The sequence below is a fragment of the Flavobacterium xizangense genome (genome assembly GCF_054075145.1).
In genome coordinates, this window is the sequence record NZ_JBSIPG010000010.1 from 1 (window position 1) to 57,671 (window position 57,671).

Annotated in this window: 52 protein-coding genes and 1 tRNA gene (1 of these 53 running past the window's edge); 30 read left to right on the forward strand and 23 right to left on the reverse strand. The window is 33.7% G+C overall.

The features are described 5' to 3' along the window. Together ACWA1B_RS17915 and ACWA1B_RS17920 are read right to left on the reverse strand one after the other, a co-directional pair. The coding region (locus tag ACWA1B_RS17915) for a hypothetical protein (RefSeq protein WP_456909266.1) at positions 1-3,752 on the reverse strand (3,752 nt) is incomplete at its 3' end. A 523-nt stretch (positions 3,753-4,275) separates the two neighbouring features. Then, a complete protein-coding gene (locus ACWA1B_RS17920) occupies positions 4,276-4,728 on the reverse strand; it encodes a DUF4442 domain-containing protein (RefSeq protein WP_456909268.1) in 453 nt (150 codons plus the stop codon). A gap of 229 nt (positions 4,729-4,957) precedes the next feature. Between ACWA1B_RS17920 and ACWA1B_RS17925 the strand changes: the two genes are divergently transcribed. From ACWA1B_RS17925 to ACWA1B_RS17945, 5 genes are all read left to right on the forward strand, one after another. Continuing rightward, positions 4,958-5,437 (forward strand): DUF4870 domain-containing protein, encoded by a 480-nt coding sequence (locus ACWA1B_RS17925; protein WP_081909359.1) that lies wholly within the window; start codon positions 4,958-4,960, stop codon positions 5,435-5,437. Positions 5,438-5,559: 122 nt separating this feature from the next. Next, complete coding sequence (locus ACWA1B_RS17930; protein WP_017498072.1) at positions 5,560-5,892, forward strand: PadR family transcriptional regulator; 333 nt, start codon at positions 5,560-5,562, stop codon at positions 5,890-5,892. A 3-nt stretch (positions 5,893-5,895) separates the two neighbouring features. After that, on the forward strand, positions 5,896-7,626 hold the full coding sequence (locus ACWA1B_RS17935) for a PspC domain-containing protein (protein ID WP_456909271.1): 1,731 nt from the start codon (positions 5,896-5,898) through the stop codon (positions 7,624-7,626). 11 nt (positions 7,627-7,637) lie between these two features. Further along, positions 7,638-8,372 (forward strand): head GIN domain-containing protein, encoded by a 735-nt coding sequence (locus ACWA1B_RS17940; RefSeq protein WP_456909273.1) that lies wholly within the window; start codon positions 7,638-7,640, stop codon positions 8,370-8,372. A gap of 86 nt (positions 8,373-8,458) precedes the next feature. Then, positions 8,459-9,292 carry a GIN domain-containing protein gene (locus ACWA1B_RS17945; protein WP_456909275.1) on the forward strand — a complete coding sequence of 278 codons (834 nt, stop codon included), beginning with the start codon at positions 8,459-8,461 and terminating at the stop codon, positions 9,290-9,292. A 161-nt stretch (positions 9,293-9,453) separates the two neighbouring features. Here ACWA1B_RS17945 and trxB read toward each other — a convergent pair whose 3' ends face one another. After that, positions 9,454-10,401 carry a thioredoxin-disulfide reductase gene (gene trxB / locus ACWA1B_RS17950; RefSeq protein ID WP_456909277.1) on the reverse strand — a complete coding sequence of 316 codons (948 nt, stop codon included), beginning with the start codon at positions 10,399-10,401 and terminating at the stop codon, positions 9,454-9,456. A 176-nt stretch (positions 10,402-10,577) separates the two neighbouring features. On the opposite strand from trxB, the gene ACWA1B_RS17955 reads away from it, so the two are divergent. After that, positions 10,578-10,652: transfer RNA gene (locus ACWA1B_RS17955), tRNA-Pro, on the forward strand. Positions 10,653-11,087: 435 nt separating this feature from the next. Here the strand turns inward: ACWA1B_RS17955 and ACWA1B_RS17960 are convergent. Beyond that, positions 11,088-13,253: a hypothetical protein gene (locus ACWA1B_RS17960; protein ID WP_456909279.1), complete on the reverse strand. Its 2,166-nt coding sequence runs from the start codon at positions 13,251-13,253 to the stop codon at positions 11,088-11,090. Positions 13,254-13,708: 455 nt separating this feature from the next. Between ACWA1B_RS17960 and ACWA1B_RS17965 the strand changes: the two genes are divergently transcribed. From ACWA1B_RS17965 to ACWA1B_RS17990, 6 genes are all read left to right on the forward strand, one after another. After that, on the forward strand, positions 13,709-14,476 hold the full coding sequence (locus ACWA1B_RS17965) for a ParA family protein (RefSeq protein WP_456909281.1): 768 nt from the start codon (positions 13,709-13,711) through the stop codon (positions 14,474-14,476). 5 nt (positions 14,477-14,481) lie between these two features. Continuing rightward, positions 14,482-15,384 carry a ParB/RepB/Spo0J family partition protein gene (locus ACWA1B_RS17970; protein ID WP_035650087.1) on the forward strand — a complete coding sequence of 301 codons (903 nt, stop codon included), beginning with the start codon at positions 14,482-14,484 and terminating at the stop codon, positions 15,382-15,384. Next, positions 15,384-15,947 carry a DUF5683 domain-containing protein gene (locus ACWA1B_RS17975; RefSeq protein WP_142451863.1) on the forward strand — a complete coding sequence of 188 codons (564 nt, stop codon included), beginning with the start codon at positions 15,384-15,386 and terminating at the stop codon, positions 15,945-15,947. Before ACWA1B_RS17970 ends, ACWA1B_RS17975 begins: the two co-directional genes overlap by 1 nt. A 38-nt stretch (positions 15,948-15,985) precedes the next feature. Then, positions 15,986-16,687: a 4-hydroxy-tetrahydrodipicolinate reductase gene (gene dapB / locus ACWA1B_RS17980; protein WP_456909284.1), complete on the forward strand. Its 702-nt coding sequence runs from the start codon at positions 15,986-15,988 to the stop codon at positions 16,685-16,687. Between the two features lie 66 nt (positions 16,688-16,753). Continuing rightward, entirely contained in the window at positions 16,754-18,310 is a 1,557-nt protein-coding gene (gene lepB / locus ACWA1B_RS17985; protein ID WP_456909286.1) for a signal peptidase I, read from the forward strand. A gap of 88 nt (positions 18,311-18,398) precedes the next feature. Further along, positions 18,399-19,013 (forward strand): WbqC family protein, encoded by a 615-nt coding sequence (locus tag ACWA1B_RS17990; RefSeq protein WP_456909288.1) that lies wholly within the window; start codon positions 18,399-18,401, stop codon positions 19,011-19,013. Here ACWA1B_RS17990 and ACWA1B_RS17995 read toward each other — a convergent pair. From ACWA1B_RS17995 to ACWA1B_RS18020, 6 genes are all read right to left on the reverse strand, one after another. Beyond that, a complete protein-coding gene (locus tag ACWA1B_RS17995; protein ID WP_035650103.1) occupies positions 19,010-20,062 on the reverse strand; it encodes an endonuclease/exonuclease/phosphatase family protein in 1,053 nt (350 codons plus the stop codon). The genes ACWA1B_RS17990 and ACWA1B_RS17995 overlap by 4 nt on opposite strands. 17 nt (positions 20,063-20,079) lie before the next feature. After that, the gene (locus ACWA1B_RS18000; protein WP_456909290.1) at positions 20,080-20,943 is read right to left on the reverse strand and encodes a rhomboid family intramembrane serine protease; all 864 of its coding nucleotides are present in this window, start codon (positions 20,941-20,943) and stop codon (positions 20,080-20,082) included. A 46-nt stretch (positions 20,944-20,989) separates the two neighbouring features. After that, positions 20,990-21,739: a rhomboid family intramembrane serine protease gene (locus ACWA1B_RS18005; protein WP_456909292.1), complete on the reverse strand. Its 750-nt coding sequence runs from the start codon at positions 21,737-21,739 to the stop codon at positions 20,990-20,992. Then, positions 21,736-23,667, reverse strand: coding sequence for a DNA mismatch repair endonuclease MutL (gene mutL / locus ACWA1B_RS18010; protein ID WP_456909294.1), 1,932 nt, complete (start codon positions 23,665-23,667; stop codon positions 21,736-21,738). Before mutL ends, ACWA1B_RS18005 begins: the two co-directional genes overlap by 4 nt. 207 nt (positions 23,668-23,874) lie before the next feature. Next, the gene (gene ribH / locus ACWA1B_RS18015) at positions 23,875-24,447 is read right to left on the reverse strand and encodes a 6,7-dimethyl-8-ribityllumazine synthase (protein WP_456909296.1); all 573 of its coding nucleotides are present in this window, start codon (positions 24,445-24,447) and stop codon (positions 23,875-23,877) included. Between the two features lie 93 nt (positions 24,448-24,540). Then, a complete protein-coding gene (locus ACWA1B_RS18020; protein ID WP_456909298.1) occupies positions 24,541-25,320 on the reverse strand; it encodes a tetratricopeptide repeat protein in 780 nt (259 codons plus the stop codon). Positions 25,321-25,562: 242 nt separating this feature from the next. On the opposite strand from ACWA1B_RS18020, the gene recF reads away from it, so the two are divergent. The 9 genes from recF to ACWA1B_RS18065 all read left to right on the forward strand — a co-directional run bounded on the left by recF (position 25,563) and on the right by ACWA1B_RS18065 (position 33,674). Beyond that, a complete protein-coding gene (gene recF, locus ACWA1B_RS18025; RefSeq protein WP_456909300.1) occupies positions 25,563-26,642 on the forward strand; it encodes a DNA replication/repair protein RecF in 1,080 nt (359 codons plus the stop codon). Between the two features lie 120 nt (positions 26,643-26,762). Continuing rightward, positions 26,763-27,440 (forward strand): DUF2461 domain-containing protein, encoded by a 678-nt coding sequence (locus ACWA1B_RS18030; protein ID WP_456909302.1) that lies wholly within the window; start codon positions 26,763-26,765, stop codon positions 27,438-27,440. A gap of 103 nt (positions 27,441-27,543) precedes the next feature. Beyond that, positions 27,544-28,590, forward strand: coding sequence for a glycosyltransferase (locus tag ACWA1B_RS18035; protein WP_456909304.1), 1,047 nt, complete (start codon positions 27,544-27,546; stop codon positions 28,588-28,590). Positions 28,591-28,724: 134 nt separating this feature from the next. Continuing rightward, positions 28,725-29,738, forward strand: coding sequence for a UDP-N-acetylmuramate dehydrogenase (murB, locus tag ACWA1B_RS18040; protein ID WP_456909306.1), 1,014 nt, complete (start codon positions 28,725-28,727; stop codon positions 29,736-29,738). A 62-nt stretch (positions 29,739-29,800) separates the two neighbouring features. After that, a complete protein-coding gene (locus ACWA1B_RS18045; RefSeq protein ID WP_456909308.1) occupies positions 29,801-30,415 on the forward strand; it encodes an FMN-binding negative transcriptional regulator in 615 nt (204 codons plus the stop codon). An 83-nt stretch (positions 30,416-30,498) separates the two neighbouring features. Continuing rightward, positions 30,499-31,605 (forward strand): glycosyltransferase, encoded by a 1,107-nt coding sequence (locus ACWA1B_RS18050; protein WP_456909310.1) that lies wholly within the window; start codon positions 30,499-30,501, stop codon positions 31,603-31,605. Continuing rightward, complete coding sequence (locus ACWA1B_RS18055; RefSeq protein WP_035650130.1) at positions 31,596-32,147, forward strand: RNA polymerase sigma factor; 552 nt, start codon at positions 31,596-31,598, stop codon at positions 32,145-32,147. Before ACWA1B_RS18050 ends, ACWA1B_RS18055 begins: the two co-directional genes overlap by 10 nt. 156 nt (positions 32,148-32,303) lie before the next feature. Beyond that, on the forward strand, positions 32,304-33,128 hold the full coding sequence (locus ACWA1B_RS18060; RefSeq protein ID WP_456909312.1) for an energy transducer TonB: 825 nt from the start codon (positions 32,304-32,306) through the stop codon (positions 33,126-33,128). Between the two features lie 165 nt (positions 33,129-33,293). Further along, positions 33,294-33,674: a PH domain-containing protein gene (locus ACWA1B_RS18065; RefSeq protein WP_035650134.1), complete on the forward strand. Its 381-nt coding sequence runs from the start codon at positions 33,294-33,296 to the stop codon at positions 33,672-33,674. A gap of 67 nt (positions 33,675-33,741) precedes the next feature. On the opposite strand, the gene ACWA1B_RS18070 is transcribed toward ACWA1B_RS18065, so the two are convergent. After that, complete coding sequence (locus ACWA1B_RS18070; RefSeq protein ID WP_456909314.1) at positions 33,742-34,623, reverse strand: M48 family metalloprotease; 882 nt, start codon at positions 34,621-34,623, stop codon at positions 33,742-33,744. 203 nt (positions 34,624-34,826) lie between these two features. Next, entirely contained in the window at positions 34,827-35,693 is an 867-nt protein-coding gene (locus ACWA1B_RS18075; RefSeq protein WP_456909316.1) for a M48 family metalloprotease, read from the reverse strand. A 297-nt stretch (positions 35,694-35,990) separates the two neighbouring features. Here ACWA1B_RS18075 and lipA point away from each other — a divergent pair, with 297 nt between their 5' ends. The 3 genes from lipA (at position 35,991) to ACWA1B_RS18090 (ending at position 40,129) form a co-directional block, all read left to right on the forward strand. After that, on the forward strand, positions 35,991-36,857 hold the full coding sequence (gene lipA, locus ACWA1B_RS18080) for a lipoyl synthase (RefSeq protein WP_456909318.1): 867 nt from the start codon (positions 35,991-35,993) through the stop codon (positions 36,855-36,857). Positions 36,858-36,930: 73 nt separating this feature from the next. Further along, complete coding sequence (gap, locus tag ACWA1B_RS18085; protein WP_456909320.1) at positions 36,931-37,929, forward strand: type I glyceraldehyde-3-phosphate dehydrogenase; 999 nt, start codon at positions 36,931-36,933, stop codon at positions 37,927-37,929. Positions 37,930-37,954: 25 nt separating this feature from the next. Continuing rightward, positions 37,955-40,129 (forward strand): tetratricopeptide repeat-containing hybrid sensor histidine kinase/response regulator, encoded by a 2,175-nt coding sequence (locus ACWA1B_RS18090; protein WP_456909322.1) that lies wholly within the window; start codon positions 37,955-37,957, stop codon positions 40,127-40,129. Positions 40,130-40,153: 24 nt separating this feature from the next. Here ACWA1B_RS18090 and lpxK read toward each other — a convergent pair whose 3' ends face one another. Continuing rightward, the gene (gene lpxK, locus ACWA1B_RS18095) at positions 40,154-41,176 is read right to left on the reverse strand and encodes a tetraacyldisaccharide 4'-kinase (RefSeq protein ID WP_456909324.1); all 1,023 of its coding nucleotides are present in this window, start codon (positions 41,174-41,176) and stop codon (positions 40,154-40,156) included. 148 nt (positions 41,177-41,324) lie between these two features. Between lpxK and ACWA1B_RS18100 the strand changes: the two genes are divergently transcribed. The 3 genes from ACWA1B_RS18100 (at position 41,325) to ACWA1B_RS18110 (ending at position 44,152) form a co-directional block, all read left to right on the forward strand. Further along, positions 41,325-42,419 (forward strand): Nif3-like dinuclear metal center hexameric protein, encoded by a 1,095-nt coding sequence (locus tag ACWA1B_RS18100; protein ID WP_456909326.1) that lies wholly within the window; start codon positions 41,325-41,327, stop codon positions 42,417-42,419. 13 nt (positions 42,420-42,432) lie between these two features. Beyond that, the gene (locus tag ACWA1B_RS18105; RefSeq protein WP_035650170.1) at positions 42,433-43,212 is read left to right on the forward strand and encodes a zinc ribbon domain-containing protein; all 780 of its coding nucleotides are present in this window, start codon (positions 42,433-42,435) and stop codon (positions 43,210-43,212) included. 82 nt (positions 43,213-43,294) lie between these two features. Continuing rightward, positions 43,295-44,152 (forward strand): alpha/beta fold hydrolase, encoded by an 858-nt coding sequence (locus ACWA1B_RS18110; RefSeq protein ID WP_035650171.1) that lies wholly within the window; start codon positions 43,295-43,297, stop codon positions 44,150-44,152. A gap of 199 nt (positions 44,153-44,351) precedes the next feature. Here ACWA1B_RS18110 and ACWA1B_RS18115 read toward each other — a convergent pair whose 3' ends face one another. Further along, positions 44,352-45,032, reverse strand: a complete 681-nt coding sequence (locus tag ACWA1B_RS18115; protein WP_456909329.1) for an ArsR/SmtB family transcription factor — start codon at positions 45,030-45,032, stop codon at positions 44,352-44,354. Between the two features lie 74 nt (positions 45,033-45,106). On the opposite strand from ACWA1B_RS18115, the gene ACWA1B_RS18120 reads away from it, so the two are divergent. The 3 genes from ACWA1B_RS18120 to rluF all read left to right on the forward strand — a co-directional run bounded on the left by ACWA1B_RS18120 (position 45,107) and on the right by rluF (position 47,590). Then, on the forward strand, positions 45,107-46,258 hold the full coding sequence (locus tag ACWA1B_RS18120; protein ID WP_456909331.1) for a cytochrome P450: 1,152 nt from the start codon (positions 45,107-45,109) through the stop codon (positions 46,256-46,258). 10 nt (positions 46,259-46,268) lie between these two features. Continuing rightward, positions 46,269-46,613: an antibiotic biosynthesis monooxygenase family protein gene (locus tag ACWA1B_RS18125; protein WP_456909333.1), complete on the forward strand. Its 345-nt coding sequence runs from the start codon at positions 46,269-46,271 to the stop codon at positions 46,611-46,613. Positions 46,614-46,765: 152 nt separating this feature from the next. Beyond that, positions 46,766-47,590 (forward strand): 23S rRNA pseudouridine(2604) synthase RluF, encoded by an 825-nt coding sequence (gene rluF, locus ACWA1B_RS18130; RefSeq protein ID WP_456909335.1) that lies wholly within the window; start codon positions 46,766-46,768, stop codon positions 47,588-47,590. A gap of 52 nt (positions 47,591-47,642) precedes the next feature. Here rluF and ACWA1B_RS18135 read toward each other — a convergent pair whose 3' ends face one another. The 9 genes from ACWA1B_RS18135 to ACWA1B_RS18175 form a co-directional block, all read right to left on the reverse strand. Next, positions 47,643-49,037 (reverse strand): DUF4153 domain-containing protein, encoded by a 1,395-nt coding sequence (locus tag ACWA1B_RS18135; protein ID WP_456909337.1) that lies wholly within the window; start codon positions 49,035-49,037, stop codon positions 47,643-47,645. Positions 49,038-49,095: 58 nt separating this feature from the next. Continuing rightward, positions 49,096-49,386: a winged helix-turn-helix domain-containing protein gene (locus tag ACWA1B_RS18140; RefSeq protein WP_456909339.1), complete on the reverse strand. Its 291-nt coding sequence runs from the start codon at positions 49,384-49,386 to the stop codon at positions 49,096-49,098. Between the two features lie 4 nt (positions 49,387-49,390). Then, positions 49,391-50,005: a hypothetical protein gene (locus ACWA1B_RS18145; protein WP_456909341.1), complete on the reverse strand. Its 615-nt coding sequence runs from the start codon at positions 50,003-50,005 to the stop codon at positions 49,391-49,393. Between the two features lie 327 nt (positions 50,006-50,332). Next, entirely contained in the window at positions 50,333-51,259 is a 927-nt protein-coding gene (locus ACWA1B_RS18150) for a magnesium transporter CorA family protein (protein ID WP_456909343.1), read from the reverse strand. A gap of 408 nt (positions 51,260-51,667) precedes the next feature. After that, positions 51,668-52,555, reverse strand: a complete 888-nt coding sequence (locus tag ACWA1B_RS18155) for a bifunctional 5,10-methylenetetrahydrofolate dehydrogenase/5,10-methenyltetrahydrofolate cyclohydrolase (RefSeq protein ID WP_456909345.1) — start codon at positions 52,553-52,555, stop codon at positions 51,668-51,670. A 140-nt stretch (positions 52,556-52,695) separates the two neighbouring features. Further along, positions 52,696-54,048 carry a signal recognition particle protein gene (gene ffh, locus ACWA1B_RS18160; protein WP_035650191.1) on the reverse strand — a complete coding sequence of 451 codons (1,353 nt, stop codon included), beginning with the start codon at positions 54,046-54,048 and terminating at the stop codon, positions 52,696-52,698. Positions 54,049-54,329: 281 nt separating this feature from the next. After that, positions 54,330-56,012 (reverse strand): MBOAT family O-acyltransferase, encoded by a 1,683-nt coding sequence (locus ACWA1B_RS18165; protein WP_456909347.1) that lies wholly within the window; start codon positions 56,010-56,012, stop codon positions 54,330-54,332. A 1-nt stretch (position 56,013) separates the two neighbouring features. After that, positions 56,014-57,342, reverse strand: a complete 1,329-nt coding sequence (locus tag ACWA1B_RS18170; protein WP_456909349.1) for a GDSL-type esterase/lipase family protein — start codon at positions 57,340-57,342, stop codon at positions 56,014-56,016. Between the two features lie 82 nt (positions 57,343-57,424). After that, a protein-coding gene (locus ACWA1B_RS18175) for an SGNH/GDSL hydrolase family protein (RefSeq protein WP_456909350.1) crosses the window boundary here: on the reverse strand, positions 57,425-57,671 show its 3' end. The gene runs 1,235 nt beyond the window's last position; only the last 247 of its 1,482 coding nucleotides appear in the window; its start codon lies off the right edge, out of view — the gene reads right to left on this strand; it ends in the stop codon at positions 57,425-57,427.

Consider the following 57,671-nt stretch of genomic DNA (forward strand, 5'->3'; position numbering starts at 1 on the left):
TCCGCCAGTATTGGCACTATTGGAGCGGTAACATCATCCAAAATCACATTCTGATTTGCGGTTGATGTATTTCCGTTTCCGTCATCAAAAGTCCATGTTACCACCGTCGTCCCCTGCGCAGTGATTGGGAATACTGTCGTCGTGGTTCCGGTAATGGTTCCTGCACAATTATCGGTTGTGGTCGGTGCCGTCGGAGTTACTGAACATTCGCCAGTAACATCAGCCAGTATTGGCACTATTGGAGCGGTAACATCATCCAAAATCACATTCTGATTTGCGGTTGACGTATTTCCGTTTCCGTCATCAAAAGTCCATGTTACCACCGTCGTCCCCTGCGCTGTGATTGGGAATATTGTCGTCGTGGTTCCGGTAATGGTTCCTGAGCAGGCATCTGTTGTGGTCGGTGCCGTCGGAGTTACTGAACATTCGCCAGTAGCATCAGCCAAAGTTGGAATGAGCGGAGCAGTTGCATCATCAATAATTACATTCTGATTGACAGTCTGCGTATAGCCGTTTCCGTAATCAAAGGTCCAGCTGACCACAGTAATGCCCTGAGTGGCTATCGGGAACGTTGTCGCTGTAGTCCCAGTGATAGTCCCTGCGCACGAATCTGTAAGAGTGGGTGCCGTTGGCGTTACCGAGCATTCTGCGGTTACATCTACCAAAGGCGATGGAAGCACGGTAGGATTTATAGTAATATCAGTTGTGACAGCATTAGAACAGGTGCCGTTACTGAATTCATAAGTAACAGTGTAGGTGCCCGGTGCAGATAAAGCTAAGTCTATTTCGCCCGTTGCACCATCAATACTCAAACCTGCATCAGCGCTATATTGACCATTTGTAACACCTGTTTCTACAGAAGAAACCGTTCCTCTGTTACAGAAAGGTCCTGCCGGATAACTTATGGAAGCCGTAGGAAGTGCATTTATGGTGATATCTGTTGTTGCAGTATTCGAACAGCTTCCATCATTGAAAGTATACGTAATAGTATGAACTCCTAACGTTGAAGCTGCCAGATTAATTTCTCCTGTATCGGCATCGATAATTAAACCTGCATCTGAAGTGTAAGTACCGCCTGCCGTGCCCAGTTCTTCGGGAACCGCAGTTCCAGTTTGGCAGTAAGGCGCGCTTAAATAAGCAATCGAAGCTTGAGGAAGCGCATTCACAATGGCTTCAACCGGTGCTATGCTGAAACAGCCGCTGGCATCGGTTCCTTTTATATAGTAGGTATCCTGAACTGCAACTGCCGTTGGATCCGTAACGGGAATAGTGGCCTGTTCGTCTGAAAAATAAGTGTAAGTCAGACCTGCAGCACTGCCTGCAGTGACGGCCGGCGCCGTAAGATCGATTGTGTTTGGGAAGCAAACCGCAGCCGGAGCTGCAGTAACTACCACTGGTCGCGGATTGACATTGATTGTTAAATTGGAAACCGTACTACTGCTGCAGGGCGCTCCCAATGCAACCGTGCAGGTATAATTGTTAGCTCCGACAGTCAGATCTGAATAATTAACCAGAGGATCTTTCTGGTTTTGATTGGAAGCATTAATTCCCGGTCCTGTCCATAGATAGGAAAGTGCACCGAAAATATCCACATCTAATTGCACCGTACCTGAAGTCATATCGCAGATTACAGCAGGAGTATTCAGTCCATTGGCTGTGGCCTCTGGGGCTGCTGCAACACCAATCTGAACCGATTGGGTAATTACGTTGCCACAGCCGTCTTTTATTCTGAAAAAATAAGTGTTGTCGGTAAGGCCGGTGAAGGTATTCCCGCTTTGATAAGGTCCGAAAGTCACACCTCCGTCTGTGCTCAGCGCATATTCAAGCACATTTCCTGGTGCTGGCGAATTGGATGTAGCCGTTATGGTTAAAACCCCGTTTGTTGCGCCTGTCGCACAGACATAACCTCCTGTATTGGTTTTATCTACTATAATGGCATTATTGGCATCATAAGTAATGGTTTGTGTAAGAACATCTTGAGTTCCTCCTTTGATACGCAATCCAAAAGTATAAGTTCCATAGCCTAAACCATTAAAAGGAAGCGAAGAAGTAGCATTTGCCATATCCCTAACCTGTCCGACACTTGATGGACCGGAAACAACAATAACCTGATAAGCTGTCGGATCATCAAATGTTCCATTCATTACATAATTGAATCCTCCGCAGACCGGTGTTGTGGTATTACCTGAAAGACTGGCTAGATAACCTTTTACTGTAACATTTAATGTTCTGGTTCCACAAGAAGTGGTTATATCTAAAGTATAATTACCTTTGGGCCAGTAACCATTTGGATCGGTTGCGTTTACTTTTGGTAAATATGCATTTCCACTATTATCCAAAATGTAACTAGAGCTATATCCGACAGGAACCAAAGGATTATTAGATGCAGTAACTGTATAATTAATAAAGTTATTTGCTGTTTGAACTGGTGTAACTCCAATAAGTAGTCTTCCATATCCTAATGCATTAAGATTTTGCTGTACCCCAAAATTACTTTGTGCAATAGTCAATGTGGTTGCAGAAGGTATAGTAATATTTTGAGAGACGGGAAGATTTAGGTTACCTGTAGTAACCCCTGCCGCGTCAACGTAAGTAACGTGATAAGTGGCTCCAGCTGTAAGGCCTTCGACGTTATCTACAGGAAGTGTTGCAGTTTTTGTAATTACATCCGAAGAATTATTAATGTTTGTAAATGTAATATTCATGGGGTAACAAGCTAATCTGTTAGCTTGAAGTCTAACAATCCCTACACCTCCACAATTATAGATAGATACATAACCAGTAACTTGAGTTATTTGAAATTCTTTTTGATTTCCACAATTATCAATCAATACTACTTTCATATTATTAATATCTGCTTCTACTCCAGCTCTATTTGCAATTATTGGAAGAGGAGCTTTTTGTAAAAGAGGAGAATATCCTGCCCCTCCTATATCACTGTAACCGTCAGCATCGATATCTTGGCCATATAATTGTCCCTGATATTTTATTTTCCATGAAAAATTAGCTGCATCAGCTACAGATAATGTTGTACTATTAGAAATATACTGAAAAAGAGTTTCATTATAAATTGTAAGAGGAGTTGAACAATTATATGTAGTTGAATAATTCGGATAAGCGATACTTCCTAATTTAATATCGTTAAGCCCTACTGTTGGATTGGAAATAGATGTTGCTCCAGTAATTGTTAATCCACAAGAATCTGTCACACTAACAATATAACTATTAGCTGGAAGTCCATTAAAAGCAAATGTGTTGGCAGCAATAGCACCGCTACTCTGTAAAATAGTTCCCGGTGTAGCCTGTGCGGCAATTGTAAAGGTAAAAGGAGCTTTACCGTTTGTCACCGTTGAAGTTAAAACTGCTGTCCCTCCTACACAATTAGCAACTTTTGTGGGGGTAGAAACTGTCATTGACGTATAGCCATCCGACACAGTAATATTGCCACTTGAATAGACGGTTCCGCCAGCTGTGGCTCTTCCATTTACGACGTATATTCCTGAACTTAATCCTGTAAAAACAGGATTGGTTGTAAACTGCGTATTATCACCAGGAACTGGGGAAACCACTACACCAGCCTTCAAAAGTTGATACTGCGGCGTTGCTCCTAATCCTGTACTGCTAGATGTAACAATACCACTGTTTTGGCACCCAGTATTACTTGCTACACCAGAAACAGTCTGTGAAAAAACTTTGTTACCAATAAAAGGCAGGATGAGCAGTGCAAGAATTAAAGTAATTTTTGTCCTCATATTTGTTTTTGTTAATTCGACAACAGTCACTTAGAGTAATAATTTATTCTTCAAAAAAATTAAATCACTCTTAAATAATAATTGTTCATTTATTTTCTAAAAAATAATACAACATAAGTTTTCTGTATTTTGGGAGGCAAAAGTATAATAGGATATTTTTTTTAGTTTCCTCTAAAAGCCTAAAAAATAACAGAATAGAGCATTTCTAATTACAAATACTCAATGTTAATAGATTTTAGTTAAACTTAATTATTTCAAATTCCTTAAATTATAAAGGCTTGTAATAGCTTGATAAATATTTAAGATCAATTTATCAGTTAAAATTTTGATTTAGAAAGAAAGTCTTTTTCTTGCGTATACGACTTCTAAATTACAAACACACTGTAATTCAGTACATTAAAAATAAAAAAAAACTTTAAAAACAAAAAAAAAGCCAGTAAAAAAAAATTACTGGCGTTTTGTATATGCAACAATACGTAAAAAAATTACTGCTGTTTCTATTTATTAATCGATATTACTATTTTTATTTCACTCGAATACTCCATTCAAAATCCATTTCAGAAACCTGAATTCCTTCTTCATTTGTTCCGATAGATTTCATCCAGAATGTTTGCCCTTCTCCTGTTTCAATAGTTCTTTGAATCGCTTCAGCAATTAAATGACCGTCGTTGCAAACAAAAGTGATTCTTCCTGTTGCTTTTTTAGTAAAGTTCCCTTTATTGTTGGCAACCAACATTGAAATCTTTCGGCCGCTGTCCTGAATTTGAGAAATAACCAAAGCCCCTGTTGTCAACTCTGCCGCCATTGCCTGAACGGCAAAATACATCGAATTAAACGGATTCTGATTGATCCATCTATGTTTGACACTTACAATACAGCTGTCTTTATCGATAGCTTTTACACGTACCCCGCAAATGTATGCTGATGGTAATTTGAACAATACAAATTTGTTGAGTTTGGAAACTGAAACTGCCATGAGATAATTTTTTCAGTAAAAATACGAAAAAACTATGCACGCACAATAAATTCGATACACTTTTGAAAGACATCAATAAAATCAAGTATTCCGAATGATTTTCAGCAAATTATCCTTGCACTACAAATATTAAAATTGTTAATATTTTGTTAATATTTGGTACTATGTAAAACAAGATACTGTTTTTTAGACATATATTTGCATAAGAAAATACTATATACTTTTAATCATGGAAACAACAACACCACTCATCATGGAAACAACATCAGAAAGAAACACATCAGCGTTTACACATTTAAGTACATTAAGTCAATACATTATTCCTTTTGGGAATTATATTTTCCCAATCATCATTTGGTCGAGCTACAAGGACAAATCAGAATTTGTAAATCACCACGGAAAACAGACATTGAATTTTCAATTGAGTTTATTGCTGTACACTTTGGTTTTAGCCTTAATCGCAATTCCGATTTTCGTATCAGTAGTTTTGCAAAACATTCCGATGGAAGCTGTTTTTAACGACGAAGATTTCGTAATCAGAAATTTCAATTTTCAAGGAAACATTGCCTTATTAAGTATCGGCGCGACAGCTGTTTTACTTTTTGGATTGCTAAAATTTGTTGAATTCTTTTTAGTGATTTATGCTTCAATAAAAGCTTCAAACGGAGAATTATACAATTATCCGCTTACGATTCCTTTTATAAAGTAACACTTCGGCTTCGCTCAGTGTGACACAAAAAAGATTAAAAGATTATAGACACAATCAATCATCAATCAATCATCATCAATCAAAAAACGAATTGTTCAATCTAAAAAAAACAAAATGAAATTATGAACATTGAAAACACAAAAGCACAGATGCGCAAAGGTGTTCTTGAGTTTTGCATCTTATCAGTATTAAAAGAGAAAGACGCATATACATCTGAAATATTAGACACTTTAAAAAACGCAAAATTACTAGTTGTAGAGGGAACCGTTTATCCGTTGTTAACTAGATTGAAAAATGACGGTTTACTAAATTATCGCTGGGAAGAATCGACCTCAGGGCCACCACGAAAATATTATGGATTAACCGAGATAGGACAAACTTTTTTAAACGAACTTAGCGGCACATGGACAGAATTATCTGACGCCGTAAAACTAATCACCAATCAAAATCAATAAGTCATGAACAAAACAGTAAATATTAACTTAGGCGGTATGTTTTTTCACATCGATGAAGATGCATATTTAAAATTGACACGCTATTTTGACGCTATAAAACGATCATTGAACAATTCGTCTGGACAAGATGAAATTATTAAAGACATCGAAATGCGCGTTTCTGAATTATTAACAGAAAAACAAAAAAGCGAAAAACATGTTGTTGGCTTAAAAGACGTTGACGAAGTGATTGCGGTAATGGGCCAACCTGAAGATTACCGAATTGAAGATGAAGAAAGCCAAAATCAATCTTTCAACAATTACAGTGGAAGACAGCATAAAAAATTATACCGTGACAAAGAAAAAGGTATGATTGGCGGTGTTGCAACTGGTTTAGGACATTATTTTGGAATTGATGCCGTATGGATCAAAATCATATTCTTAATCTTTGTTTTTGCAGGTTTTGGAACTGGAATCTTAGCATACTTCGTACTTTGGATTGTAACTCCTGAAGCGGTAACAACTTCAGAGAAACTAGAAATGACCGGAGAACCAGTTACGATTTCAAACATTGAAAAAAAAGTGCGTGAAGAAATTGATTCATTGTCTGAGAAATTCAAAAATGCAGATTATGACAAAATGGGAAACCAGGTAAAGTCGGGAGCTGAGAGAATAAGTAGTTCATTTGGAGACTTTGTCATGACGGTTTTTAAAATCTTTGCTAAATTTTTAGGTGTAATTCTAATCATGGCAGGAATCACTACTCTAATTCTTTTATTAATCGGAGTATTTACTTTAGGAACAAATGTTTTTATTGATTTTCCTTGGCAAAACTTTATCGAAGCAGAAAACTTTACAGAATATCCTATATGGTCTTTCGGTTTATTGATGCTTTTTGCAGTTGGAATTCCATTTTTCTTCCTGACTTTATTAGGATTTAAACTGTTGTCTCCAAATTTGAAATCAATCGGAAATATTACAAAATATACTTTGCTTGCCATCTGGATTATTGCTGTTGCAATTGCAATCAGCATCGGAATTAAACAAGCGACTGAAATATCTTACGATAACAAAACAGTTGAGAAGAAATCATTGAACATTACATCAAAAGATACTCTTTATGTAAAATTCAGATACAATGATTATTATGCAAAGGATTTGAATCATCATCATGAATTTACATTCGTACAAGATTCTGCAAACAACAACTTGATTTATTCTAATGATGTTCGTTTACATGTTTTATACACTGATAATGCTTCTCCTTATTTGCAAATTGAAAAAAGTGCCAGAGGAAATTCATTTTCAAGTGCAAAGAAAAGAGCCGAAAAAATCAACTATAACGTTCAGATTAACGGAAATCATTTAATTTTGGATAATTATTTTCTGACAGATGTAAAAAATAAGTTCAGAGGACAAGAAGTTGATGTATATTTGTACTTGCCAGAAGGGCAATTATTTAAGCCAGATTCCTCAGTACAAGATTACGACGATTCTGAAAATGATTTCTTCAACCTGCACTTTAGCGGAGATTACAATTACAAAGTTGAGGGTTCAAAAATAAAATGTTTAAACTGCCCTGCAGAAGAGAACGAATATAATGATGGAGATTATGATAGTGACGAAAACACTATTGAGAATGACACTGTAAAGGAAGTTTCGATTAAAATTAATGGAAAAGAAGTTTTAAACGGAAAAAAAAACAAAGGAAAGTTAACCACTGATAAAAACGGAGTTATAATTAAAATCAACTAATAACTAAAGCCATGATCAAAATAATCATTCATATTACAAAATTTATTATTGCAACTGTTACCGCATTATTGTTTACTTCTTGCAACTTTAATTTGAATACAGTTGAAGGAAGCGGACATGTTACAACTGAAAAAAGAATTGTTCAGGGAGATTTCAAAAAAGTATCTGTAAGCAATGCGATTGATTTAGTAATCGTACAGTCTGATTCAACTGAAATTGTTGTTGAAGCTGATGATAATTTGCAAAAAGACATCATTACAAAAGTTGAAAACGGAACATTAGTAATTAGCTGTAAATTCAGTTCATTCAGAAATGTTACGACTAAAAAAGTAACGGTAAAAATGCCGGTTATTGATAAGCTTGAAGCTTCGAGCGCTGCAACTGTACAAAGCAAAAATGTAATTCAGTCACAGGATATCGATTTGGAAACTTCAAGTGCAGCAACTATGACTGTTAATGTAGAATCTGACAATATTTCGGCAGAATCTGGAAGCGGAAGTTCTATTTCGGTGGAAGGAAAAGCATTAAAAATTAAAACTTCAGCATCTAGCGGTTCTAATATTAATGCAGAAAAATTATTAGCAAACGAAGTTCATGCCGAAGCTTCAAGCGGAGGAAGTGTAAATGTGCATCCGATTGTAAGTCTTAAAGCTGAAGCATCAAGCGGAGGAAGCATCAATTACGATTCAACTCCGAAGACTGTTGAAAAAAGTTCACATTCTGGCGGAAGCATCAGTCAAGGATAGTCAATATTTATGTGTTAAATATAAAAGAAATCATTCATCAAAAGTGGATGATTTTTTTATATTTGTCAAAATCAAATCTAGAATTAATGAAAAGAAATACTGCCCTGGTTCTGTTACTATTAGTTACAACATTAAGTTTTGCACAAAGAAGAGAAAAAATAAAAGGAACTAAAATCGTTACAACATCAATAAAAGAAGTTGGAAGTTTTGACGGTCTTGAAGTAGATGACAATTTGGAAGTTTATTTAGAGCGCGGAGAAAAAAATGAAATCAAAATTGAAGCCGACGATAATCTTCATGATATTGTTGCGATGGATTTAAGAGATAAAACCCTTCGTTTATATACTTCAAAAGAAAGTACAATTTTCAAAAAACTTTCTGTACGTGTTACTTACACAGGAACATTAAATAAAGTAACTGCAAAAAACGAGGCAATTATTTATGCCATTCAGGAACTTAAATTAGACGATATTACTTTTAACAGCGTTGATTATTCAAAACTGTATTTGAATGTAAATGCAAAAAAATTCGGTTTAGTTGCAGATGACAAATCCAGATCTGAAATAAATCTAAAAGCAGAAGAAGCTACTATTCAATTAAGCAAAAATGCCGGACTAAAATCTTTGGTTTCTGCAATCAAATTTAAATGTGATTTGTACCAAAAATCAAATGCTGCAATTGAAGGAATTGCTGAAAAAGCAACTATTCGTTTAGACAACAATTCTGTTTTCACTGGAACAAAGTTTACTATGAAAGATGCTAATATTACCGCGGAAAGTTACTCTACCGGAAGTGTTTTAGCAGAAACTACTATTTCAATCGCAGTTGGAGACAAAGCTGAACTTTCTTTATTTGGAAACCCAACCATACAATTGACACGCTTTTCTGAAGAAGCTAAATTGATTAAGAAGCTTAAATAATTTTTGTTTCAGGTTTTCTTTGTTTCAGGTTTCAAGTTGAAATTAGGAACATTCATTATAAAAAAAATCCCGATCTAAATTTAGACCGGGATTTTTTATTGTCGCTTTAGAGATTACAGGAAACTTGAAACAAAGAAAACCTGAAACCTGAAACAAAATTTTTACTCTTTAGAAGCTAAATATCTTTCAGCATCTAATGCAGCCATACATCCTGTACCTGCAGCAGTGATAGCCTGGCGGTATACATGATCTGCAGCATCACCAGCTACAAAAACACCTGCAACATTTGTATTAGATGTTCCCGGAGTATTTATGATATATCCTGTTTCATCAAGAGTGATGTAATCTTTAAAAATATCTGTATTTGGTTTGTGTCCAATTGCTACGAAAAAGCCAGTTGCTGGAATTTCGATAGTTTCACCAGTAGTTTTATTTAATGCTTTAATAGCGTGTACTACGTTATTATCACCTAGAACTTCAACCGTATCATGATTCATTAAAATCTCGATATTTTCAGTTTTACGAATGCGTTCTTCCATGATTTTTGAAGCTCTGAATTTTTCGCTTCTTACCAACATGGTTACTTTTTTGCAAAGTTTAGATAAGTAATGCGCTTCTTCACAAGCAGAATCTCCAGCTCCAACAATTACAACTTCCTGATTTCTATAAAAGAATCCATCACAAACCGCACAAGCAGAAACTCCTCCGCCCATATTCAAATAATACTGCTCTGATGGTAATCCTAAATATTTCGCTGAAGCTCCTGTAGAAATAATAACAGTTTCACAGTGTAACTCGATTGAATCATTGATCCAAACTTTATGAATATCTCCTGAAAAATCAACTTTTGTAGCCCAGCCATCACGAATATCAGCCCCAAAACGTTTTGCTTGTTCTTGTAACTGAATCATCATTTCTGGTCCGGTAACCCCATCAACATAACCTGGAAAATTTTCTACCTCATTAGTTGTAGTTAATTGTCCACCTGGCTGCATTCCTTGATATAATACTGGATTCATGTTAGCTCTGGCTGCATAAATAGCTGCAGTGTAACCTGCAGGGCCAGAACCTATAATAAGGCATTTAATTTTTTCGATTGTATCTGACATAAGTGAATAGTTTTTTTGTGATGCAAATGTAAACTTTATTATAAAAAATAAAGGCGAAAATAAATCCGAAATAACTATGTTCAAATAAGTTTTATTTATTTTCATTTTTTCCTTTTGTAAACGAAATTTATTTATATCTTTGCATCCGCTTACGGGCAGTACAACAAATACATCTTCGGGGTGTAGCGTAGCCCGGTTATCGCGCCTGCTTTGGGAGCAGGAGGCCGCAGGTTCGAATCCTGCCACCCCGACAAAAGTCTTTTCATTTACTTGGAAAGACTTTTTTTTTTGCAATAAACTGAATTATAAAATTATAGCATAGAACGGGTATCTCGTCCCGATTGAGATCGGGAAGGCCGCAGTTCTCCCGAAAGCTTTCGGGACTGCCACCCCGACAAAAGTCTTTTCATTTACTTGGAAAGACTTTTTTTTTGCAATAAACTGAATTATAAAATTATAGCATAGAACGGGTATCTCGTCCCGATTGAGATCGGGAAGGCTGCAGGTTCTCCCGAAAGCTTTCGGGACTGCCACCCCGACAAAAGTCTTTTCATTTATTTGAAAAGACTTTTTTTACAATAAACTGAAAACCAAATATCAATATTGATCATCTCTAAAATTTGTTCAATTGCAAAAAAAAGCCCACGGTTAAAACCGCAGGCTATGCTAAAAATATAATATTTTATTTATTTTTCCATTTTAATGTAAGCCGGATACGATTCACTACTTGGTAAAGTGAATTCTTCATCAAAAGGCTGAGTGCCTGATCCATTATTATATAATGCCACACGTTTTACACCAGTTGCTGTGCTTCCGCCTTCGCTATTAATAACATTTTGAATGTTTCCTGAACCTGCAAAACGAGTGGTGCACATTTTTTCTAATATTACATTTGGACTGTTAGGTATTTCAAAACCATTTTTCTTATTTACATTACCATCAGTTCCTGTCAAAACTGCATATGACCCCATTCCTATACTATGATGTTCTTTAACAGTATTAGCCACTTTGAATGCAGCATAACCATCAACTTTTCCGTTTTGACTACTCCAGCTTGCTTGATTTGGCGCATCATATGGTGGTTCATTTTGAAAGAAATAAGTTCTACCACGTTCACCAAGCCATAACACCTCGTATTCTTGAAAATGCTCAACAAATAATCCATAAAGCGTAACATCGTTACCGGTAACAATAAGTCCGTTTTTGCATCTGTCTCTTGTCCAACGAAGACTTCCACCTTTCTGTGAGCCATGATCAGCACGCCAAAGCCAGAAGTGATCTCCAACTACATTGCTACTATTTATCTGCATTGAAGCCTGTATCTGAATATTTTTTGATTGAACTCCACCTACTCTACACGTAATATCGGTTAGCAGAATTGGATCTGCAGAATGATCAACTTTTGCTCCTTCATTGCCAATTCGAATTTGATAAGTTGTGCTATTGAACGAATCCATAAGAAGACCGGCGATAATAATTCCATCTTCATCATCAGCATAAATACATCCCCAAGTATTTTTTTCAGTAGGCTCCAATGTTACCGAAGCTATCCCGGCACCTAAAAGTATTGCATCTTTTCTATTTACCTGAATTGGAGCATTGAGCGAATAATGTCCTGGGGTGAAAAATATATTTTTACCCGCTTTCAAAGCATTGTTGATTTCTACTTCCGTATCACCTTCTTTCGTAACATACCATTCTGTAACCAAATCCTGGATTTTACCCTTACCCATATCTGATGACGACCAGGAAACTCCTACTCTATCTTTTTGCCAAGCCGGAACAAACACTTTGTATTCGCCATCTTTATCAATAAACAGAAAAGGTTTTTCTCTTATAATAGGTGTAGTTAGAATTGGAGAATTGGATTCACTTGCCTGTGGAGGATTTACACAACCTTGCCAAACCATATTATAAGAGCCACCCATTGCTTCAGAACCTGCAGGAAAAACAGTATTTCTCGTATACCATTGTTGCTGTCCTTTCCAGTTTGGTCGGTCAGTTGTGTAATGTGTATCAGCTATAAAACCACCACTTCCCCAAAAATTTGTATTTCCAATATCTGAAATATATTTTGAAGTACTTTCAATCAATAATCTTCGCGCGCTCGTTGACTGAGAAACGGTCCATGAAAAATCGCGCATAACTTCAACATTTTCAACAGAACGCCAAAAAGTACAAGTAGCATTTGCACCACCTGAAAGATGAGGTCTTGTAAATATAGCACCCAATTTCACATCTGACGGAACTCTTCCTAAACCTCCAATATGAGAATAAAACCCTAATTCGATTGCATTAGATTCCGCCGATGACGCAGAACCTGAACCACCAACATCATAAGTTTGCCCATTAACATTAGCTTTGAAGTAATAAGCCTGACGTTTAGTTGTCCACTCACCATTTGCACCACCTAAACCAATAGCAGCAAATTGAGAATTAATATCATTTTTTGCAGTTTCAGCTTTTTCATATTTTCTGTCATAGAAATACATATTGTCACCGAAAATCTGGTTTTCAAGTGAAATCACAATAGTTATCTCGTTGCGAGTAACTTTATAATAGTTCTCGTATTTATTTGTGTTTGGCTTATTGTCAGTAAATGTCAATTTAGAAGTAGCACCAACTGCAACAAAATCGGATGCCAAATGACTTCCCCCTCTTGTTATTACATAATTCCCAGAGGAGCCAAATGCCGGCCACGATAATGTGATACAGTGTTTTTTCTTGTTGTAAACAATCTTGCCTTCTATCTTGTTTTCTGGTTTTTCATCAGATGAATAAGGTGTTGCGAAGCTGCATAAAATCAATATAAATGCAAATACGAAACATAAAGAGATTGCCTTCTTAATCATAAAAATTCTTTTTGGGTTTTAATAGTAATAGTTTTTTCAGAATCGAAAAATAGCGATAATCTTTAATCTAAAAGTCCGTTTTTGGTTTCAATTTTCTTATCAAAAACTATACAAAATCCCAATTTACAAGACTTAAAAAGGTTTTTTCATACTGAACGAGAAATCGCTTAACCCTAAAAGTTAATTACAATCAAAAAGCAAACTAACTAATGTTTTTATTTTTATATTTCTTAAAGAGAACTTTTTTTCAAGAAAAGCTAAATCTTTATATTTTTTGAGTCCAATCATTAACGTAGTCAGTCAAAATTCTTTTAATAATTTCATTTATATCTCAAATTATTTTCTGCCAAACACCCACCGCACAACGATTACACAAAGTTTCTTAAATGTTAACAAAATAGATTTTCAAAAACCATAAATAATTGTATTTTTACGGTTCAAAATTCAGAAAATAAATGGGCAAAATCATTGCTATTGCTAATCAAAAAGGAGGCGTCGGAAAGACTACTACATCAGTAAATCTTGCTGCCTCATTAGGTGTCTTAGAGAAAAAAGTATTATTGATCGACGCTGATCCTCAGGCCAATGCAACATCTGGCCTTGGCATTGACGTAGAATCCGTTGAAGTTGGGACGTATCAAATTCTGGAACATACTGTAACACCAAAAGAAGCCATTTTAAAATGTACAGCTCCAAATGTTGACGTGATACCTGCTCACATCGACCTTGTTGCTATCGAAATTGAATTGGTTGACAAAGAAAACCGTGAGTATATGCTTAAAAAAGCATTAGAAGAGGCAAAAAAAGAATATGATTACATCATTATCGATTGTGCTCCATCTCTAGGTTTGTTAACCTTAAATGCTTTAACAGCTGCAGATTCTGTGGTTATTCCTATTCAATGTGAGTATTTTGCACTTGAAGGATTAGGAAAATTATTGAATACTATTAAAAGTATTCAAAAAATACATAACCCGGATCTTGACATCGAAGGTTTATTGTTGACGATGTACGACTCAAGACTGCGTTTATCGAATCAGGTTGTTGAAGAGGTTCAAAAACACTTTAACGACATGGTTTTTGAAACTGTTATTCAGCGAAATGTAAAATTAAGCGAGGCGCCAAGTTTTGGAGAAAGCATCATTAATTATGACGCAACAAGCAAAGGTGCAGTGAATTATATTCACTTAGCTCAAGAAATTATAAAGAAAAACAGCAAATAGTTTTTATGACAAAAGCAATTAAAAAACAAGCCTTAGGTAGAGGATTATCAGCATTATTAAAAGATCCGGAAAACGACATTAAATCAGTAGACGATAAAAATGCTGATAAAGTTGTTGGAAACATCATTGAGCTTGAAATAAGTGCTATCGAAATAAATCCGTTTCAGCCTAGAAGCAATTTTAACGAAGAATCATTACGCGAATTAGCCACTTCTATTAAAGAACTTGGTGTAATTCAACCTATTACTGTTCGAAAATTAGAATTCAACAAATACCAGCTAATTTCCGGAGAACGCCGTTTGCGTGCTTCAACATTAGTGGGATTAACTCATGTTCCGGCGTATATTCGTATTGCTAATGACAATGAATCATTAGTAATGGCGTTAGTAGAAAATATTCAGCGTCATGATTTAGATCCAATTGAGATTGCTCTTTCGTATCAGCGTTTAATTGACGAAATACAATTGACACAAGAACAAATGAGTGAACGTGTTGGAAAAAAACGCTCTACAATTGCCAACTATTTACGTCTTTTAAAATTAGATCCGATTATCCAAACCGGAATTCGTGACGGTTTTATTAGTATGGGACATGGTCGTGCAATCATAAATATTGAAGATTTAGATGTTCAGACTGATATTTATCAAAAAATTGTAAGTCAAAATTTATCTGTTCGCGAAACTGAAGCTTTAGTTAAAAATTATCACGAAGGCCAACAACCAAAAGCAGAAGGAAAACCTAAAGCGGAATCTTCTTTTGTGGTTAGAGAAACTCAAAAAAACACCTTCAACGATTATTTTGGCTCAAAAGTTGATATTAAAGTGGCTGGCAATGGAAAAGGAAAAATTACAATTCCATTTAATTCTGAAGCCGACTTTAACAGGATTATAAAATTAATTAATGGATAGTGAATAAGATTGTCCCCATAAGTTTATTGTTCTTTCTCATAGGAACCGCTTCTATTTTTGCCCAGGCAAAATCAGATGCGGTTTTAGTCGCTAAAGACACTACTAAACTTCAAGAAATAGACCCGCTTACACCAGCAAAAGCTGCATTTTACTCTGCAATTTTACCCGGATTAGGTCAAGCATACAACAAAAAATACTGGAAAATCCCCCTCGTTTACGGAGCAATTGGAACCAGCCTTTATTTCTACATTGACAACAACAAAAAATACCATGATTATCGTGATGCCTACAAGCGTAGACTAGAGGGCTACAACGACGATAACTATCAATTTTTAGATGACAGCCGACTTATTGCCGGCCAGAAATTCTATCAGAGAAACAGAGATTTATCTGCATTGTTTGTTGTTGGTTTTTATGTTCTCAACATTATAGACGCAAATGTAGATGCCGCTTTGATTCAATTTAATGTAAACGAAAGATTATCAATGCGTCCAGAAATTTATCCCAACGATGTAACATTCAGACCAAACGTTGGACTAACTTTTAATTACACTTTTAAATAGCACAAACACTGTTTAAAATTCAAAAAAACACACACAAAATGAAAATTGCGCTTTTAGGATATGGCAAAATGGGTAAAGTAATTGAAAGAATTGCTTTAGAAAGAGGCCACGAAATTGTTTTAAAGAAAGACGAATTTAACACATACGAAGGACTTTCAGCTGCCGATGTCGCTATTGACTTTAGTGTTCCAACTGCTGCTGTTGACAATATATCAAATTGTTTTCATGCTAATGTTCCTGTAGTTTCCGGAACAACGGGATGGCTAGAACATTATGACGAAATGATTGCGCTTTGCAATGAGAAAAAAGGAGGTTTTATATCTAGCTCAAATTTTAGTCTTGGAGTAAATATTTTCTTTGGATTAAATGAATATTTGGCAAAAATTATGAACCAATTTGACTCTTATAAAGTTTCAATGGAAGAAATTCACCATATTCATAAACTTGATGCTCCAAGCGGAACTGCAATTTCTCTAGCAAAAGGCGTTATTGAAAACAGCAATTATTCTGAATGGACTTTGGATGAAGCAAAAAAGAATCAAATTCACATCGAAGCTAAAAGAATTGGTGAAGTTCCTGGAACTCATACTGTAAATTACGATTCAGCTATTGACAGCATTGAAATCAAACATACCGCTCACAATCGTGAAGGTTTTGCTCTTGGGGCCGTTATTGCTGCTGAATGGTTAGCAGGAAAAACAGGTATTTATACCATGAAAGACGTATTAAATCTAAACTAAAACTGATTTAAAGTTTAAGATTTCAAATCCGATAATTTTAAACTTCAAACTTTAAACAAAAATATTATGACACTATATCTTTGGTTTGTATTTTTCCTTGCCGTTCAGGTGATTCATTTTATAGGGACATGGAAATTGTATCAGGTAGCTGGAAGAAAAAGCTGGGAAGCTGCAATTCCCGTTTACAACTCAATTGTTTTAATGAAAATAATAAGCCGCCCGACTTGGTGGACTTTGTTGCTTTTTATTCCAATCATCAACCTAATTATGTTTCCGGTTGTATGGGTTGAAACCTTGAGAACTTTTGGAAAAAGATCAACTTTAGATACTATTTTAGGAATTTTCACATTAGGATTTTACATCTACTACGTAAACTACACCCAAAAATTAGAATATAATGCTAATCGCGATTTAACCCCAAAGAGCAAAACTGCAGATACTGTAAGTTCATTACTTTTTGCCATAATCGTAGCAACATTAGTACATACTTATGTAGTACAGCCTTACACAATTCCAACATCATCTCTTGAAAAATCATTATTGATTGGAGACTTCTTGTTTGTAAGCAAATTAAATTACGGACCTAGAGTTCCTATGACAACAGTTGCTTTGCCTATGGTTCACGATTCGATTCCATTGACAAAAAGCAAATCATATCTAAAATGGCCACAACTACCATATTACAGATTACCAGCATTTGAAAAAATAAAACGAACCGATATTGTCGTTTTCAACTGGCCGGCTGACACTGTACATTTTTTTTATGAGCGAAAAGGCCAACCAGGCGTTATAAAACCGATCGATAAAAGATCAAATTACGTAAAAAGATGTGTTGGTATTCCTGGAGACAGTTTATCAATCGTTGACGGTTACGTTTTCATAAATGGAAAAAAATTAATTCTTCCAGAAAGAGCAAAACCACAATATTCTTATACTATTGCTTTTGACGGAAAAACTCCAGTTGATTTACAGTCTTTAGTTAAAGAATTGGATATCACAGATGGCGGTTATTTTAAAAACGAACAAACAAGAGACACTCTTGTTTTAGGCGCATTAACAGAAGCTGGCGCTGAAAGATTTAGGAATACTCCAGGCGTTACTGCAGTAATCAGAAAAATTGACAAAGGAAATGACAATGCTATTTACCCGCATATTAATAAAGGAAGCCAAGACAATATGGGGCCAATTTATATTCCTGAAGCTGGAAAAACGGTAGCATTAACAAATGAATCTTTACCATATTATAAAGATATTATCACCAATTACGAAGGAAATACATTAGAGCTGAAAGATTCTAAATTTTTCATCAATGGAAAACCAGCAACTACTTATACCTTTAAACAAAACTACTATTGGATGATGGGAGACAACCGTCACAATTCTGAAGATAGCCGTTACTGGGGATATGTTCCAGAAAATCATATTGTTGGAAAACCTGTTTTCATCTGGCTAAGCTGGGATACAAACGGAAAAGGCATCAACAAAATTCGTTGGAGCCGCGTTTTCACAACTGTTGATGGGGAAGGACAGCCTCAATCCTATTTCAAATATTTCTTGATTCTTCTTGCTCTTTACTTCGTTGGAGAATTCTTTTGGAGAAAGAAAAAAGAAAACAAAGCATAAAAAACGTTAATTCGTTGAACTGGTAAATCGTTTAATCGTTTCTCAAAAAGGACGATTAAACGATTTACCGATTAAACAAAAAATCAAAATGAACTCTTTATTACTTCCTACCTATTTCCCATCGATCAGTCACTTTGCAGTAATGGCTCAATCTGAGACGATTACTTTTGAAATGGAAGATAATTTTCAGAAGCAGACAAATAGAAACAGAACTTATATCTATAGTCCAAACGGAATTCAGTTATTAAATATTCCTGTAAAACATTCAAAATTGGCTCATCAAAAAACAAAAGATGTTTTGATAGAAAATGAATTTGACTGGCAAAAACAGCACTTCAAATCTTTAGAGGCTGCTTACAGAAGCTCTCCGTTTTTTGAGTTTTTTGAAGATGACATCACTCCTATTTTCGAAAAAAAGCACAATTTTTTGATGGATCTAAATTTAGAAGTTTTAGATATCGTTACAAAATGCCTTAGAATGAAACTAGAGTTTGGAAAAACTTCTGAATACTTTCATGAAGTGGAAAATATTTCGGATTTCAGATATTTGGCAAATGGCAAAAAAGATGCTAATTCATTCGAAAAATACACTCAGGTCTTTGATGACAAACATGGTTTTATCAATAATCTAAGCGTTTTGGATTTACTTTTTAACGAAGGTAAGTTTGCGATGGATTATTTAAAAACTCAAAAAATAATCTAAAACTGGTCTATCGAAAGTCTGGTCATTATTGGATAATGATCTGAATTTTCAAAATCAGAAAAACTTTCGAATTGTTTTACTTTCATTTTGGTGTCAGTAAAAATATAGTCAATTCGAGCTGGATAGTATTTAAATTTATAAGTTGCACCAAAGCCTTCCCCGGCTTCTTCAAAAGCATCTTTAAGCTTTCCTTTAATATTTCGGTAAACGTATGAAAACGGACTGTTATTCATGTCTCCGCAAATAATAATTGGGTATTTACACTTTTTTATGTGCTCTTTAAAGATTTCAGCTTGTTCTTGTTGTTGTGTAAATCCTTTACTGATTCTAGCATAAATGCGCTGTGATTTCTTCTGATTTACATTGTCAATATTATCCGAAATATCACTTACGTCTGGAGATATTTTAATAGACTGCAAGTGCATATTATAAACACGAATAATGTCTTTTCCGCGTTTAATATCAGCATAAACCACATTATTATCAGATTTAGGAAAAACAATATTCCCTTCATCAATAATTGGAAATTTTGAAAAAATAGCTTGACCTGTTTTGATCTGATTTCCATCGATAAAAATATAACGATGCGGATATACTTTCAAATCCAAATGTGCTGAATTAGAATATTCCTGAATACACAAAATATCAGGATCCTTATCATCTATAAAAGTTTTAATATTCTCAGGAATGTCGTCACGATCCAGCCATTTAAAAACATTAAACAAACGAACATTATAACTCATAACCGAAAAATCCCTTTCATCTTTTACATATTCTTTCGCTGAAAATTTATAGAATTTACTAATGAATGTAATTCCCATCAACAAAACCAAACCAGATAAAATAAGGCGTTTTTTAAACTGAATTGCCCAATAAACAAAGAAAAGCCCATTGGCAACAAAAAAAGCTGGCATAAACAGCGTTAGCACCGATAAAAGCGGAAAGCTCTTAGGTGCTAGAAATGGTAAAACATAGACGCTAAATGTGAGAACAGTCAGCACTATATTCAGAAAGAACATTATTTTATTAAACCACGAAAGGTTTTTCATATTATTTGCTAAAAGGATTATTTTCCAGCTCTAAATAGAAACTCTTTTTCTTCTTTTGTCAGACAATCATAACCAGATTGGCTAATCTTATCCAAAATTTCATCAATCTGTTGCTGCGTTTTATCTTTCGTAACAATTCTTGACGACGTTTTTTCCGTAGGTTTTTTGTAATTTTTATGAACTTTTGTAAATGGGGTCTTTGGGGATTTTCTAAAAAGATTAGCAAAAAAGTCTAAAATTTTAGAAACAATGATACTCAAATCGGTACCATTTTGAAGCAATTTTATGTATATAAATCCAAAAAAAGCTCCTGCTAAGTGCGAAATATGGCCACCCATATTTTCTAAACGAAACTGCATTAAATCTAAAAGCAAAATAACGCCGGTAATATGCCACAGCTTAACATTACCAAATAAAAACAATCGAACATTCATTAATGGCTGATATGTTGTTGCCGCAACCAAAATTGCCATTATTGCTGCCGACGCTCCAACTATTAAAGCAAAATTTCCTAAAATATAGTAGCTTAAAGCAAATACAATTCCTGAAAATACAGCACCTAAAATATAGAGCCCTAAATATTGTTTTTGAGTAAAAAAGGTCAAGAATAAATTACTTGCAAAATTCAAAACCAACATATTAAACAGCAAATGCATGAATCCAAAATGAAAAAATGCATAGGTTAAAAATGTCCATGGCCTAAAGATGAAAACCTGAGGATCTGAAGACAAAGCCAACCAATTAGGAAAATCAAACTGACCAATTGAAAACTGATAGAAAAAAATCAAGGAAACAAGAAAACAAGCAATATTCCAATAAATGACACGCATTGCGATGCCTCCCAATCTGTATTGCAGTTTTAAATCGTCAAGAATATTCATAAAGTCTTCGTTTCGTTTTTTAAAGTTAATAAATTAAAGTTAAAAATTAATTCCAGCGATTGCTATTAAACTGATTTTTTTTCCAGTATAACATCATTAAGAAACCAGCAACAGCACCTCCAAGATGTGCAAAATGGGCAATTCCAGTTCCTCCGCTTCCAAAAAGAGAACTTCCTTTTAAACCTAAAAATAAATCAACTAATAAAAGTCCTGGCACAAAATATTTTGCTTTGATTGGAATTGGGATAAACATCAAAGCCAATTCTGCATTTGGAAACATAAATGCAAAAGCCGTCAGTAAACCATAAATAGCACCGGAAGCACCTAGAACTGCACTTCCATATGCTGTTGTAAAATTTTCAAATTGAGTTACTGTCAATATTTCTTTCCATTTAACTGCTATTTGATTTTCACTCAAAAGCTGTAAAACATAAGATTTTGAATATCCATTCGCAATCAAAACATTTAAACCTTCCTGAAAAGGATAATAATTTACTGCAAAATTCAACAAAGCAGCACCTAAACCACATGAAATGTAAAAAAACAAGAATTTTTTACCGCCCCAAAAATGCTCTAGCATAGATCCAAATGAATACAATGCAAACATATTGAATGCAATATGCAGCAAATTTGCATGCATAAACATATGCGTAATTATCTGCCAGATTTTAAAATCTGGATTTTCAGGAAAGTACATAATCAGATAATCATATGATACTGGCACTAACTGAGAACCAATAAAAAAGATAATATTAATAATAAGCAGTTGTTTGACAACTGGAGTAATATTCATCATAAGGCAAACTTTTTATCTATATCTTCCACACGCATGGTGATGAAAGTAGGTTTTTGAAAAGGTGAAATATTTGGATCTTTACAGGCAAATAACCCATTTACTAAATTATCTTGTTCTTTTTCGGTTAAATATGACCCCGTTTTAACCGCTAAACTTTTTGCCATTGATTTGGCAATTGTATCGTTCTGACTGAAACTGTTCGCCGGAATTCCATCCTGCAAATCACTTAACAACTGATCGATAACTATTGAAACTTCACTTTCAGTAATATTTACAGGAATTCCTGAAATTACAATATGATCCGTCTTGGAGTCTTCAAAAACAAAGCCTGTTGTTTCCAGCGAAGGTTTTAATTCTTCAATCAACTTCATTTCGACGGTCGAATAAAACAAATCTAACGGAAAAAGCAATTGTTGACTTGAAGCCTGATTAACAGTCATATTCAGCAAAAATTGCTCATATAAAATACGCTGATGCGCACGCTGCTGATCCACAATAATCATTCCTGATTTTATTGGCGAAACAATATATTTTTTATGAATTTGATAGGTTTTCTGACTTACCTGCTCTACTTCATCATCATTAAATAGTGAAGATGTTACTTCTTCATTTTCGAATGTGAAAGGCGAACTTTCAATAGTTTCCGGATTTTCTAAATCTAAACCAACATATAAACTTTCCCAGCTCGCTGTTGGCTCGACTCTTTTTGAATAACCAGAATATGATGATCCGGAATAAGAAGAGCCTGATGAAGAAGATGAACCCGAGCTATAGCCAGATCCTGAACTACCTTTTGTATAATGCTGATTTGTTTTATCATCTGTAAAAGGATTAAAAGTTCCATCTACTTGAATTGTTGGCGTTTCAGCTTCTAAATCTTTGTAGTGATATGGTGTATCTAAATTTGAATCTCTTTCAAAATCTAAAACCGGTGCTACATTGAACTGTCCCAAACTATGTTTAATAGACGCTCTTAAAATAGCATACAAAGCCTGTTCATCATCAAACTTAATTTCCGTTTTTGTGGGATGAATATTAATATCAATCGTATTTGGCGGAACCTGCAAATACAAGAAATAACTTGGCTGTGAACCATCTTTCAACAAACCGTCATAAGCGGCCATAACAGCATGATGCAAATAACCACTTTTTATAAAACGATCGTTTACAAAAAAGAACTGCTCTCCTCTACTTTTTTTAGCAAACTCTGGTTTACAGACAAATCCCTGAATATTTATAATTTCGGTATCTTCATTTACCGGAACTAATTTTTCATTGGTTTTGCCAGACATAATTCCGACAATTCTCTGGCGATATCCTGCAGACGGAAGGTTATACAATTCGCTTCCGTTATGATAAAAACTAAAATGAATATTTGGATGCGCCAAAGCTACACGCTGAAATTCATCCATAACATGACGAAACTCAACTGTATCCGATTTTAAGAAATTACGTCGGGCGGGAATATTGAAGAAAAGATTCTTAACCGCAAATGACGTCCCTTTTGGCAAAACTGCTACTTCCTGTGAAATAAATTTACTTCCTTCAATTACAATATGGGTTCCAAGTTCGTCCTGATCCTGTTTGGTTTTCATTTCCATGTGGGCAATCGCTGCTATAGATGCCAATGCTTCTCCACGAAAACCTTTTGTGCCGAGTGAAAACAAGTCTTCAGCCTGACGTATTTTTGAAGTCGCATGGCGAGCAAAACACAAACGCGCATCTGTAACTGTCATTCCAACTCCATTATCAATAACCTGAACTAACGATTTGCCGGCATCTTTTATAATCAATTTAATATCAGTTGCCTTCGCATCAACGGCATTTTCTAACAGTTCTTTTACAACTGAAGCTGGTCTTTGAACCACTTCTCCAGCAGCAATTTGGTTAGCAACGTGATCTGGAAGCAATTGAATAATACTCGACATTAAAAAAATTTGGGTTAAAGGTTTCTCTTCGACTTTACTAAAAATCTTAGATTGATAATGTTAGTTCTCTTTGATTTTAAAAAACCAAGGTGTACAAATTTAATGAATTTTGATTGTGATTCAGAACATCTATACTCATAAAAAAAACAAAAAACCTATACTATTTTTACACAGTATAGGTTTTAGTATTTTTAAAACAATTGTGCTTTATTCGTTCTCGATTTTTCTAGGTTTATCTTCAATTTGAAGCGCGCCAGAAGACAATAATGGCTGATTAAAAGGATGTGAGATTGAAGCCTGCTGACGAATATATGCCATTTTAATTGCCGCAATTGCTGCTTCTGTTCCTTTGTTTCCGTGAATCCCTCCACTTCTGTCAATTGACTGTTGCATCGTATTATCTGTCAAAACACAGAAAATAACCGGAATATCTGTTTGAACATTCAAATCTTTAATTCCTTGCGTAACGCCTTCACATACAAAATCAAAATGCTTTGTTTCTCCCTGAATTACACATCCAATTACAATTACTGCATCAACATTTTGAGTCTGAAGCATTTTTTTTGCGCCATAAATCAACTCAAAACTTCCTGGAACATTCCAACGAATAATTTGTTGTGCTGGCACATTGCAATCAACAAGCGCATCATATGCACCATTGTAAAGTCCTTCTGTTATAGTGTCGTTCCACTCAGAAACAACAATCCCAAATCGAAAGTCTTTCGCATTTGGGATTGTGTTTTTATCGTATTCTGATAGATTTTTATTTTCAGTAGCCATCTGTTATATTTTAGATTATAGCCCCGAGGTTTCGGGATGGATTATAGATTCTTAACTACAAATCTACAATCTTAAATCTAAAGTCTAAAATTTTTATTGTGCTAATCCAATTAATACATCAACAGAAGCAGCTTCTGGAGTTGCATCAAAATTATCTTTGATATCGTTTAAATATTTTAAAGCATCTTCTTTCTGACCTAAAGCGATTGCAGTTTTAGCCGCTTTTAGCAAGAAACGAGGTGTAGTAAAATCATTTTTATTTACACCAGCCGCTTTAACATAATAGTTTAAAGCTTCTTTTTGATTATTTTTTTGAGAGTAAGCATCACCGATAGCTCCAGTTGCCAAAGCACCTAAAATAGCGTCTTCAGATTTAAATTCTCCTAAATATTTGATTGCATCATCAAATTTACCAGTATTCAGGTAAGCCATACCAGCATAGTAGTTTGCTAAATTTCCAGCGTCAGTTCCAGAATATTCGTCAGCGATTTTAACGAATCCGAATTTACCTTCAGAACCATTTAATGCTAATTTATATAATGAATCACTTGCAACACCGTTTACAGCTTTATCAAAGTTTTGTTGTGCAACGAACATTTCGTTTGCAGCTTCGTCTTGCTTAGGAGTTTCAATAAATTTTTGGTAAGCCAAATAACCAATAGTAGCCACTGCAATACCAGCAACTAAACCAATAATGATTTTTTGATTTTTAGCCACCCAATCCTCAGTTCTTGAAGCAGTCTCATCTAATTTAGAAAAAACACCAGCTGTTGCGCTGTCTTTTTCGTCAATAATTACCTGTTGTTCCTCAATAACTTCTTTAACTTCCTTCTCTTTTGGTGTCTTATATCCTCTTTTATTGTAAGTTGCCATTTAAAAATAATTTAGTGAACGGCAAAAATAAAATTTTTCTTGAAACTGAGGCAAAAAAAATCAATTTTATCACTATTTTAAAAAAAATATTTTTCTTATTCACTTGCGCTTTCGCGGAAGCGGTAAAATAAATCGGTTCAAGACTGCCGTAAAGCCAATTATATCGATAATTTTCGGTAATTTGCACCCTCAAATTTCAACCGTCCAAAAACGGTAAATTTTACAACTGGAGTCCCTGAAAAATGCATTTAAACAAAATCTCATTATTCAATTATAAAAACTTTTCTGAAGCAAGTTTTGATTTCGACATCAAAATCAATTGTTTCGTGGGAAAAAATGGCATTGGAAAAACCAATGTGCTCGATGCAATTTATCATTTAGCATACGGAAAAAGCTATTTTAATCCGCTTGCGGTTCAAAATATCAAACATGGCGAAGAGTTTTTTGTAATTGATGCCGAAATAGACAAAAATGACAGAACAGAGCAAATTGTCTGTAGTTTAAAAAAAGGACAAAAAAAGGTTTTAAAAAGAAACGGAAAAGCATACGATAAGTTCTCCGATCATGTTGGATTTATTCCGCTAGTGATCATTTCACCGGCCGATCGGGATTTGATTGTCGAAGGAAGCGAAACGCGCCGTAAATTTATGGACAGCGTGATTTCGCAACTCGACTCTACTTATTTGCATGAATTAATAAATTACCAAAAAGTAATTACGCAGCGAAATGCGCTTTTGAAATATTTTGCACTCAATCATACTTTCGACAACGACACGCTATCTATATATAATGAGCAACTGCAAGAATACGGAAAATCAATTTTTGAAAAACGAAAAGAATTTCTAGAGCAGTTTATACCTATATTTAATAATCATCATCAAGCTATAACAGGATCTGAAGAAAGTGTTCAGTTGGTTTATGAAAGTCATTTATTCGAAAAAGACTTATTAACGCTTCTACAGGAAAATATTAACAAAGACCGCGCACTTCATTACACAACAGTCGGAATTCATAAAGATGATTTGTCTTTTGAAATTGATTCGCATCCTATAAAAAAATTCGGATCACAAGGACAACAAAAATCTTTTTTGATTGCTTTAAAACTGGCTCAATTTGAATTTTTAAAAAAACAAAGCGGTGTAAAACCTATTTTATTATTTGATGATATTTTTGACAAACTAGACGAAACACGTGTTGCCAAAATTGTCGAAATGGTAAATACCGAAACTTTCGGCCAGCTTTTTATTTCTGACACACATCCTGAACGAACCGAAGCGATTGTAAAATCGACACATCAGAGTTATAAAATATTTAATTTATGATTTTATCTATGATTTAAAATTGATATAATTTGTATCAGTTTTTATAATCTATCCCAAAATAGAAATTATTAAATTAGCCTGAATAAAAAACTTAAAAACAACTGCAATAATATAAGGAATATGCTAACGAAAGAATCATTGCAATTTTTAGACGATTTAAAAAAGAACAACAATCGAGAATGGTTTCAGGAAAATAAAAAACGATACGAAGTTTTCAAGAAAGATTATCATCAATTGGTAAGCGATTTTCTTGATGCGATGAAGCCGCTTGATCCGTCATTAGAATTATTAGAAGTCAAAAACTGTACTTTCAGAATCAATCGTGATATTCGTTTTTCTAAAGATAAATCTCCATATAAAGCACATTTAGGCGTTTGGATTTCCAGCGGAGTCAGAGGTTTAAATCGGGCAGGATATTATGTTCATATCGAAAAAGGCGCCAGTTTTATTGCCGGCGGATTTTATTCTCCTGAATCAGAAGATCTAAAGAAAGTCCGTAAAGAAATTGCCTTTTTTTATGATGATTTACAGGAAATTTTAAACGAAAAAAACTTCAAAAAAGAATTTGGAAACTTAGATTTCAATGAAAATAATTCGCTTAAAAGCATGCCGCGTGGTTACGAAAAAGACCATCCTGCGATTGAATTTTTAAAATTAAAGAGTTTCACCGCGACTCAAAAATATGATATTTCTGAAATAACTCAGAAAGATTTTGTTTCAAAAATCAGCAAGAAACTAATTGCTTTAAAACCTCTAAACGAATTCATCAACCGCGCTTTGGATACTGAAGAATTTTAGTTTTATTTGCCACAGATTTCACAGATTCTCACAGATTATTTTTTTTTTTGCAATTGCAAAATCCTTTTAATCTTTTTAATCTGTGGCAAAAAACAACAACAGAATGAAAAGGAAAATACTTTTTCTTGGAGAATCTTACCGTGCCGACGCCATTACTTGGATGAAAGGCCTGAAAGAATTTGGCGATTTTGAAATAATTACTTGGGAACTCCAGACTTCTAACAACCATAGATTCAAACGTATTTTAGAGTATTTCTTCGCTCCGATTTCTATTCGAAAAATCATAAAAAAAGAAAAACCCGATATGGTTATTGCTGAAAGAACTACTAGTTACGGTTTTCTTGCAGCATTATCAGGATCTAAAACCATCGCAATCGCACAGCAAGGCCGAACCGATTTATGGCCTGAAACTTCAGTTTTATATCCTTATAAAAAATTCATTCAAAAATATGCTTTTAAAAAAGCGCATTTAATTCATGCCTGGGGACCAGTTATGACAATTCACATGAAAGAAACTGGTGTTGACATGAATAAAGTTTTAATACTTCCAAAAGGAATTGACTTATCACTTTTTACTCCCTTTACTAATAATTCAAATAAAATTGAAGCAATTGTTACGCGTTCGCTTCAGCCAGAATATCGACACGATTCCATTCTAAAAGCTTTCGGAATTTTAAACAAAAAAGGGATTGATTTTTCTCTGACAATTGTTGGCGATGGAACAAGACTGCAACATTTAAAAGATTTGGCGAAAGAACTTCAAATCGAAAACAAAGTAATTTTTACAGGAAGAATTCCAAACACAGAACTTCCTAAACTATTACAGCAATCCAATATTTACATTAGCATGCCAATTACAGAAGGCGTTTCAGCATCTTTATTTGAAGCCATGGCCTGCAATTGTTATCCTGTAGTTTCTGACATTCCTGGAAATCAAAGTTGGATTACACATCGCGAAAACGGGCAATTAATTGAAATTGATAATGTCGAAATGCTTGCAAAAGAATTGATTTGGTCTTTTGAAAATGCTGAATCTAGAAATGAAGCTATTGTTCGAAACAGAAAATTTGTTGAAGAAAATGCGAATTACAATATTAATATGAACGTTATTTCGGAGAAATATCATGAACTTCTCGATTCTTTAAAGTAATTTAACCGCAAAGACGCAAAGTTTTACGCAAAGTTCGCTAAGCTTTGCGTTCATTGCGTAAAACTTTGCGGACTTTGCGGTTAGAAAAAAATTATAATCCTTACTTTTGACTCAGATTAAAAAGCCTTTTATATATGGAAATCCAATCCAATTTTTCTTTAAAAAACTATAATACTTTTGGCATTGAAGCCAGTGCAAAACAATTCGTTGCCATTCATTCTATTGATGAATTGAAAACAATTTTGTCAGCAAACAAAAACGAGAAAAAATTCATTCTTGGTGGCGGAAGCAATATGCTTTTAACCAAAGATATTGACGCATTGGTTATTCATATTGATTTAAAAGGCAAAAAAATAACAAAAGAAGACGACGATTTTGTTTGGGTTGAAAGTCAAGCTGGCGAAACCTGGCACGATTTCGTTCTTTGGACAATCGAAAACAATTTTGGTGGATTAGAAAATATGTCGCTGATTCCTGGAAATGTTGGTACAACTCCGGTGCAAAATATTGGCGCATACGGAACCGAAATAAAAGACACCTTTGTTTCTTGCGAAGCAATGAATATTACAACTCAGGAAATGAAAACTTTCGATAACGCTGAATGCAATTTTGGCTACCGCGAAAGCATTTTCAAACATGAAGCAAAAGACCAATACATTATTACTTCGGTTATTTTTAAATTGACCAAACGCAATCATAAAATCAATACTTCTTATGGAGATATTTTGGCTGAATTGGCTAAAAACAACATTTCTGAACCAACATTAAAAGATGTCAGCAATGCTGTAATTGCTATCAGACAAAGCAAATTGCCAGATCCGAAAGAATTAGGAAACAGCGGTAGTTTCTTCAAAAATCCGATTTTATTGAAATCTGATTTCGAGAAAATACATCAAAAATTCCCTGAAATGAAATATTATGAAGTTTCAGAAACTGAAGTAAAAGTTCCTGCGGGATGGCTGATTGAGCAGGCTGGTTTTAAAGGAAAACGTTTTGGTGATGCCGGAGTTCATAAAAATCAAGCTTTGGTTTTAGTGAACTATGGAAATGCGACCGGACAGGAAATTTTAGCCGTATCAAAAGAAGTTCAGAAGACAGTTTTTGAAAAATTCGGAATTCATATTGAGGCTGAAGTTAATGTAATCTAGAAATTAAGATTTTAACCTTTGTTTCTTTGCGCCTTTGTTCCTTTGAACCTAAAAAAGAAAAAATGTACACTCCAGATTTATACAAAAACGAGAATCCTGAAGAAATCAGAACTTTTTTAAAAGAAAACAGTTTTGGGATTTTGATCAATCAGACTAACGGAAAATTATGCGCAACACATATTCCAATAGAACTTGAAATTAATGCCGACGGAAAAGAAATTTTGCAAGGACATATTTCAAAACTGAATCCGCAAGCTGATGGTTTTAAAGAAAACGATCAAGTCTTAGCCGTTTTTACAGGTCCGCATAGTTATATTTCTTCTTCTTGGTATGATCATGAAAATGTGCCAACATGGAACTATATAGCCGTACATGTTTATGGAAAAATCAAGATTGTGGATTATGAAACTTCTGTTGAGCAATTAAAAAAACTAGTTGATAAATACGAAGCAAATTCAGAAAATCCCGTTCGTGTTGAAAATTTATCAGAAAAAACAATGCGTGAAGCAAGAGGAATCTTTGGTTTTGAGATCGAAATAAGTGAAATTCAGGCAACTAAAAAACTATCTCAAAATCGTGATGATTTTAATTATAAAAACATAATTTCGGAATTAGAAAAAACCGAAAACCCTCAGGCTATTGCTGTTGCAAAAGAAATGTCAAAATGCCGAAAGTAAATTGGTTTTGGACATTGAAAATTAGGAATTCATAAGTACATTTGCACTCGCAAGATTCAGAAATTAAAAGATATTAAAATCAGATGCTTACAATTTTATTTTACTTTTTTATTGGTATCGTTGTCGTACAACTTTTTTATTACTTAGGAGTATTTGGAAAGTTTGCCTTTGCTAAACAACAAGAAATTACACCCAAAAAACTTCCCGTTTCTGTAATTGTCTGTGCCAAAAACGAAGAAGAAAATGTTAAGAAATTTGTACCGCTTTTAGCCGAACAAGATTATCCAGATTTTGAAATTGTTTTAATCGATGATGCTTCAAGAGATGAAACTCTGGAGGTTTTTGAAGAATTTGAAAAGCAGTATTCAAATATTCGTTTAGTTAAAGTTGAAAATAACGAAGCTTTCTGGGGAAATAAAAAATATGCCCTGACTTTAGGAATCAAAGCCTCAAAAAAAGAATACCTTTTATTTACTGATGCCGATTGTTATCCAACTTCTAAAAACTGGATCACTTCAATGACTTCACATTTTACAATGAACAAAACTATTGTTCTTGGTTATGGAGGTTATGAAAAAACAGATCGTTCGATATTAAATAAAGTGATTCGTTTTGAAACTATTTTAACTGCCGTACAATATTTTTCATGGGCAAAAATAGGCGCTCCATATATGGGAGTTGGAAGAAATCTTGCTTACAAAAAAGAAGAATTTTTTAATGTAAATGGCTTTATTGATCACATCCAAGTACGTTCTGGCGATGATGATTTATTTATAAATCAGGCAGCAAACAAATCAAACACAACAATTTCTTACAATCCTGAAAGTTTTACGTATTCAAAACCTAAAGAGTCTTATAAAGAGTGGTTCAATCAAAAAAGAAGACACGTTTCGACTGCAGAACATTACAAATTTTTTGACAAAATACAATTGGGTATTTTTTATGCCTCACAATTATTTTTCTTTATTTTGGTTATTCTTTTATTGTCTTTCCAATTTCAATGGATTGCAGTATTGGCAATTTTAGCGACTCGTTATACTGTTGCATGGACCGTAATGGGATTTTCAGCTGGAAAATTAAAAGAAAAAGACTTGAAAGTTTGGTTTCCTGTTGTAGAGATGATGCTTATATTGACACAAATTAATATCTTTATAACTAATATCTTTTCAAAACCGGTACATTGGAAATAAATTCTAAAATAGAAAAAGCAAAAAAAGGCGATCAGATCGCCTTTACTTTTTTATTAGATTTTTATTGGAATGAAGTTTACGGCTTCATGCTAAAACGCACTGAAAACGAAACAATTGCCGAAGATATCACTATTGAAACTTTCTCAAAAGCTTTCGACAAGATCGCCACATACAACTCCGAATTTAAATTCAATACCTGGCTGATCAGCATCGCAAAAAATGTCTATATAGATTTATTGCGTAAAAAGAAAACCAATCTTTTTATCGAAATCACAGATAGTGAAGACCAGCAGGCATACAATATTGCCGATCCTACTCCATCTGCAGAAGATGCATTAATAAAAGAGCAAAATCTATCTCGTTTGCTTTTATGCATCAAAGAATTAAAACCCCACTATCAGGAAGTTATTCAACTTCGTTACTTCCAAGAAATGTCTTATCAGGAAATTGCTTCTAAAATTGATGAACCTTTAAGCAATGTAAAAGTTAAGCTTCTTCGTGCCAAAAAATTATTGGCAGAAATCATTGAACGTAACAGATAATTTATTATCTTTAAGAAAAGATTAAAGTATTATCATACTTTTTCTTAAAAAACTTATTATCTAACACACTAAAACAACAACTCCTACGTTGTTTGCTAAAACCCAAACCCTATTCGCGTATGATTTAAAGTTACTTAACCTTAAAATCCAAAAATCATGTCAAAATCAAGCATCTATGAAAGCAAGTGGACCGATCTTGTTTTCGAAAACAAAAACAAAGAGTATGGAGCGTATCAATTACGCCAAGAAAATTCTAAAACAACAGTTACTGCCTTATTTATGGCGTTGCTGTTGATAGCCGCCTTGGGAAGCGCATCGATGCTGATTAATAAGTTAAGACCGAATGAAACTATTGAAACAGCTCCATTCGACGAACCATTAACACCGGTTAATATTACGCCTGATTTGGTAAGACCTGTACCACCTGCACCTGTGGCACCTCCAACACAGACTGCTCCAGCTGCTCCATCAATTAATACGCAACTGACAAATCCTGTTGTTACAACTGCAGCTCTAGCTACACCAGATATTGCAACAAATGTTGAAAATCACGCTGTTATAGACAATAGTACAGGTGGTGACGGAACAATAACTAATGTATTGCCAGGAAGTGGCGGTGGAGAAGGAAATGTTTCTGATCCTGCTCCGGTAGACAACAGCCCTGTAATTGCTGCCGCATTAGACAAAATGCCAAGTTTCCCTGGAGGAATGGACAAGTTTTACAGCTATGTTGGAAATAACTTTAATAGACCAGAATTGGACGCTGAAATGACTCTTAAAGTATATGTTTCTTTTGTAATTGAAAGAGACGGATCAATAACTGACATCATGGTACAAAAAGATCCAGGTTATGGAATGGGCAAAGAAGCTATTAGAGTATTAAAATCATTAAAAACAAAATGGGTTCCTGGTGTTTTAAATGGAAAAACTGTTAGAACGGCATATAATCTTCCTATTACAATTAAAACACAACCTGAATAAAATAATAATCGAAAAACTGAAAAGCAGAACTTAGGTTCTGCTTTTTTTTATTTGAATAATTAACTGCTTTCATAACATTTCTAATCGCCTAAATCCATGCTTCTTTTTAATTTTAATTACTTTTGCAATTCAAAAGTCAAAACATTTATTACTAAAAACTAAAAAATGGGAATATTTTCTGCTCTTATGGGCAATGCAGGCACTGTCAGTCAAGAAGATTTACTAAAAAAATACGGGCAACTTTTAACTGATAACGAAGAAATCGAAATGGGTTTTAAATTGATTCGTGACACTTTTATTTTCACAAACAAAAGATTAATTCTGGTTGATGTTCAAGGAATTACAGGAAGCAAAACAGAATACAAATCAATTGCTTATAAAAGTATTACTCGTTTTAGCGTAGAAACTGCTGGTACTTTTGATTTGGACGCCGAATTGAAAATTTGGGTTTCAAGCGAATTAAACCCAAGTATTGTAAAACAATTCAATAAATCTGTGAATGTCTATGATGTTCAAAAAGTTTTGGCACACCACGTTTTAGGATAATCTTTTAAATAATAAAAAAACGGCAAATTTAAAATTTGCCGTTTTTTTATTATTTAAATCAAACCAACTATTTCTTTTTAGCTGTTGTCGTTTTCTTTGTCGTAGTTGCTTTTTTTGTTGTAGTTGTTTTGACAACAGGAGCTGTATTGACAATTTTTTGCTGTACATATGGCTTATATAAACCATCTTTTTCTGCTCTTGCTTTAGCATCATCAGCTCTTTTAGCAGAATCCGGGTGCGAACTCATCATTCTGTCAAGAAAAGAGGCTTCAGCTCCCTGACTCATTTTAGCCAAAATTCTAAAAGCAGATTCTTCAGCATTTACATTGTAACCGTTTTTCTTTAAAAAATTATACGAAAACAAATCGGCTTCGGCTTCTTGTTTACGGCTATGCTTACTATCAATCATTGCACTTCCAATTTTCCCTAACTGACTATCTGTTACAGCACTAATTTTTGCAGATTGTGAAGATGCTCCATCAATTAAAGCTTCTTTTTGGTAAGCCGCTCGCATAGCATCTCTCGTATCATTATTGGCTACGTGACCAATTTCGTGGCCAATTACCGCCAGCAATTCGTTGTCGTCCATAATATCCATTAAACCAGAATATACACGAACACTTCCGTCAGCAGTTGCAAATGCATTCACTTCTTTCAATTTATAAACTTTATAATTCAGCGTATATCCTTCACCAGAAGTATATTTTCCAAAAACTCTATTTAACCTTAAAGTATAACCGTCGTTTGGTCCTGCAACTTCATTTGTCGAATCTAATTTACGAACAGCTTCTTTGGATAAAGTTGCTGCATCAGCATTAGTCAAGGTAAAACTAGTCACGCCTTTTTGCAGAGCCCCCATTGCTTTATCTCCTAAATTAATTTGCGCATTCATCTTAGTAAGTCCCAATGTGGCAAATAAAACTCCTAAAACTATTAATTTCTTTTTCATGTTTTTATTTTATTACAATTTAACAACAAATGTAAATAACATAATGCTATTTCATTTCACACAAAGTTCATTTTTTTGACAGATTAAAGTTATGAATTTTAAATGAGCTATTTAACAATATTTGAAAGCATTCTTGACACAAAAGATCAAAAAAAGCGGCAAATTGTGTCAGAATTTGCCGCTTTTACATTTTATCTAAAAAATTACTTCTTTTTTGTAGTTGTCTTTTTAACCGTTGTTTTTTTAGCTGTTGCTTTTACTGGCGTAGAATTATCAATTTTCTGCTGTACATAAGCTTTATACAAACCATCTTTTGTTGCTCTTTTTTTAGCATCATCTGCTCTTTTGCCAGAATCTGGATGCGAGCTCATCATTTTTGTCATAAAAGAAGATTCTGCTCCTTCACTTAAATTTTGCAGAATTCTAAAAGCTGATTCTACCGCATTTACATCGTAACCATTTCTTTTCATAAAATCATATGAAAACGTATCAGCTTGCGACTCTTGTTTTCTACTATGTTTACTATCGATCATTGCGCTTCCTAATTGTCCCAATTGAGATTTTGTCATAGTCTCAATTTTTCCTGACTGTGATGAAGCCGCGTCTAGTAAAGCCTCTTTTTTATAAGCTGCTTTAATTGCATCTCTTGTATCATGATTAACAACGTGACCAATCTCATGTCCAATAACCGCAAGTAATTCATTATCATCCATAACATCCATCAATCCCGCAAATACACGAACACTACCATCTGCACATGCAAACGCATTGATATCTTTTACTAAATAAACCTTGTAATTTAAAGTAACTCCTTCACTAGAAACATGTTTGCCAAATAAACGATTTAATCGAATGGAATACCCATCGGTTACCGGCGCAACAGGATTATTTGCATCTAATTCATCTATCGATTGTTTTGCTAAAGCCGCAGCATCGGCATCGCTAAAAGTGAATCCCGAAACACCTTTTCCCAAAGCTCCCATAGCTTTATCTGAAAGTATTTGTGCGTTCATTTGAGTGAAACCAAAAAGCGCAAATAAAACCCCTAATACAATAAATCTTTTTTTCATGTTTTTTAAACTTTTAAATTAACGGTAAAATTATTACATGATAAATTTCACGATGCTTCAAAAAGCCATATGTATGTTAAAATAGGTTAAAATTTAATATTTTTAAAAAGCCAGCTTAAAAATTAAAATTTTAAGTAAAAAATTAAAAAGATAAACCTAAAATGCATTTAAAGTCAAGGCATTCCTATTTAAACTTAAATCAACAAACAAAATGAAATGCATGAAAAGCAAAGGAAAAGCAAATTAGCATCTACAAATAAACTACATTCCGTATCTTTGTATTTTGAATTTTGATATATGGAAACAGTCATTGAAAATATACCAGCTGGAAAACCTAAATGGTTAAAGGTTAAACTTCCAATTGGACAAAAATATACTGAACTTCGTGGTTTAGTTGATAAATACAGCTTAAACACAATTTGTACTTCTGGAAGCTGCCCAAATATGGGGGAATGCTGGGGTGAAGGAACAGCAACTTTTATGATTCTTGGAAACATCTGTACACGTTCTTGCGGTTTTTGCGGTGTAAAAACCGGACGTCCAGAAACAGTAGATTGGGATGAGCCAGAAAAAGTTGCCCGCTCTATTAAAATCATGAACATCAAACATGCTGTAATTACTAGCGTTGATAGAGATGATTTGAAAGATGGAGGATCTATAATCTGGATTGAAACTGTAAAAGCAATCCGAAGAATGAACCCAAATACTACACTTGAAACTTTAATTCCAGATTTTCAAGGAATCGAAAGAAACATAGACCGAATTGTAGAAGCAAATCCTGAAGTAGTTTCTCATAACGTTGAAACGGTTCGCCGATTAACCCGAGAAGTTCGAATTCAGGCAAAATATGACCGCAGTCTTGAAGTTTTGCGTTACTTAAAAGAAAAAGGAATCAACAGAACCAAATCTGGTATTATGTTAGGTCTTGGTGAAACTGAAGAAGAAGTTTTTCAGACTATGACTGATTTACGCAATGCAAATGTTGATGTCGTTACTATTGGACAATACCTACAACCAAGTAAAAAACATTTGCCTGTAAAGGAATTTATTACTCCTGAACAATTTGCGAGATACGAAAAATTTGGACTTGAATTAGGTTTCCGTCATGTTGAAAGCGGTCCTCTGGTTCGTTCTTCATACAAAGCACAAAAACATATTTTATAAAAAGTTTAACCGTTTAATCGTTTAATTGTAAAACCGATTAAACGGTTAAATAATTAAACAAATAAACGAAAAATTGAAAACTAGAATTGCTATAAATGGTTTTGGAAGAATTGGTAGAAATTTGTTTCGCCTACTTTTAAATCATCCAGAAATTGAAGTTGTTGCCATCAATGATATTGCCGACAATAAAACGATGGCACACTTAATTAAATACGACAGTATTCATGGTGTTTTGCCTTTTACTGTAAGTCATGATGAAGCATCAATTATTGTTGATAATAAACATTTTAAGTTTTTTCATGAAAAAAATATTTCTAATTTAGATTGGAAAAGTCACAATATTGATATTGTAATTGAATCAACAGGAAAATATAAAACGCATGAAGAATTAAATGCACATCTGGAAGTTGGAGCAAAAAAGGTAATTCTTTCAGCTCCATCAGAAGTTGACACAATAAAAACAGTAGTTTTAGGTGTAAATGAAGATATTTTAGAAGGAAATGAGACAATCGTTTCAAATGCAAGCTGCACAACAAACAATGCTGCGCCTATGATTAAAATCATTGACGATCTTTGCGGAATTGAACAAGCTTATATTACAACGATACATTCATACACAACTGACCAAAGTCTTCACGACCAGCCACATAAGGATTTACGCAGAGCGCGAGGCGCAAGTCAGTCGATTGTTCCAACAACTACAGGTGCAGCTAAGGCATTAACAAAAATTTTTCCTAAATTGCATCAAAAAATCGGAGGATGTGGCATTCGTGTTCCAGTTCCCGATGGTTCATTAACAGATATTACATTCAATGTAAAACGCGCTGTTACTATTGAAGAAATTAATAAAGCATTTGAAATAGCCTCAAAAACAAATTTAAAAGGAATATTAGATTACACAGAAGATCCGATCGTTTCTGTTGATATAATTGGAAATAGACATTCGTGCTTGTTTGATGCACAACTTACTTCTGTCATTGATAAAATGGTAAAAGTAGTAGGCTGGTACGATAACGAAATTGGTTATTCATCAAGATTAATAGATTTGATTTTACTGATAAGAAAAACATAAATTCATTGTAAAAGCATTGCCATACATGAAATACCGCATTCTTATTCTTGTTTGTTTTTTTAGTTCAATTTTGTATTCTCAAACTAAAAAGAATACGGATAGCATTTCCTATTACAATAAATTAGCCAACTCAAATCTTGAAAAGAAAAAGTACAATAAGGCACTTTTTTACACTAAAAAATCTATTGATTTTTGCCAAACCAATAATAAAACTGAAAATTTAGCCAACCAAACTTTCAAACTAGGGAAAATTTATTACAACCAGCAGAAATTTGACGCAGCTTTAAAAAACTTTCATAAAAGCGTTTCGCTATTTGATAAAGTAAAACCGACATGTACAAAAATATTGGCTTTGCATTATATTGGAGCCACCAATACTGCGCAGGGAAATTTTGAAATTGGTAATATTTATTATAAAAAAGCAGACAGCCTATTAAAAGAATTAAAACTTGTCGATCATGGCGAAATTTTAAATTATCAAAAGGCGATGGCTTTAAAAATTGGAAAAAATTTGCCGCTTTCTGCAAAGACCTTCCAAAAAATAGTAAAGAAACCTGACAATCCAAAAATTCTTAAAACAAAAGCAAATTCTTATTATCAGCTTGGACTTATTGAAACTACACTTAAGCGAAATGATTCTGCTTTAGTTTATTTTGACAATGCTCTAGATTATAGTGCAAAAAATAACAATCTGGCTCAAAAATCTAAGATAATACTGGCTATCAGTCAGTATTACAAAAAAAACAGAAACTTTGATCTCGCTTATTCTTATTTAGATGAGCATTATCAGATTGAAAACTATATCTTAAAACTTAAAAATGCAAAATTGGATCTCAATGAATTTGAGAAATTCAAAAAAACGCAGTCAATAAACAATACGCTTCAGCGAGAAAGTGACCAAAAAATTCAGCTAAAAACCTATCGTTATTCAAAATTGGTTAGTATTTTGGCAATTGCATTGATTTCGATCTTATCACTTTTAAGTCTGGCGCTTTACAAAAACAATATTATTCGAAACCAGAATAATTTACTTTTAAGAGAAAAAAACAAAGAACTTATTTTGGCTAAAAACAAAGCCGAAAAAGCATCAAAAGCTAGATCTGAATTTTTATCAACCGTAAGTCATGAACTTCGGACTCCGCTTAATGCAATCAACGGAATTACACACTTACTTTTAGAAGACAATCCTAAAAAAAATCAGTTGAAATATTTGGAATCATTGAAATTCTCAGGAAACTATCTGACTACTTTTATCAATGAAATTCTGGAAATTAATAAAATTGACTCCACAAAAGTTGAAGTTGAATATATTAGTTTCAATTTAAAAGAGCTCCTCTTTAATATTCAAAGCTCTTTAAAAGAATTGGCTACAGCCAATAAAAACTACTTCAATCTTGAAATTGACGAAGCAATTCCTGACAATTTAATTGGTGATCCAACTAAATTGTCACAAATTATACTTAACTTAATCAACAATGCTTTAAAATTTACACAAAACGGGCATGTCAATGTAATCGCAAAATTATATGCGATTGAAGAAGAAAATGCCACGATTTATTTTGAAATTGTAGATACTGGAATTGGAATTCCGGAAGACAAGCTACAGACTGTTTTTGAAAGTTTTTCGCAAGGTTCTATTGAAGTAAACCGTAAATATGGCGGAACAGGTTTAGGTCTTACCATTGTAAAAAAATTAATTGAACTTCTTGGCGGCGAAATAAAATTAAAAAGTGAAGTTGGTAAAGGCTCAACTTTTACTTTCAAATTAAATTTCCATATTAATACGGAGCCATTAGAAGTTGTTGAAGAAAACACAAAACTATACAGCGACAAACAATTGGAACATAAATCGATTTTATTGATTGAAGACAACAAAATCAATCAAATGATTACTCGAAAAATGTTAGAAAACAAGGCCATTTTCTGTGAAATAATTGACAATGGTGAAGAAGCTGTCGAACTTTTAAAAGTAAAACGTTTTGATATGGTTTTGATGGATGTGCATTTGCCTGGCATCAACGGAACAACGGCTACAAAATTGATTCGAGAGTTTGACAAAACAACTCCAATTATTGCTTTGACAGCCATTTCGCTTGACGAAAACCGTGATATGCTTTTATCTTTCGGAATGAACGATGTAATTACAAAACCATTTGTTCCAGACGAATTTTACAGTACTATTGCTAAGTTTTTTGATTAACTAAGTTTCTAAGACACAAAGACTCTAAGCTCCTAAGCTATTTTTCACGTACTCTAAAATCGTTGCATCAAAATTTTGTTGATGATTGATAAAAGTGCTTTTTATTGGAAGATAATACAATTGCGAAACCAATTTTGAATTTTTCAATCTTACATAATCTTTTTCGGTTGTAATTATTTTTCTGCCTTTTGCTTTTTCCTGAATCGAATCTAAATCAGTTTCAGAAAAATGATGATGATCCGGAAAAGTTAAGCATTCGTCATTTTCATTTTTAAGATAATCGAAAAATGGTTTGGGTTTTGCAATTCCGGCCAAAAGCAATTTTGATTCTGATTTAATTTGATTTATTTCTATTTTTTCTTCCTTACTATAAATTTCATCATCATAATCTATAAAAGTAAAAAAGCTTTGTTGCGAACAACTTAAATTTAATTTCAATCGAATTTCAGCCTGTTTTTCATCTGATAAATCTCTTGGGCATTTTGTTACGATCACAATTTTTGCTCTGTTTGCCCCGCTCCTGCTTTCGCGTAAATTCCCTGTTGGAAGCATGAAATCATCTGCATATAAATCATCGTAAGAAGTCAATAAAATATAAAAACCGGCTTTTACTTTTCGATGTTGATAGGCATCATCAAGCAAAATAATTTCAGGTGTAATTTGTTGCGAAAGCAATTGTTTTATTCCATTTGTTCTATTGGCATCAACAGCAACCATTACAAATGGAAATTTTTGATAAAACTGAAAAGGTTCATCTCCTAAAATTTCCGCATTGGAATTTTCATCGGCTAAAACAAAACCTTCCGACTTTCTTTTATAACCTCGGCTTAAAGTTGCGATTTGATATTTGTCTGACAATAACCGAATTAAATATTCGATTTGTGGTGTTTTCCCGGTTCCGCCAACACTTAAATTTCCAACAGCAATTACTGGAATATCAAATGAAGTCGATTTCAGAATTCCTTTATCAAATAGAAAATTTCGGATCGAAGTAATGAATCCGTATAAAATGGCAAATGGAAAAAGTATTTTTCGGAGTAAGTTCATTTTACGAAAGTATAATTTTTTTCGTTAATTTGTTTTACGAATTTACTTCAGGTTTCAGGTTTTCCTGACAGCATGAAACTTGACTCGATGCTTCATCCGAACAGGCGAAGCAAACAAATAAAACCTGAAACTTGAAACAAAACTCAAAATGAAAATCAAAAATATAATCTCAGTTCTCGAAGAAATGTCTCCTTTGGCTTATGCGGAAGATTTTGACAATGTTGGGCTTTTAGTTGGAGATGCTGAAACCGAAAGCACAGGTGTTTTGGTTTGCCACGACGCTCTGGAAAATGTAATTGACGAGGCAATTTCAAAAAACTGCAATCTGGTGGTTTGTTTTCACCCAATTCTATTTTCGGGAATCAAAAAAATTACTGGAAAGAATTATGTTGAACGTGCCATTTTAAAAGCAATTAAAAATGATATTGCGATTTATGCCGTTCACACCGCTTTAGATAATCATTCCGCCGGAGTAAATAAAATATTCTGTGATGCCTTAGGTTTAACAAATACCAAAGTTTTAATTCCGAAACAGAATTTTATTCAAAAGCTGGTCACTTATGCCGTTCCAGAAAATGCTCAAAAAGTGCGTCAGGCTTTATTTGATGCTGGCGCAGGAACAATTGGAAATTATGACAATTGTAGTTTTAATTCGGAAGGAATTGGAACTTATAAAGGAAATTCTGAAAGTAATCCTGTTATTGGAGAACGTCATGAATTAACCGAAACTAAGGAAATAAAAATCGAAGTTACATTTGAAAAACATTTACAATCCAGAATTTTAAAAGCACTTTTTGCCAATCATCTATATGAAGAAGTCGCTTATGAAATTTATAATATTGAAAATTCGCATCAAAATATTGGTTTGGGAATGATTGGCGAATTTGAAAATGAAATGGATGAAAAGGAATTTCTTCACTTCGTAAAAAACAAAATGATTGCCGATGGAATCCGCCATTCGGCATTTTTAGGAAAAAAAATCAAAAAAGTGGCTGTTTTGGGAGGTTCAGGAAGCTTTGCCATAAAAAATGCAATTCAGGCTGGAGCCGATGCATTTTTGACCGCCGACCTAAAATACCATCAATTTTATGAGGCTGAAAACCGACTACTTTTAGCAGATATTGGTCATTTTGAGAGCGAACGCTATACAAAAAACTATATTGTTGATTATCTTCGAAAAAAAATCCTTAATTTTGCCATCATTTTATCAGAAGAAAATACAAATCCAGTTAAGTACTTATAGAAACTTATAGAATATGGCGAATACGAAAGAATTAAGTGTTGAGGACAAGTTAAGAGCAATATACGATTTACAGCTTATTGACTCTAGAATTGACGAAATCAGAAACGTGAGAGGAGAACTTCCTTTAGAAGTGGAAGATTTAGAAGATGAAGTTGCAGGTTTAAGCACGCGTTCAGAGAAACTGAAAAGTGAACTTGAAGTGATTGAGGAGCAAATCAAAGCAAAGAAAAATGCTATTGAGGAGCACAAAGAGGTTATCAAAAAATACACAAAACAACAAGAATCAGTTCGTAATAACAGAGAATTTAATTCTTTGACTAAAGAGGTTGAATTTCAAGAATTGGAAATTCAATTAGCTGAAAAGCAAATCAAAGAAATGAAAGCTTCTATCGAGCACAAAAAAGAAGTTATTTCTAATTTAAAAGAAAAACTTGATGCTAAAAGCTCTCATTTAAAACATAAAAAATCTGAATTGGATGCCATCATGGCTGAAACTCAGAAAGAAGAAGCTTTTTTGAGCGAGAAATCAGCTGAATATGCTTCTCAAATCGAGGACCGATTATTAGCTGCTTACAACAGAATCAGAAGCAGTGTTCGTAATGGTTTAGCTGTAGTTTCTATTGAAAGAGGAGCTTCTGCAGGATCTTTCTTTACAATTCCACCACAAACTCAGGTTGAAATTGCTTCAAGAAAGAAAATCATCACTGATGAACACTCTGGAAGAATTTTAGTTGATACTCAATTAGCTGAAGAAGAAAAAGAAAAAATGGAACAATTGTTCGCAAAATTCTAAATATCAAGTCCCGATTAAATCGGGACTTTTTTTTTGCCACAGATTAAAATCATATTTTTTACCTTTAGAAAAAATTTAAGTTTTGGGAATTAAAAAAGGCATTCGCTTCATTACATTAAAATCAGTTGGATCTTATATTAACCTTTTGAGTTATGTACGTCCGCAAAAAGCCGTCGAACTTTCTTATGCACTTTTCAGCCAGCCGAGAATTGGAAGGCTGCAAAAAGAAGAACTACCAAAAGTTTTAAAAAATACAGAAACCGAAATTTTTCATCATAACGAACATCATTTTCAAACCTATATCTGGAAAGGAAATGAAACCAAAATTTTGTTAGTTCACGGCTGGGAAAGCAATGCTTCGCGTTGGAAAAAAACATTACCTCATCTTCAAAAATCAGGAAGCACTATTATTGCAATTGATGCGCCAGCACACGGACAAAGTAGTGGAAAAGAATTCAATGTTCCTCTTTACGCAGAATTTATTAATAAGGCAGTCGAAAAATATCAGCCGGAAATAATTATCGGACATTCGATTGGTGGTGCCGCATCTATATATCATCAGTATTTATTCCCAAATACCAGCATTAATAAAATGGTGATTCTGGGAGCGCCATCAGAATTGAAAACTTTGATTGACAATTATATATCGATGTTGAGTCTGAATACCAAAATGTTTTCGCTCTTGGAAAGCAAATTCCTTGATCGCTTTAATTTTAAATTAGAAGATTTTTCAGGACAAAAATTTGCTTCAGAATTTAATATTCCGGGCTTGATTGCTCATGATGTTTCGGATAAAATTGTTGCTTTTGAAGAAGGAAAAAAAATAGCAAGCAATTGGAAAAACAGTCAATTTATTGAAACAACTGGTTTAGGTCACGGAATGCATGATGATGAATTGTACGATAAGGTGATTGAGTTTTTGTTTGAAGGTTCAAAGTAACAAAGCGACAAAGGAACAGAGGTTTCTCTTTTTTGTCATTCCGAGGAACGAGCAATCTCCGCGAGAAGCTGTACAAAGATCGGCGATTTTAGGAACTGGTTTCTTGCGTGCCCTTCGACTTCGCTCAGGATGACAAACTTTACGCGAAAATATAAAGTTCTAAATCTAAAATTCTAATAATCTAAGAAGTCTAAGTAGCCTAAACAACAATTTTAAAATACTTCAACAACTCCTTCTCTCCTTTTGCAGTCACAATTATTGCTCTGGAATTTTCGGTTTTTCTCAACCAATCTTCATTTTTCATTTTATTGAAAAGCAAAGTTCCGACGGAGCCTGCAATGTGATTTCTTCGTTCGCTCCAATCCAAACAGGGTTTTAGAAATATTCGCTTTTGCTTTTGCGCTTCTTCCAAATTAATTCCAAAATTAGAAAACCATTTTTTCCCTTCGGTGCTAATTTCAAACGCATTATTATTTTCTTTAATAATATTTTGTTCCAATAAACTATCCGTCAAGGCAACGCCAATTTTTCCGGCTAAATGATCATAACAAGTTCTACAAAATTTTATTGGAGGATATTTTTCGGGTTTCTTTTTTGAAGGAATTTTAGGTTTCGGAACCAAACTTGCCATTGCTTCAAGGGCGTACGCGACTTCTTTATTCGAAAATCTATAATATTTATGACGGCCTTGTTTTTCTACACGAAGCAAATCGGCATCGAGAAGTTTTCCTAAATGCATGCTTATGTTTTGTGGTGAAGTATTTGCAGAAATCGCTAATTCTGTAGCAGTAAAAGCTCTTCCATCCATTAAAGTCCATAGAATCGAAGCACGCGTTGGGTCGCCAATTAAAGATGCTGTTTTTATAAATTGATCTTCCATCTAAATTTTCATAGTTAAGTATAGAATGAACTATTGCCTTGTAAAGTTAAATAACTTTGTTAAAAACATTCTACATGAATCCGACTTTATTCCTTCAATCTGATGTCAGCAATCCTTATTTGATCTACAAAACCATGTTGCAAAACAATCCGGTTTATTGGGATGAAACAAATAAAATATGGGCAATATATTCTTATGAAGATTGCATTTCAATTTTAAAAAATTCGAAAGCTGAGATTCCGATTGTAAATGCAAACAACGAACAAAAACTCAATAAAAAGGCTTTAGAAATTTTAAATAATTTGACACGATTATCAAACGGAATTCAGCATGAAATTTCTAAAGAAATTGCAATACTGCTATTTTCAAAGATAAAATCAGTCGATATTAATTCGATTATTTCTCTATTAATAAAAAGTGATTTGACTGAAAATAAAATCGATTGGGTAAATTCGGTTTGCAAAAAATTACCTGTTTTGGTCGTTTTGAGAAGTTTTAATTTTGAAGAAAAGGATTGTGAATTTGTTTTAAACCAAATGGAATCTTTGGTCAAAATAATGCTTCCGCAGAAAACAGAAGAGCAAGTGAAATCTATCAATGAAATTTCAGAAGCGATATTTTTAATTGCAGAAAAACAGCTTTCTTCATTACATTTTTTCGAATCTTTATCATCCAAAATTTCCAACTACAATTCTCTTTCGCTTGACGAAATCAAAACAGTAAGTATTAGTAATTTAATTGGATTATTTATTCAGAGTTTTGATGCCGGAAGAGGGATTTTGAGCAATTCTTTATTGCAAATTCTGAATAATAAAACTTTTCCCAGTAAAATGGAAATTGAAAAATCGGTCAATGAAACTTTGAGGTTTGATCCGCCAATTCATAATACAAGAAGAATTGCGACTGAAGATATTTCCATCGGTGAAAGCCTAATTAAAAAAAATGATTTGATTTTAGTTGTACTTGCATCAGCAAACCATGATCCTGAAAGGTTCAAAAATCCAATTAACTTTGACATTGAAAGAAGCAACAATAACGAAAATCTAACGTTCGGAATTGGTGGACATACGTGCCTTGCCAAATATTTCTCGATTCAGTTAGCCACTGACGCTTTATGGTTTTTATTTGATCACTATAAAACGATAGCGCTTTTAGAAAACAATATTCAATTTGAACCCATGATTAACGCCAGATTACCAAAAACAATCTGGATTTCATTACAATAAAAAATAAAATATGATAGCTGTAATTTTTGAAGTTATTCCGAACGAAGGAAGAAAAGAAGAATATTTAGATATAGCTGCAAATCTAAAACCTGAATTAAACCATATTGATGGATTTATTTCTATAGAAAGATTTCAAAGCTTAGCTGATCCCGGAAAAATTTTGTCTTTGTCGTTTTGGAGAGACGAAAAAAGCATTCAACAATGGCGAAATCTTGAAATGCATCGTCAGGCACAGGCAAAAGGAAGAAATGAAGTTTTTAAAGATTATCATTTACGAATTGCCTCCGTTGTTCGCGATTATGGAATGTTCGAAAGAAATGAAACTCCAGAAGACAGCAAAGAATTTCATTCTTAAGGTTTAAAGTGACAGAGCAACAAAGGGACAAAGGTTTATCTTTTAATACTTAACCCTAATCTTGTCATTCCTCGTTCCTCGGAATGACAAGATTGCGGGAAGTCTAAAATCTAAAATTCTAAGAAGTCTAAACTTTTGCCTACTTTTGCAGTATGGAAGAAAATTTAAAACGTCTTAATAAATTTATTGCCGAAACGGGATTCTGTTCCCGTCGTGAAGCCGATAAACTTATCGAAGAAGGACGTGTGACAATAAATGGCGTTGTGCCAGAAATGGGAACCAAAGTTTCGCCAAATGATGAAATACGTGTAGACGGAAAATTAATCGTGGAGAAGCACGAAAAAATGATTTATTTGGCATTTAATAAGCCTGTCGGAATTGAATGTACAACCAATTTAGAAGTTCGAAATAATATTGTTGATTATATTAATTACCCAAAACGTATTTTCCCGATTGGAAGATTGGACAAAGCGAGTGAAGGATTAATTTTTATGACGAATGATGGTGATATTGTCAACAAGATTTTGCGTGCCCGAAATAATCACGAAAAAGAATATACTGTAACGGTAAATAAGCCAATTACAGATCGTTTTATTCAGAGAATGGGAAATGGAGTTCCGATTTTGGATACGGTAACTAAAAAATGTAAAGTTGAGCAAATCAGCAAGTATACTTTCAAAATTATTCTGACTCAAGGTTTAAACCGCCAGATTCGAAGAATGTCTGAATATTTGGGTTATGAAGTTACGGCGTTGAAACGTATCAGAATTATCAATATTTCGCTAGACGTTCCAGTTGGCCGTTATCGCGATTTGACGGATGCTGAAATTAAAGAATTAAATCAGTTGATTGAGCCTTCGAGCAAAACAGAGGAAGCTAGTTTACCTAAAGTTGAAAGTCCGAAACCAGCTTCAAATCGAAGAACAACATTTATCTCAAAACACGATCCGAGATTTAAGAAAAGAGGAGACAATTAAATTGCACACATAAAAAAGTCCGAACCGTAAAACAGTCCGGACTTTTTAATTTTTATTTTTTCTCTGTCAGAAAATCGTAATACAATGCTTTAGATAAAAAAGTAGAATTTTGGTAAAAATCGATCAATTCTTCTTTTTGTATTTCAGTTTTGCCTCCATCTAAATTATTTTTTTGAAAATATTCTCTACGAGCATCATCATTAAAATCCAAACTGCTTAAAAATTGTGGCGTTACTCCTTTATTTACTGAAATATTATAATTTGTAATTAGATTTCCCCAATTTACATAACTGCATAAAAGAACCGTTCCGTAAAAATACCAAACCATTTGATTGACCAAATAAGCATTTGTTTTCTGTTTTGCGATTTTCAAAAAAGTATAAACTAAACCAATAATCGCTAAAATTAGAAAAGCATAAACTCCCAAACGTTTATAGGTTAATCCAAAAAATGAAACATATTCAGCATTTTTGACAAAGGTACTTATAATCAAAACTCCATTTAGAAAAATCCAGATCTTAGAAAGTGTTTTAAGAAGAGTTGCTTTTTTGTCAAAATTGAATCCACCTTTGAAATAAAACATAATTACGCCAACTGCCATTAGAATTGAAAGGATAACAGAATTTACTCTTTCATGTGTATCAGCACTCAATTTAGAAGCCTGTGTCGTAACTACTTCAAAAAACTGTTCGTAATTGTAAGTTGCAATAAAAACCAAAAGCATCAAATTTAAAAGTACCAAAGTAATTACACCACTTTTTCTTTCGAAATCTAAATCTAGAAATGAAAATGTATTCTGGTTTTTGACTTCGGCAATATTTTTAAATTCATTATCAAGAAGCTCATTTTTTTCATAACAAACTTCAGGAACCCAATAATTCCAAAAACTAAATGAAATATAAAAACCTGCAATACTCAGCAACAAAAACTGTGGCATATCAATATCTAATTGATAATCTGTAAAAAGAGAAGAAAAGTGTTCGCTTCCAAAAGAATAAACAACGAAAAACAATCCTAGAAAAATAGCTGGAATTAAAACAAAAGCAACCAACTTTTTAGCAAAATTATTATGAATTTGCTTTTCTGGAAGCCATTGTTTGAAAATCCAGATGCGCCCTAAAGAAGTTATTCCGTTTAAGATTATCAATGGAAAAACCTGAACGATTTTTAATTTATTATCCTGAGTTTTGAACTGCAGAAACAAAATCGAAATTGCCATTGCAAAGAAAGAAGCGGCGTCTCCGTACCATCCAAAAGCCAAACAAGACAAGACCGATGTTATGATCAATATTAAATGTGTTCTTTCGGTAAATTTATCCTGAAAGAAATAGCAAATAAATCCCGTTAATACAAGTCCAAAAATAGACCAGTTAAGTCCTGGATCTTCTCTGTAAAAAAGCAGTAAAAAGATAAAACTGCAAACTAAAATAATGTGATGTTTTTTCATGGTTGTTTAATTAAAAGTACTTTGCGTTTCAAAGTTATTAGACAAAAAAATATAGTTATTAAGATTTCATTAATTTTTCAAGATAAGAAAGATGCTCTTTAAAAGCCACACGTCCTAAAGCAGTTACCTGATAGGAAGTTCGTGGCTTTTTTCCAACAAATTCCTTTTTAACTTCAATATATTCTGATTTTTCAAGCGCTGAGGCATGACTTGCTAAATTACCATCGGTGATATTCAAAAGAGTTTTCATCTCGGTAAAGTCTACCCAGTCGTTAACCATCAAAACGGACATAATACCCAGTCTGACACGGCTTTCAAAATCTTTATTTAGTTTATCAATAATTCCCATTGGGTTATTTGTATTTTTTGAACATCACTAATCCGTATATAATATGCAGGATTCCAAATCCAATGATCCAAAATATCAAACCATAACCTATATAAAAAAGCGAAATACCTCCTAAAATAAGCTCCAAAAAGCCCAAATATTTTATATCTGAAAATGTATATTTCTCGGCATTTATAACTGCAAGACCGTAAAATATTAAAGTCGATGGCGCCACTAACCCATAATATCCGTGATAAATTAAAGCCAAACAAAAAAGACCTCCTGACACTAATGGAACAGCAAGATTAAACAACATATTTTTTGTTGCCGATGTCCAAATTGGCAAATTGTATTTTTGGGATTTTCTGATTGTGAAAAAGGCCCCAAATACAAATGCACAAACTAAAATTACAACTCCTGTCAGGAATAAATGAGAAACCAAATCTCCAGATAATAAGATATGATCATCAGTAAAATACTCAATACCATTTACCTTAAACAACTGATATACATATAAACCGCCGATTAAGGCCGAAAGCCCAGCAAAGACTCCCGAAAGTCCGCTTAATGATATAAATCGTGAAGAACGTTCCATCATGGAACGAATATGTGCTAAATCTTCTTGGTGTTTCTGATTCATAATAAAAGTACTTTGCATTACAAAGTTATTATTTATTTTGGATTGACAAATAAAAAAATGCATTTTATTTTATCTATATTAAAACTTATGTCTTTAAATGTTGCTAATGTATTATTTAAACAAGATTTTTTATTAACGTAAAGCTGCGTGAGGGATAGGAGCTGGCTACCGAAGTAGCGCGGATAGCCCGACCGTCTCGTTGCAAAAGGGCGCATAACCATAAAGCATATTTGCCCTTTTGCAACGAGACGGTCACGCCCAAAGCATATAAAACGAAAAAAGCCTATTCGCATAATGAACAGGCTTTTGTTGTTGTGAATTTTTAATTTAAAACCATCTTCTTCTTTTGAATAAAAAGACTCCGAAAGTTGATAAGATGATGGAGACTAAAAGTAGAATCCAGATTCCGTATTTGCTTTCTTCTAGACCGTTTGGTACGTTCATTCCGTACAAACTGGCAATTAGAGTTGGAATCATTAAGATAATCGAAATTGAAGTCATCTGCTTCATAATGTTGTTCATATTATTTGAAATCACCGAGGCATAAGCATCCATCATTCCGGTCAAGATATTGCTATAAATATTTGCCGTGTCTTGTGCCTGACTTAATTCAATTTCAACATCTTCTAACAAATCTAAATCGTACTCTGCTTTGTGTGCTTTTAGATTTTTAATTCGTTGAAATAAAACATCATTTGCTTTTAGAGAGGTAATAAAGAAAACCAAACATTTTTCAATTTGAAGCAATGCCTGCAGTTCTTCATTTTTAATAGATTTCTCTAAATTATCCTCGGCCAGTTTTATTTTTTGATTTACTTGTTTCAAATATTTTAGATACCAAACACTCGATGACAAAAGCAATCTCAAAACCCAGTCAAAATTGTTTTTTACCTGAATGCATTTGCGTCGTGAATACAACATAAAATCATATATAACCTCTGTTTTGTAAAAAGTAATTGTTACACAGATATCATCTTTGAAAATCACCCCCATCGGAATGGTTTGAAAAGGAAGTTTAACATCGTTGCTTTTTATAGGAACACGCATGATAATAAGTGTCCACCCGTCTTCGACTTCTATACGAGGTCTTTCATCAATATCCTCAATATCATTATAAAATGCTTCAGGAATTTGAAGTTCTTCTAATAAGTATTTTTTTTCTGTTTCTGTAGGATCCTCGATACTTATCCAGCAATTTGGAATCCATTTTGGTATTTCTAATAATCCGTTGTCGTTTGTGTAAAAGGCTTTCATTTCAAAATACAGGTTTTTATCGCAGCATTTTGAAATTTCAAAAGCTGCTTTTAATTAAATACTAACGAATAATAATCGTCCATTTGGAGAAGTGTTTTTTTTTAAGTGGTGCAAAAATATCCTTTATTTTTAAGAACCGAAACTTTAAATTATTAATTAAATATTAAAATGGATCTTTGCGCAGATTTTAAAAACATAGAAACATCAATTTTGCAACTGTAAAAAGGCGTTTCACTTTATTTAAATAAACATAGCTGGAATCCGAGTAAACTATCTGAAAGAAATTTGTTTCTCTTTTGCATTCTTTTTTGAAAATTAAATTCTATGTTTCTATGTGTTTAAAAAATTAATACAATAAAAAAGCCTGTTCAATATAGAACAGGCTTTATAATATATTTTTAGGCAATTTTATTTATTTCTTGCGCTTCGCATTTTACGAGCTAAAAGCGTATTTTTAAGCAACATTGCAATTGTCATTGGCCCTACTCCACCTGGAACCGGCGTAATAAATGATGCTTTTTTACTTACACCATCAAAATCAACATCTCCTTTGATTACATAACCTTTTGGATTTGATGCATCTTCGACGCGAGTGATTCCGACGTCGATAATTGTTACTCCATCTTTTACCATATCCGCTTTTAAAAATTCAGGAACACCTAAAGCAGTAATAATAATATCAGCATTTTTAGTATATTCTTCTAAGTTTTTAGTACGACTGTGAGTCAACGTAACTGTAGAATCTCCTGGATTTCCTTTACGACTCATTAAAATACTCATTGGACGTCCAACGATATGGCTTCTTCCAATTACAACGGTATGTTTTCCTGCAGTTTCAACTTTATAACGTTCTAACAATTCCATAATTCCGAATGGTGTTGCTGGAATGAAACTTTCCATTTCAAGCGCCATTCTACCAAAGTTCGTTGGATGAAATCCGTCTACGTCTTTATCTGGATCAATTGCTAATAAGATTTTCTGCTCGTCGATATGTTTAGGCAAAGGCAACTGAACGATATAGCCATCTAGATTATCATCTTCGTTCAACTCTTTAATTTTAGCAAGCAATTCTTCCTCGGTAATTGTTTCCGGCAGACTTACTAAAGTTGAATCAAATCCGATTTCCTGACATGATTTTACTTTACTTCCTACATAAGTTAAACTTGCTCCATTGTTACCAACCAAAACCGCAGCTAAATGAGGTACTTTTCCTCCTGCATCTTTTATAGATTGAACTTCGATTGCAATTTCGTTTTTAATGTCGTTGGATGTTTTTTTACCGTCTAGTAGTTGCATTTGTTTTTGTTTCAGGTTTAATTTGTTTCAGGTTTCAAGTTTCATGTTACATGTCACAATGAAACTATATTTATTAATCGAAAAAAGTTTCAAATTTCAGTCTCTAACTTGAAACCTGAAACTTGAAACTTTTAATTTTATTATCTTGGCATTCCTCCTGGCATTCCTTTCATGCCTCCCATCATTTTCATAAGGTTTTTTCCGCCCGGACCTTGCATCATCTTCATCATCTTGCTCATTTGGTCAAACTGCTTCATTAACTGATTTACTTGCTCGACTTTAGTTCCCGAACCTTTAGCAATTCTGGCTTTTCTTTTTACGTCGATAATGGCCGGCTTACTTCTTTCTCCTGGCGTCATCGAGTGAATGATTGCTTCAATATGTTTGAAAGCATCATCTTCGATTTCTACATCTTTCATGGCTTTTGAAGCACCTGGTATCATTCCAACCAAATCTTTCATGTTACCCATTTTTTTCACTTGTTGAATTTGCGTTAAGAAGTCATCAAAACCAAATTCGTTTTTAGCGATTTTCTTTTGAAGTTTTCTTGCTTCTTCTTCGTCAAATTGTTCCTGAGCTCTTTCAACAAGAGACACAACGTCTCCCATTCCTAAGATACGCTCTGCCATACGTTCTGGATAGAAAACATCAATTGCTTCCATTTTTTCTCCAGTACCAACAAATTTGATTGGTTTGTTTACAATCGATTTGATTGAAAGTGCAGCTCCACCACGAGTATCACCATCTAATTTCGTTAAAATAACTCCATCAAAATTTAAGATATCGTTGAAAGCTTTTGCTGTGTTTACAGCATCTTGTCCTGTCATAGAGTCTACGACAAACAATGTTTCTTGTGGCTGAATTGCTTTGTGAACACGTGCAATTTCGTCCATCATTTCCTGATCTACTGCTAGACGACCTGCTGTATCGACGATAACTACATTGAAACCGTTTGCTTTTGCATGTTTGATTGCGTTTTGAGCAATTTCAACAGGATTTTTGTTTTCTGGTTCTGAGTAAACCTCAACACCTATTTGATCTCCCACAACATGAAGCTGATTGATCGCCGCAGGACGGTAGATATCACAAGCTACAAGAAGTGGTTTTTTATTTTTCTTAGTCTTTAAAAAGTTGGCTAATTTTCCTGAGAAAGTAGTTTTACCAGAACCTTGAAGTCCTGACATCAAAATAACAGTTGGATTTCCTGATAAGTTAACACCAGCAACATCTCCACCCATTAATTCCGTCAACTCATCTTTTACCAGTTTTACTAATAATTGTCCTGGTTGTAAGGTTGTAAGTACGTCCTGACCAATTGCTTTGTCTTTTACTCTAGCTGTAAAATCTTTAGCAATTTTAAAGTTAACATCGGCATCAAGTAATGCACGACGAACTTCTTTTAAAGTATCGGCAACGTTTACTTCTGTAATTTTACCGTGTCCTTTTAATATATGGAACGCTTTATCTAACTTATCGCTTAAATTATCAAACATATTATTTTCTTTATTTGAAGTGCAAAGATAATCTAATTAGATATTTCAGGCAATTTTTATTTAACTGCATTTAACCGCAAAGTACGCGAAGTATTATGCAAAGCACGCAACGTTTTTTGTTTCTCGCAGATTTTGCAGATCAAACAGATTATTTTTAGATTGAGTATAAAAAAATCGCTTATATCTGCAAAATCTGCGAGAGAAAAAAAGGCGCAAAGAATAAAACCTTTGCGCCTTTGTTACTTTGTTACTTTGCTACTTTGTTACTTTGAACCTTATATCTAAAATTGGAAGTATATAAAAGGTTGCGAACCCGCTACTGCTGTTGCGTAAACAATCCAGTAAACGAATCCCAGAATTATTGCTTTTACCACGATCGGTGTTTTATCAAAAACAGATTTCATTGCATTGGTGAAAGATTCTGGTAAGAAATGCCAAACATAACCGAATAACATTAATCCGAATACATTTTTATAACCTATTACAATTGTTTTCCAAAGTTCTGGCTCGAAAGTCAACTGTCCAATAGTATTAATTACCTGCAAGGCTGTTTCAAAATCTCTTGCACGGAAAAAGATCCAGCAGAAAACCACAAAATGAAATGTAATTACGATGGAGAAAAATCGCCAAAGGAAATTTGGGCTTTTATCTTTTTTGGATGGAAAAATCTCCACGAAAATCTTATGAATTGCCAAAGCCAATCCGTGTAAAGCTCCCCAAACAATAAACTGTGCTCCTGCTCCGTGCCACAATCCGCCCAAAAGCATTGTGGTAAATAAATTTAAATTGGTCACCAAAGTTTGTTTCTTTTTGCTGGAAAGCAGAAAAGACAAACAAAAAAGCAATATTGAAACTGACGCAACAATTAGCGGAATTATACTGGTATTGTAACTTGTAATTCCCCAAAGCAATAATCCGAAGAAAAATAAACTCGGGAATAAATATCCGGCGAAAGAACCTTCACGGTTTCCTCCCATCGAAATATATAAAAAGTCTTTTAACCAAGTTGACAATGAAATATGCCATCTTCTCCAAAAATCAGTTATCGAAGTTGATTTATAAGGCGTTCTGAAGTTGACCGGTAATTTGAATCCAAGCAATAAAGCAATTCCGATTGCCATATCTGAATATCCAGAGAAATCACAATAAATCTGGATTGCATATCCATAAGATGCCATTAAATTCTCGAAAGAAGTATAACTCAAAGGCGTATCAAAAACACGATCAACAAAGTTTACAGAAATATAATTCGAAATTACCGTTTTCTTAATCAATCCACCAATAATCAAAAACAAAGCGTTATTTACATCTTGTCTCGAAAGATTTAATTTTTGATAAATCTGCGGAAGAAAATCTTTTGCGCGTACAATTGGACCAGCAACTAACTGCGGGAAAAACGAAACGAAAAATAAATATTCGATGTAGTTTTTAGTTGGCTTAATTTCTTCGCGGTAAATTTCAATAATATAACTCATCGACTGGAAAGTATAAAACGAAATTCCGACAGGAAGAAAAATATCATGAAGCTGATAATTGCCATGAAACATATCATTGAATGTCACAATCATGAAATTCATGTACTTGAAGTACCCTAATAATCCCAAATTCAAGATTACACTTATTACAAGATATATTTTCTTAGAACTTTCTTTTGTTGCTCTATAAATAATCTGGCTTAATCCATAATCTACAACTGAGGAAAGTAGTAAAAGCAAAAAGTAAACACCGCTTGACTTGTAATAAAAGAAAAGTGAGAACAGAATAACATAAGTTAATCTCAAATAAAATGTTTTGCGCAGAAAAGCATAAACAAAATAAAAAACCAGAAATAATCCGAGGAATAAACCGGTATTAAATAATAATTTTTCGTCTGGATTGTAAATAAACCAGCTTTTAACTTGTTCTATTGTAATTGCACCAAAATTTTGGATGAACCAATCATTAATGCTATCTATTGTTATCAATTTAATTCTTTGATTTAAAATTATCGTATGCTTTTAAAACTGCCTCTGCAAACAAGTTTCCTTGTTTCTCGTATCCTTTTTTAGAATAATGAACCCAATCCGGACCAATTAATCCCTGAGTTTTTAATTTTCGGATTCCGTCCATACCTCCAAATTCATTGTATAAATCCCAAACGGCAAAACCGTCTTTTTGTGCGATTTCCAAGATTTCTTTGGTGTAATCTCTAATATAAGTATTGGGCTTTCTTCTTAATAAAGATGGCGGCGGCGTCATCACGATTATAGGAACGTTGATGTTTTGAGCTTTGATATTGCTTATAAACTCTCTTAAATGTCTAATGTAACCTTCAACTTCTAATTTGTCATAACTTTCATTTGTTCCGAGCGAAAAAACAAGTAAATCCGGATGCACTGCTTTCAGCTGTTCAAAAAACAAAGGATATTTATTGTAATCTGAATATTTAGCTCCATTTACGCCAATACCGCTATACAATATTCCTGGCGCATCTTTTTCCAAAACAATTCCGTTCAATTCATATTTTGAAGCTTCTTTATTCGGAATCAAATAAATTTTTTCTAATGCTTTATCGGAGTTGTAATAATGACAAAAAGAATCTGATTCTACATTCAATGGAACAAATTCGGAGCTTTTAATCGTTTTCTGTTTGGTTTCATTTGTCGGAATTTTCAAGGTTCTTCCCGCTCTAATATTATTCGATTTTAAACCATTTGCTTTTTTAATATCCGTAACCGAAATATTGTATTTATCGGCAATTGTTGAAATTGCTTCTCCTTTTTTAATTTTATGCTTAATTACTTTTTTCTCTGTCGACTGAATCAAATTCACTTGAGAAGAAGTTGCCAAATCAAACATATTTTGATTTTGAGGCGTAATAATTTTAATGGTATTGAATTTATATGCCATATCTTTCACTCGCAATTCAACAGCAAAACCTCCATTGTCACGCCAAAGTCCAATACCACTTAAACCAACAGGAGCATTTTTTGAAGGAAGAATATTTCTATAACTTTCCCAGCTTCTGTTCGAATAAAAACGTTCGTTATAAGAACCGTTTGTTTTTGCAAGCTGGTATGGAAAAACCAGACCACGACCGCCATTTCCAAATTGGTGCTGCAATTTTTTTCTCACTTCATTGGTCATCAAATCTCCCTGAATATGAGAATCTCCAATATGAACAATATTTATTTTCTGATTGTTCTGGCTTTCATTTTCCTTTAATTTTTCGAAAAAATCTTTTAATACTTTCGCATTATAAATTTGATCATCGGAAACAGGATTAGCGACTATTGAATCGACTTTGTGAATCATATTTTTTGTTATTGGAAGTGAATCTGTTTTTGGAGCCTTGTCATTCAAAGAGAAAAAAAGACAACAGAAAAAAATAATCAGTTTATTCATTTACACTATCATTTTTGACAGAAGTAGAATCTGTTTTGGTTTTTCGAGCTGCTCTTTGCTGATTCGCAACAGCTTCACGTTTTTCACGCAATATTTTATATTCTTCGTAACCTTTATTTAATTGAGTATATAATAAATTTCCAATTGCTTTTGCGCCGCGCTGATTAAAGTGAGTATAATCTTTATTGGCTTTAACCGGCGTTTCGTCAACCCATTTCACCATCGATCCGTCGCCACCC

Coding starts and splice junctions, on each gene's coding strand:
- ACWA1B_RS17920 (WP_456909268.1), bottom strand. CDS start 4,728: ATGGCAGTTTCAGTTTCCAAACTCAACAAATTTGTATTGTTCAAATTA.
- ACWA1B_RS17925 (WP_081909359.1), top strand. CDS start 4,958: ATGGAAACAACAACACCACTCATCATGGAAACAACATCAGAAAGAAAC.
- ACWA1B_RS17930 (WP_017498072.1), top strand. CDS start 5,560: ATGAACATTGAAAACACAAAAGCACAGATGCGCAAAGGTGTTCTTGAG.
- ACWA1B_RS17935 (WP_456909271.1), top strand. CDS start 5,896: ATGAACAAAACAGTAAATATTAACTTAGGCGGTATGTTTTTTCACATC.
- ACWA1B_RS17940 (WP_456909273.1), top strand. CDS start 7,638: ATGATCAAAATAATCATTCATATTACAAAATTTATTATTGCAACTGTT.
- ACWA1B_RS17945 (WP_456909275.1), top strand. CDS start 8,459: ATGAAAAGAAATACTGCCCTGGTTCTGTTACTATTAGTTACAACATTA.
- trxB (WP_456909277.1), bottom strand. CDS start 10,401: ATGTCAGATACAATCGAAAAAATTAAATGCCTTATTATAGGTTCTGGC.
- ACWA1B_RS17960 (WP_456909279.1), bottom strand. CDS start 13,253: ATGATTAAGAAGGCAATCTCTTTATGTTTCGTATTTGCATTTATATTG.
- ACWA1B_RS17965 (WP_456909281.1), top strand. CDS start 13,709: ATGGGCAAAATCATTGCTATTGCTAATCAAAAAGGAGGCGTCGGAAAG.
- ACWA1B_RS17970 (WP_035650087.1), top strand. CDS start 14,482: ATGACAAAAGCAATTAAAAAACAAGCCTTAGGTAGAGGATTATCAGCA.
- dapB (WP_456909284.1), top strand. CDS start 15,986: ATGAAAATTGCGCTTTTAGGATATGGCAAAATGGGTAAAGTAATTGAA.
- lepB (WP_456909286.1), top strand. CDS start 16,754: ATGACACTATATCTTTGGTTTGTATTTTTCCTTGCCGTTCAGGTGATT.
- ACWA1B_RS17990 (WP_456909288.1), top strand. CDS start 18,399: ATGAACTCTTTATTACTTCCTACCTATTTCCCATCGATCAGTCACTTT.
- ACWA1B_RS17995 (WP_035650103.1), bottom strand. CDS start 20,062: ATGAAAAACCTTTCGTGGTTTAATAAAATAATGTTCTTTCTGAATATA.
- ACWA1B_RS18000 (WP_456909290.1), bottom strand. CDS start 20,943: ATGAATATTCTTGACGATTTAAAACTGCAATACAGATTGGGAGGCATC.
- ACWA1B_RS18005 (WP_456909292.1), bottom strand. CDS start 21,739: ATGATGAATATTACTCCAGTTGTCAAACAACTGCTTATTATTAATATT.
- mutL (WP_456909294.1), bottom strand. CDS start 23,667: ATGTCGAGTATTATTCAATTGCTTCCAGATCACGTTGCTAACCAAATT.
- ribH (WP_456909296.1), bottom strand. CDS start 24,447: ATGGCTACTGAAAATAAAAATCTATCAGAATACGATAAAAACACAATC.
- ACWA1B_RS18020 (WP_456909298.1), bottom strand. CDS start 25,320: ATGGCAACTTACAATAAAAGAGGATATAAGACACCAAAAGAGAAGGAA.
- recF (WP_456909300.1), top strand. CDS start 25,563: ATGCATTTAAACAAAATCTCATTATTCAATTATAAAAACTTTTCTGAA.
- ACWA1B_RS18030 (WP_456909302.1), top strand. CDS start 26,763: ATGCTAACGAAAGAATCATTGCAATTTTTAGACGATTTAAAAAAGAAC.
- ACWA1B_RS18035 (WP_456909304.1), top strand. CDS start 27,544: ATGAAAAGGAAAATACTTTTTCTTGGAGAATCTTACCGTGCCGACGCC.
- murB (WP_456909306.1), top strand. CDS start 28,725: ATGGAAATCCAATCCAATTTTTCTTTAAAAAACTATAATACTTTTGGC.
- ACWA1B_RS18045 (WP_456909308.1), top strand. CDS start 29,801: ATGTACACTCCAGATTTATACAAAAACGAGAATCCTGAAGAAATCAGA.
- ACWA1B_RS18050 (WP_456909310.1), top strand. CDS start 30,499: ATGCTTACAATTTTATTTTACTTTTTTATTGGTATCGTTGTCGTACAA.
- ACWA1B_RS18060 (WP_456909312.1), top strand. CDS start 32,304: ATGTCAAAATCAAGCATCTATGAAAGCAAGTGGACCGATCTTGTTTTC.
- ACWA1B_RS18065 (WP_035650134.1), top strand. CDS start 33,294: ATGGGAATATTTTCTGCTCTTATGGGCAATGCAGGCACTGTCAGTCAA.
- ACWA1B_RS18070 (WP_456909314.1), bottom strand. CDS start 34,623: ATGAAAAAGAAATTAATAGTTTTAGGAGTTTTATTTGCCACATTGGGA.
- ACWA1B_RS18075 (WP_456909316.1), bottom strand. CDS start 35,693: ATGAAAAAAAGATTTATTGTATTAGGGGTTTTATTTGCGCTTTTTGGT.
- lipA (WP_456909318.1), top strand. CDS start 35,991: ATGGAAACAGTCATTGAAAATATACCAGCTGGAAAACCTAAATGGTTA.
- ACWA1B_RS18090 (WP_456909322.1), top strand. CDS start 37,955: ATGAAATACCGCATTCTTATTCTTGTTTGTTTTTTTAGTTCAATTTTG.
- lpxK (WP_456909324.1), bottom strand. CDS start 41,176: ATGAACTTACTCCGAAAAATACTTTTTCCATTTGCCATTTTATACGGA.
- ACWA1B_RS18100 (WP_456909326.1), top strand. CDS start 41,325: ATGAAAATCAAAAATATAATCTCAGTTCTCGAAGAAATGTCTCCTTTG.
- ACWA1B_RS18105 (WP_035650170.1), top strand. CDS start 42,433: ATGGCGAATACGAAAGAATTAAGTGTTGAGGACAAGTTAAGAGCAATA.
- ACWA1B_RS18115 (WP_456909329.1), bottom strand. CDS start 45,032: ATGGAAGATCAATTTATAAAAACAGCATCTTTAATTGGCGACCCAACG.
- ACWA1B_RS18120 (WP_456909331.1), top strand. CDS start 45,107: ATGAATCCGACTTTATTCCTTCAATCTGATGTCAGCAATCCTTATTTG.
- ACWA1B_RS18125 (WP_456909333.1), top strand. CDS start 46,269: ATGATAGCTGTAATTTTTGAAGTTATTCCGAACGAAGGAAGAAAAGAA.
- rluF (WP_456909335.1), top strand. CDS start 46,766: ATGGAAGAAAATTTAAAACGTCTTAATAAATTTATTGCCGAAACGGGA.
- ACWA1B_RS18135 (WP_456909337.1), bottom strand. CDS start 49,037: ATGAAAAAACATCACATTATTTTAGTTTGCAGTTTTATCTTTTTACTG.
- ACWA1B_RS18140 (WP_456909339.1), bottom strand. CDS start 49,386: ATGGGAATTATTGATAAACTAAATAAAGATTTTGAAAGCCGTGTCAGA.
- ACWA1B_RS18145 (WP_456909341.1), bottom strand. CDS start 50,005: ATGAATCAGAAACACCAAGAAGATTTAGCACATATTCGTTCCATGATG.
- ACWA1B_RS18150 (WP_456909343.1), bottom strand. CDS start 51,259: ATGAAAGCCTTTTACACAAACGACAACGGATTATTAGAAATACCAAAA.
- ACWA1B_RS18155 (WP_456909345.1), bottom strand. CDS start 52,555: ATGCAACTACTAGACGGTAAAAAAACATCCAACGACATTAAAAACGAA.
- ffh (WP_035650191.1), bottom strand. CDS start 54,048: ATGTTTGATAATTTAAGCGATAAGTTAGATAAAGCGTTCCATATATTA.
- ACWA1B_RS18170 (WP_456909349.1), bottom strand. CDS start 57,342: ATGATTCACAAAGTCGATTCAATAGTCGCTAATCCTGTTTCCGATGAT.